Genomic DNA, 54,244 nt, shown 5'->3' on the forward strand with positions numbered 1-54,244 from the left:
TCAGGGTGAGCGCAGTCCTTCCTCCGCCAGTGGCTTCGGAAAGTAATACCAGTAAAAGCGGGTGGCGGCTGCGTTCATGGGATCTATTGATAACACAGCTTTTGCGCAGTGCAAAATGTTTCATCCGCAACTGGGGACGCGGTTCAGCGAGGTGCGCACCAGCCATGCCTACGCGGCGGCAGCCACGCGAAGTTGCTCATTTGCCATGCACTTCCACGTCCAGCAGCAGGCCTTCGTGGATGTCGGCCCAGCGCTCCAGCACGCGATCCAGTTCCTGCCGGGCTTCGTCCAGCTGCTCAGGGTTGAGCAGGGAACGCGCGGTGTAGAGGTCGGAAACCAACCGCCGCAGGGCCGATTCCGGGATGGCCACCGACGGCCCCTCCAGGCCCGGCAACTGCAACGCCGGGCTGTCGCCAAGAGGGCCGAACAGCGTGACCTGGAGCGTGCTCTGCATGATCAACTTCCCTGCGGATGGACATGGGCAATGCACTGTTTACCGTGTCTGGGTGACAGGCGCATGTGCCTCCCATGCCGAGGCCCGGGATCTGCCGGCGTCTGCCGCCCCGCTACAGGGCGGCCAGGTCGGCCAGGTGCTGGGCCATGCTGTCCATCGCGCCTACCGCATGGGTGGTGGTGAAGTACGCATGCCAGCCGGTCGCGGCGATGCCGGCCACCAGCGCATCGACCTCCTCGCGGCTTGCACAGCGCCAGACCGCATAGAACTGCTCATCGCTGCCGTGCGGTACGCCCGTGGCAATGCGGCCCATCGCCAGCGGCGTGATGCGGGCTGGATCGAACTGCTGCATGCCGGCGCCAATACGGGCGAAGAAGGCATTCCGCTGCTCGGGTGGGAGTGTGGTCCAGGCAGGTGTGGCGGTGTAGAGCTCGATGAAGGTATGGGACATGAGGTTCTTCCTTGAGGTTTACGAGGTTGCGGGGTTGCCGGCCAGCGGCCGGCACTACCGGAACGAGCGCAGTGCGCGTTTGCGGATGTAGGCGTTGGCGTCGCTGTGGCGCTCGTGCTGCCAACGCGTGCACAGCTCGCGCAGCCACTGCGGCTGAGTCTTGCCGGCGTCATTGAGCCAGTTGCCGACCGAATCCTGCACATAGCGCTCCGGGTCGTCAGCCAGTGCTTCCAACATGGGTAACGCAAGTTCCGGATGCTGCTTGAACAGTGCGATATGCGTGGCCCAGACACCGCGTGGGCGCAGCGCTTCACAGGCAAAGCGGCGCAGGTACGGCGATGTTTCCTGTGTCCAGGGTTGCAGGTACTCAAGCGCCTGCATCGGCGCGGCAACGATGTCCGTGCGTAGCGCCAGCCACGCCCATTCGCGCACACCGAAGTGTGGGTCATCGGCCAGCGTGCGCATCTGCTGCAGCTTCTCTGCCAACGTTGCGCGGGCATCGCTGCCGACCAGATAGCAGGCCCAGCCACGCACGGTATCGGAGCTGTGATCCTGCCAGAACTCAGGCGCACCCTGCCCCGCCTCACGCAGCAGTTGCGCGGCCAGGGCCATGCGCAGCGTGATGCCCTTCTTGCCTGAGGCATCACGCATGCGTTGCAGCGCTTCCGGTGCAGGCGCAGGCGCCACCACCTGCAGCAACGCGGCGAAATCCACTGCCAGGCATTCGGCCAGATGGGTGGTGGCAACGCGACCGGTGTTGAGTTCATGCAGGCGTTGCGCCGCAATCGCCGGGCTCATGCTGCAGACTCTCGTCCAGCATCGGTGTGCTGCCAGACCTTGTGCAGCAACCGCGACAGCTGCTGCTGTTCATCGGTATCCAGACCATTGAACAGGCCACCGATCCACTGTGTGTGCTGGTCAAACAGTGTCTCGGCCAAGCGTTTTCCCCGTGCGGTCAATACGATCTGCAGGCGACGGCCATCCTCAGCATCGCTGCGACGCTGCAGCAGTTCTTCGCGCTGCAGGCCATCGAGCAGGCCGCTGATGGTGGCGCGGGTCACGCCTGCGCGTTCGGCCAGCTCGTGGGGCGACAACGTGCCACCGGCCCCATGCAGCAGGAACAGCACGATGAAGCGACCCTCACTGAGCCCGTGTGGCGCCAGCCGGGTGGCGCAATCGTGGTCGATGGACGACGACAACGAGAGCAGCTGGAAGCACAGGCGCAGCTGCGCGACGTTGGCGTGGCCGCGTCGCTGCGCCTCATCCATCAGGGCATGGTGCTTGGCTTCGATCATCTCGTGATGAGCATATGATTAGGCGCCTAATCATATGCCATCCCCTTCGGCGTGGCTACCAGTCCATCACCTTCGCCGCCGGCCCGGGATGCGACGGGAACAACGGCAGTACCTCCTCGGCCAGCTCCTGCAGCACCTCGCCGGCAGGCCGCTCGGCGAACTGGATCCCCAGTGCGGCATGGTTGACGCCGGCCCGCTGCCAGGCCTGCAGCAGATCGATCAGACCCTTGCGGCCGGTGCGCAGGGTGAAGCCACCCCGCAGCGGCATGCGTGGATGATCCGGATCATCCACCAGGTCGATCCATTCGTTGGTCATGTGCGGACGGAAGCCGCCGTCCGGAATCAGCGCGCGCCAGGCGCCGATCTTCGCGGCCAGCCGCTGCGGACCAGCGTTGTCATGGGTGGCCTCTGGGTAGGTCAGCCAGCCATCGGCATGCTGGCCGATCCATTCCAGTGGCTGGCGTGCGCCACCGGTGACGATCAGCGGAACGCGGCCACTGACCGTGGGCGGCAGCAACTGCACGCCCTGCTCGGCACCGGCATGTGTCATCCGCCCATCCGTGCCCGGTTGCAGCCAACGGCGCATCTCGTTCATTGCGGTGGCAAAACGCTCTCCGCGCGCCGCGTGCTCCAGTCCATAGGCCGGAAACTCCAGCGGTCGATCACCGGACGCCACACCCATCACCAGCCGCCCACCGGACAGCTGATCGATCGACGCCGCGGCCTTGGCCAGATCGATCGGATGGCGCAGTGGCAGCACCACGCTGCCGGTGGCCAGGGCCACCCGCTGTGTGCGCGCTGCCAGCCACGCAAGGTAGGTGAATGGATCGAACAGCTGCCCCGCATCGCCGAACAACGGATCGAACAGCGGTACGTCACGCACCCATACCGCAGCGAAGCCATGGCGGTCGATCTCCTCCACCAGCCGCGCCTGGCCCTGCAGCACGGCCATGTCGCCCTGGTAGAAGCGCAGCGGCAGGTAGATGCCCAGGGTCAGCGCGTCGGCGCGGAACATGCGCTGGTAGCCCGGGTGCGTGGCAAAGACCGGCGCCGACGCGCCCGGCACTGCAATGGTATCGTTCATATGCGTCGCCTCCTTACGGTCCGGTGGCCGGCTCGGGCAGCTGCACGCCGCGCTGTACCGCAGGGCGTGCGGCAACCCGTGCGTACCACGCATCCAGATGGCGATGCCGCGACAAATCGATGTCGATGATGCGGGCGATGTGCAGCCAGCCGAAGTGGGCGATGTCGGCAATCGAGTAGTGATCGCCAGCCAACCACTCGCGTCCCTGCAGGCGCTGGTCGAGTACGCCGAACAGCTCGTCGCTCAGGCGGCGGTAGCGTTCGATTGCCGCGGAATCGGGCTGTTGTGCGAAATGCTCGAAGTGCACGCGCTGGCCGAGGATCGGGCCGACGCTGGCGGCATGGAACATCAGCCAGGTCAGCGTCTCCCAGCGCGCAGCCGGTTCGGAAGGCAGCAACGCATTGCCCTGTTCGGCCAGGTACATCAGGATCGCCGCCGACTCGAAGACAACGATGCCGCGCGCGCGATCTTCCAGCACGGGAATGCGGCCATGCGGGTTGAGCCGCAGGAAGTCGGGATGGCGATGTTCACCATCGGCGATGTGGACGTGGTGAAGGTGATAGGGAAGACCCAGTTCTTCCAGTGCGATGGTGGCCTTGAAGCCATTGGGAGAACTGTCGGAGTACAGGTGCAGCGAAGGTTCGTTCATGGGAATCCTGGACGCAGGGAGCGACGGCATGCATCGGCCGTTGAAGGTGGCCGGGCGATGCGGGAACGGGCGCTGCAGCAGCCGTGCAGGCAGTCTAGGAAAGGCCTGCGTCGCGGGGAAACGATGTCTTCTGCACGGGGAGTTGAGCGGGGCTCAACGTGCGCGACGCGCGCGCGACAGCCTGCAGTGCGGTCGATATGCTGTCGCAGCGCGGCGCGTGCCGACGCGGTTACAGGAGAGTTGAGATGGGTGCGGTGCTGCCGCTGCTGGGCCTGCGGGCCTTCGTTGAAACCGGCCGACATGGCAGCCTGACCGCCGCCGCCGATGCGATGGGGGTGACACCTGGTGCAATCAGCCAGCAGCTTCGACAGCTGCAGGAGCGGCTGGGCGTGAGCCTGTTCGACCGCACCCGGCATGGCGTGGTGCTCAGTGCAGCCGGCGCGCGCGTGTATCCGGAGCTGCTGCAGGCCTTCGATCAGATCGCACAGAGCCTGCAGACACTCGAACGCTGGGAAACACGGTGCACGCTACGCATCAGCGCGGCACCGAGCTTCGCCGCACAGTGGTTGGCGCCGCGACTGGGCGGGTTCAGTGCGTTGCATCCGCAGGTGGACGTGCAGCTGGACTCGAGCGCGGCGTTGGTCGACCTGCGCCGCGACGGCGTGGACATCGCGATCCGTCATGGACTGGGCCGCTACCCTGGCCTGCATGCCGAGCATCTTCTGGCGCCGGTACTGCTGCCGGTGGCCAGTCCAGCATTGTTGGCCGGCGCACCGACGGTCAGCTCGGTACAGGATTGCCTGCAGCTGCCGCTGCTGCAGGACGCCGACCGCAGCGACTGGCGGCTGTGGTTCCAGGCACTGGATCTGCCCGTCGATGAACGACTGGAGCGCGGCCCTGCGTTCGATGACGACCTGTTGCTGATCCGCGCGGCGGTGGCCGGGCAAGGCATCGCCCTGGTGCGCGACATCCACGCGGCCGAAGAACTCGCCAATGGCCGGCTGCAGGTGGTGATCGACCAGCCCTGGCCACAGGCCTTCGCCTACTACGCGGTGACGCGTGCGGACGGCGAGGCCAACGCGGCGATACCTGCTTTCATGACCTGGTTGCATGCAGCATTGATGACGCCGCAGGAAGCAGGCACACACACCCTGCAGGACGCAGGATGAGCCGCTCGGAAAGCGATGCCGTTGCGGCCGGCCACAAAAAAACCCCGCCTTGCGGCGGGGTTTTTCATTGCGGGGCGAACGTGGGGACTTAGAAGTCCATGCCGCCCATGCCACCCATGCCGCCCATGCCACCGGCGCCACCCATGGCCGGCTCGTCCTTCTTCGGAGCTTCGGCAACCATGGCTTCGGTGGTGATCATCAGGCCAGCGATCGAAGCTGCGTTCTGCAGCGCCGAACGGGTCACCTTGGTCGGGTCCAGGATGCCGAACTGCAGCATGTCACCGAACTCGCCGGTGGCGGCGTTGTAGCCGAAGCTGCCGGTGCCTTCCTTGACCTTGTTGATGATGACCGACGGTTCTTCACCGGCGTTGGCCACGATTTCGCGCAACGGGGCTTCCATCGCGCGCAGGGCGATCTGGATGCCGTGGTTCTGGTCTTCGTTGGCACCCTTCAGGCCGGCCAGTGCGGTGACCGCACGGACCAGGGCCACGCCGCCGCCCGGGACCACGCCTTCTTCAACGGCTGCACGGGTAGCGTGCAGGGCGTCGTCGACGCGATCCTTCTTTTCCTTCATTTCGATTTCGGTCGAAGCACCGACCTTGATCACGGCAACGCCACCGGCCAGCTTGGCCACGCGTTCCTGCAGCTTCTCGCGGTCGTAATCCGAGGAGGTGTCCTGGATCTGGGTCTTGATCTGGCCGACGCGTGCGTCGACGGCAGCCTTGTCACCCACGCCATCGATGATGGTGGTGTTTTCCTTGGAGACCTGCACCTTCTTGGCGCGGCCCAGGTCCTTGATGGTGGCCTTTTCCAGCGACAGGCCCACTTCTTCGGAGATCACGGTGCCGCCGGTCAGCACGGCCATGTCTTCCAGCATCGCCTTGCGACGGTCGCCGAAGCCCGGAGCCTTGACGGCCACGACCTTGACGATGCCACGGATGGTGTTGACCACCAGGGTCGCCAGCGCTTCGCCTTCAACTTCTTCGGCAACGATCAGCAGCGGCTTGCCGGCCTTGGCGACGCCTTCCAGCACCGGCAGCAGGTCACGGACGTTGGAGATCTTCTTGTCGTGCAACAGGATGAACGGGTCATCCAGGTCAGCGGTCTGCGACTGCTGGTTGTTGATGAAGTACGGGGACAGGTAGCCGCGGTCGAACTGCATGCCCTTGACCACGTCCAGCTCGTTGTCCAGGCCCGAGCCTTCTTCAACGGTGATCACGCCTTCCTTGCCGACTTCCTTCATCGCGTCAGCGATGATCTGGCCGATCGACTCGTCCGAGTTGGCCGAGATGGTACCGACCTGGGCAATCGCCTTGTCGTCGGCGGTCGGCTTGGAGATGGTCTTCAGCTCGGCAACGGCGGCCACGACGGCCTTGTCGATACCACGCTTGAGGTCCATCGGGTTCATGCCGGCGGCAACGGCCTTGGCGCCTTCGCGGATCAGGGCCTGGGCCAGCACGGTGGCGGTGGTGGTGCCGTCGCCGGCGTCGTCGTTGGTGCGCGAAGCAACTTCCTTCACCATCTGCGCGCCCATGTTCTCGAACTTGTCAGCCAGTTCGATTTCCTTGGCGACGGACACGCCGTCCTTGGTGATGGTCGGCGCGCCGAAGCTCTTTTCCAGCACGACGTTGCGGCCCTTCGGGCCCAGGGTGGCCTTGACGGCATTGGCGAGAACGTTGACGCCGCGCACCATGCGCGAACGGGCGTCTTCACCGAAACGAATATCCTTGGCAGCCATTGCGATTACCTCGATGTTTGCACCGGGCCGGGCCCGGCGACGAAAGGGGATGTCTTACAGAAAAGCAGGTCGCGCCGAGGCTCAGCCGATGACGGCGAGCACGTCGTCTTCGCGCAGGACCTTGTACTCGACGCCTTCGCTCTTGTACGAGCTGCCGGCGTACTGGCCGTAGATGACCTTGTCGCCGACCTTCAGCGACGGCGCGCGCACGCTGCCGTTGTCCAGCGGCTTGCCCGGGCCGACGGCCACGACTTCACCCTTGGTGGACTTTTCCTTGGCCGAATCCGGAATGACGATGCCACCGGCGGAGATTTCGTCGGCTTCGATCGGCTTGACCACAACGCGGTCGTGCAGCGGCTTGATGCTCATGAGAGACCTCTTAAGTTATTGATTGGTCTGAAAAAGTCTGGCGATGTTAGCACTCACCCCAGGTGACTGCCAGCATTGCTCGCGAAAAAGCCCGATGGATCGGGAGCAGGACAGAGATGGAGCTGGCCCCGGACCTTTCAAGGCCGCTCGCGGAAAAAATTTCACTGCCCCGGGCCCACTCGATCTGCGCCCATGTGAAGGCCTGGATGCCGGTGCAACGCGGCAACCCTGTCTCTGGAATCCTCGACTTTTGGTGACTCGCGTCGCACTGTCAGATATCTGACGTTCATTTACGACAAAGTGTCACTGGATCGGCCTTAGGCTCGGCCGCGCATTCCCAATCACAAGGAGTAGTCGATGCGATTGCTGTCCCCGCTTGCCGCCGCCTGCCTGCTGGCGCTGGCCGCCGCGCCGGCCCAGGCCGAGGTCTTCATCAACGAACTGCACTACGACGACAGCACCGCCGCCGGTGACGTCGGCGAAGCCATCGAAGTGGTCGCTACCGCGGGCGAGGACCTGTCCGGCTACCGCCTCTATCTCTACAACGGCAGCAATCCTTCGGCCGCCACGGTCTACGCCAACAATCCGGTCCCGGCCGGCACCGCCGCGGGTTGCGGCAGCGCCACCCTGGCCGTGGTCAGCTACCCGACCAACGGCCTGCAGAACGGCCCGAACGACGGCATCGCCCTGGTCGATGCCAGCGGCAAGGTGGTCCAGTTCCTCAGCTACGAGGGCGCCATCACCGCCTCCGGTGGCCCTGCCGCCGGCATGACCAGCCAGAACATTCCGGTGGCCGAGACCAACAGCACGGCCCCGGGCACCTCGCTGCAGCTGACCGGCAGCGGCAGCCAGTACGCCCACTTCACCTGGGCCGAATCGGCCAAGCAGACGTTTGGCAGCTGCAACAACGGCCAGACCTTCAGCGGGGGTGGCACCCCGGGCCCGAACACGCCGCCGTCGGTCTCCACCACCACCCCGGCCCAGGGCAGCAGCACCTTCCCGGCCGCCGCCGACCTGGAAGTGGTGTTCAGCGAGACGGTGAACCTGGCCAGCGGCGCCTTCGCCCTGAGCTGCGGCACCTCCGGCAGCGTGCCGCTGACCTACCCGGCCAGCGGCCGCAGCGTGAAGCTGTCCACCAACACCGCGCTGGTGGCCGGTGAAGCCTGCCGCTTCGACATCCGCGCCGCGCGCATCACCGACCTGCAGGGCGCACACCCGGCCGCCGACAGCCGCATCGCCTTCACCGTGGCCAGCACCGGCGGCAATCCGGACCCGGGCAACCCGGGCGTGCCGGCCGGTTACTACTCCAAGGTCAATACCAGCAGCCCCAGCCAGCTACGCTGCTCGCTGCACGCCACCATCAAGGGCCACACCGCCTACCCGTACAGCGGCTCGGGCACCAGCACCTGGACCATCCTGGAAATCGCCGACGAGGATCCGAACAACAGCGGCAGGATCCTGGATGCGTACCGCAACCGCAGCTACGCCAAGGTGACCGACCGCGCCGGCAGCGGCGGCGGCCTGAAGTACAACCGCGAGCACACCTGGCCGAACTCGCTGGGCTTTGCCAGCACCACCGGCGACAAGGGCCTGCCGTACGCGCCGTACACCGACACCCACATGCTGTACCTGACCGACGCGCAGTGGAACGCCGACCGTGGCAACAAGCCATTCGGCAAGTGCGACGCCAACTGCGGCGAACGCGCCACCGAGGCCAACAACGGCCAGGGCGGCGGCAGCGGCGGCTACCCGGGCAACTCCAACTGGGTGCGCACGCCGGACGGCAACACCGGCACCTTCGAGGTGTGGGGCAAGCGCAAGGGCGACATGGCGCGTGCGGTGATGTACATGGCGATCCGCTACGAGGGCGGCAAGGATGCGGCCACCGGCCAGTCCGAGCCGGACCTGGAGCTGACCGACGACCGCAGCAGGATCGTCAAGACCAGCAGTTCGCCGGCCTACATGGGCCTGCTCTCGACGCTGATCGACTGGCACCTGTCCGATCCGCCGGATGATGCCGAGCGTGCCCGCAACGACGTGATCTACAGCTTCCAGGGCAACCGCAACCCGTTCATCGACCACCCCGAGTGGGCGACCCCTGGCCTGTTCACCTCGGCCAAGCCGGCCTCCTGCCAGCTGGCCAACTGACCGCGCAACGCAGCGGTCCACTGCCGCCGCCGGGCCCTGACCCGGCGGCGGCCCTATACTCGACGGTCATGTCGACCATCGATCCCGTCCTGCTGCTGTTGACCACCTGCCCGGACCGGGCCAGTGCCGAGCGCATCGCGCACGCGCTTGTTGGCGAGCGCCTGGCCGCGTGCGTCACACGGCTGGAGGGCGCGCAGTCGACCTACCGCTGGCAGGGCGAGGTCACTACCGACACCGAACTGCAGCTGCTGGTGAAGACCACCGCGAGCCGCGTCGATGACGCAATCGCCCGGATCGTCGAACTGCATCCGTATGAACTCCCGGAGTGCATCGCGGTCGAAACCCGGGCCGGCCTGCCGGCGTATCTGGACTGGATCCGGGCACAGACCCGGGAGGACACTGATTGAAGACTTTGTTTGCGCGTGGCGCCGCCCTGTGCGCCCTGTTGTGGCTCTCGCTGCCGGCCTTCGCGCTGGATGAGAAGGACCTGCTGCCGGTGGACCAGGCGTTCGCGCTGACAGCGACCGCCCCCGAACGCGGCCAGGTGCAGCTGCAGTTCAAGATCGCGCCGGGCTACTACCTGTATCGCCACCGCACCAGCGTCAAGGCGGATCCGGCCTTCAATGCCGGCGCGCTGCAGATGCCCAAGGGCGACAAGCACCACGACGATTTCTTCGGCGAAGTCGAAACCTATCGCGAACGCCTGCAGGCCACCCTGCCCGGCACGCCGACCGACGCCGCCGGCACCATCAGCCTGGAAGTGCGTTACCAGGGCTGCGCCGATGCCGGTGTCTGCTACCCGCCGCAGAAGCGCGTGGTGCAGGTCACCCTGCCGGGCGCCGGTGCGGCGGCCGCGGTGCCTGCCGCGCGTGCCGGTGCCGCAAGCCCGTTCAACAACCCGCTGGCCGGTGCCGGCAACAGCGGTGGCCTGCGCCTGCCGGGCGCGGCCAGCAACAGCCAGGCGCTGCCGCTGCCGTCGGAGCAGGCGTTCGGCTTCGACGCCATCGCCAGCGACGGCAATACCCTGCTGCTGCGCTTCAGCCCGGCGCCGGGCTACTACCTGTATCGCGACCGCACTTCGGTGAAGCTGGACGGCAGCACCGGGGTGCTGGCCGACAAGCTGCGCTGGCCTGCCGCACAGTCGCATCGCGACGAACACTTCGGCGATGTCTCGGTGTACTTCAACCAGGTGGAAGTGCCGCTGCCGCTGCGCCGCTCCATCGCCGATGCGGTCGACAGCACTCTGGTGGTGACCTTCCAGGGTTGCCAGACCGATGGCATCTGCTACCCGCCGATGACCCGCCGGGTGAAGCTGTCCATTCCGGCCGGCAAGGTCAGCAGCAGTGCCGACCAGGCGCCACCGCGCAATGAGGTGATCAGCCCGCTGCCTGCTGCCAGCGGCGCACCACGCGAAGCCGCCAACGGCGCGCCGCTGCGCCTGCTGCCAACCGTGCCCAATACGGATGCAACGGCCCCTGCTGCAGCAGGTGACGGCACCGCCAGCCGTGAGTTCGCCGCCGATGCACAGGGCGACAACGCGCTGCGCACGCGACCGCCGGTGACCACGCCGAATCCGGACCGTTCGTTCGTATGGGTCCTGCTGCTGGCCCTTGCCGGTGGCCTGGTACTGAACCTGATGCCCTGCGTGCTGCCGATCCTGTCGCTGAAGGTCCTGAGCCTGGCGCAGAGCGGCGAAAGCCCGCAGCGCGCGCGCAGCCATGCCCTCTGGTACACGCTGGGCGTACTGGTCGCGTTCGCGGTGATCGGTGCGTTGATGGTTGGCCTGCGCGCGATCGGCAACGCCGTCGGCATCGGCTTCCAGCTGCAGCACCCGGGCGTGGTGGCGGCGCTGGCCTACATCATGTTCGCGGTGGGCCTGAGCCTGTCCGGCGTGTTCACACTGGGCGGCGGCATTGGCAACCTCGGCCAGTCGCTGGCCAGCCGCAGTGGCCCGGCCGGTGATTTCTTCACCGGTGCGCTGGCCTGCGTGGTCGGCAGTGCCTGCGTCGGCCCGTTCATGGGCGGCGCGATTGCCTACGCGTTCATTGCCCCGCCGCTGAAGGCGATGACCGTGTTCCTGTTCCTCGGCCTGGGCCTGGCGCTGCCGTTCCTGCTGATCGGCTTCGTGCCGGCGCTGGCGCGCCGCCTGCCCAAGCCGGGCCCGTGGATGGAAACGCTCAAGCACGTGCTGGCCTTCCCGATGTATGCCACCGTGCTGTGGCTGCTGTGGGTGCTGGGCAAGCAGCGCGGCGTGGACGGCATGGCGCTGGTACTGGGTGGCCTGCTGCTGCTGGCCTTCGGTCTGTGGCTGTTTGAACGCAACCGCTGGACCGGCTCGCGCGCCGTCACCCTACTCGGCGTGCTGCTGGCGATCGGTGCACTGGTTCCGGCCTGGGGCGTGACCCAGCTGGCAGCGCCGGCGCGTGCCGCACAGGCGGCCACTGACAACGTGGTCGAATACTCGCCGCAGCTGCTGGATCGCCTGCGCGCCGACAACCGCGTGGTGTTCGTGAACATGACCGCCGACTGGTGCGTGAGCTGCAAGGCCAACGAGCGCGCCGTGCTGTCGCGCCCAGAGTTCAAGGAACTGCTGAAGCGCACCAACGCGGTGTACATGCGCGGTGACTACACCAACGTCGATCCGCAGATCACCACGTTCCTGGAAGAGCACAAGGCCGTGGGCGTGCCGCTGTACGTGGTGTACGGCCCCGGCGCACCGCCGACCGTGCTGCCGACCCTGCTGACCCAGGCGGTGGTCGAGGAAGCGCTGCTGCGCACCGCACGATGAAGTGGCAACGGCCAGCGCTGCTGTGGACAGCGGTGCTGGCCGCCGGCCTCGGCCTGTGGGCCGGGCATCGATTGGCTCCCGCGCCGGCTGCGCCTGAGGCCATGCCAGCGGCGCCTGCGGTGGCGACGGTGGCACCCGCCCTGCAGGTCGGCGACAGCCTGCCCGCGCTGTCGCTGCCCGATCTTGAAGGCCAACCGCTGGACCTGCGCCAGCACGCTGCCGGCCGCCCGCTGCTGATCAACGTCTGGGCCAGCTGGTGTGCCCCCTGCGTGGAAGAGATGCCGGAGCTGGCACGCTTTGCCCATACCCAGGGCGATAACGGTGTGCAGGTTCTTGGCCTGGCGCTGGATACGCCGGAAGACGTGCGCGGTTTCCTGCAGCGGGTACCGGTGGATTACCCGATCGTGATCGAGACACCCGGGCCACGCGATGCCAGCGTGCAGCTGGGCAATACGCAGGGCCTGCTGCCCTACAGCGTGCTGTTCGATGCACAGGGCCGGCTGGTGAAGGCGAAGCTGGGGCCGTTCGCCCACGGCGAGATCGACAGCTGGGTGAAGTGAGGGTGTTTTTTGCAGGGCTTGCAGCCCTGCACCCTGCTCAATGCAACGGCAACAGCCAAAGCCAAAGCGGGCATTCCGTGGGATGGCGGGGCGGTGTCGGAGTGCGGGGACGCTGCAAGTACGTCCCTGTAAGCTTGGCAGCCGCATCCATGCGGCTGACACCCCGCACTCCGACACCGCCCCGCCTCTGACAGATCTTCGCGGCTGTTGGTAGGTGTCGACCTTGGTCGACACATCTGTCAGATATCGATATTCAGAACGGAATCAGACCCCGTGCCGACCAACGGTCGGCACCTACCAAAGCAGAACGCCGTTCCGACAGATCGCAGGAAACTGTCGAAGGCGGGGTGGGTCCGGTTGAGGGGGCGTGAGCCGCATGGATGCGGCGACCGAGCTTACATGGACGTACTTGCAGCGTCCCCCTCAACCGGACCCACCCCGCCAACCCACGGAAAGCCAGCTTTTGACGTTGACGTTGCTCCGGCTTGTAGCGGGTGCAGGGCTGCAAAGCCCTGCAACAGAACCCTCCTTGACCGTAGCCCGTCCGCCACGGAGAATTCCGCGACTAATTCTCATTTGCTGTTGCGCAGGATGCGGGCGGCAGCCTTCCAGGCCCTCCTCCTTCGATGTTCAAGAACGTCCTGTTCCAACTGCACTGGCTGCTGGGCATCACCGCCGGTGCCGTGCTGGCCGTGATGGGCCTCAGCGGCGCCGTGCTGTCCTTCGAGGATGAACTGCTGCGGGCGGCCAATCCCGGCTTCGCCGAGATCGCCGAGCACCATGCCGACGGCCAGCTTCCGCTTGAACTCAGCGAACTGGTGCCGCTGCTGCAGACCGGCAGTGATCGCCCCCTGCAACGCCTGCGCGTGGATGCCACCGGGCAACGGCCCTCGGTGGCGCGCTTCGCCGGTGGCAAGGAACACTGGGTCTACTTCGATCCGTACACCGGCGAGCGCTTCAGCGCCCTGCGCGGGCAGGCGTTCTTCGATTTCGTCGAGGATCTGCATCGCCACCTCGCCGCCGGCGAGCGCGGCAAATGGATCACCGGCAGTTGTGCCATCGCGCTGCTGTTCTTCACCCTGTCCGGGCTCTACCTGCGCTGGCCGCGGCGCTGGTGGCACTGGCGCAGCTGGCTGGCGGTGGAATGGAAACGCAGCGGCCGTGGCTTCCTGTGGAGCCTGCACTCGGTGGTCGGCACCTGGGTGCTGCTGATCTACCTGATGAGTGCGCTGACCGGCCTCTGGTGGTCGTTCGACTGGTATCGCAGTGCCGCCAACACCCTGCTGGGCGTCGCACCGGCCGCCAAGCACAAGGTCGCCACCGGTGCCGCCCTGAACCTGGAACGCATCGAAGCCACGCTGTACGCACTGCCCGGCGTGCGCACCGGCTACATCGACCTGCGCCTGCCGGAGAAGCCGGGGCAGGCACTGAACGTGCGGGTGATGGCCGGTGATCCGTCGCAGCGCGGCGGCCAGCATGACCGCGCGCATGATCTGCTGCAGCTGGACCCAGGCACGGGGGCCACGCTCGATGCCCGCCCCTATGCGCGCCAGGGCGCCGGCGCGCAGCTGGCCACCAGCGTGTTCGCGCTGCACTCGGGCAGCTACTTCGGCGTGCCCGGGCGTGTCGTGGTGATGCTCAGCAGCCTGGGCATGAGCCTGTTCTTCATCACCGGCTGGATGCTCTACCTGGACCGCCGCCGCAGCCAGCGCGCCGCGCGTGACCTGCGCCAGTCGCTGCCAGCAACGCCTGCCGATGGCGGTGGTACGCCGTGGCTGGTGGTGCATGCCAGCCAGAGTGGACTGGGCGAACAACTGGCATGGCGCGCCGCCGCGCAGCTGCAGGCGTCCGGTCATGCGGTGCAGGTGCTGCCACTGGCCCGCGTCGATGCCGCGCAGCTGGCACGCACCGCGCAGGTGCTGTGGGTACTGAGCACCTTCGGCGACGGCGAGCCACCGGATGCGGCGCGAGGCGCTGCACGACGGCTGATGGCACAGACACTCGACCTGTCAGGCCTGCAGTTTGGACTGCTGGCGCTGGGTGACCGACAGTACCCGCACTACTGCGGCTTCGGTCGCCAGGTTGATGGCTGGCTGCTCGGCAACGGCGCGCGCCCGTTGTTCGACCGCATCGAAGTCGATGCCGCCTCGGTAGCGGCCTTGCGCCAATGGCAGCTGCAGCTGGGCGCGCTGACCGGCATCGTCACCGATGACAGCGTACTGCCAGCGGCCACGCAGATGCATGAGTGGCGGCTGCTCGGCCGCGACCGGCTCAATCCGGGCAGCATCGGTGGTGCCATCTGGCGCATCCGTCTTGCGCCACCGGCCGACGTGCAGTGGCAGGCGGGCGACATCCTGCATATCGCGCCCCGGCACAACGCACGGCACGCCAGCGCCGTGTTGAAGGCACAGGGGTTGGATCCGCTGCAGCCGCTGCTGGTGGACGGCCACCCACGCACCCTGCTGGCGCTGGCCAGTGAACGCGAGCTGCCCGAGGCCGACGCCGCGCTGGCGGTGCAGGATGCCTGCCTGTGGCTGTCCGGATTGCCAACGCTGCCCGGACGCGAATACTCCATCGCCTCCTCCACGAGTGATGAAGTGGTGGAACTGGTGGTGCGCCTGGTGCATGACCTGTCGGGTCGAGCCGGGCTGGGCTCGGGCTGGCTGGCGCTGCATGCCCCGGTCGGTGCCAGCATCGTGGCCCGTGTGCATCGCAACCCCGGTTTCCATCGCATTGGCGGTGTGCCGATGGTGCTGATCGGCAATGGCACCGGCATCGCGGGTCTGCGCAGCCTGTTGCGCGAAGCTGCCCATGCAGGCGAGCACGGGCACTGGCTGCTGTTCGGTGAGCGCCAGCGCGCGCACGACTTCCTGTTCGCCGACGAGATCGAAGCGTGGCAGGCCGATGGCCATCTCGCGCGGGTGGACCTGGCGTTCTCGCGCGATGGCGAAGGTGGTTACGTGCAGGATTGCCTGCATGCCGCCACCGATGCGCTGCGCGAATGGATGCAGCGTGGCGCGGTGATTCATGTCTGCGGCTCGCTGCAGGGCATGGCCGAAGGCGTGGACCAGGTGCTGCGCGCTGCGCTGGGCGATGAGGTTGTGGAAACGCTACTGGAGACCGGGCGCTACCGGCGCGACGTGTACTGAGCCACAAGGGTAGTGCCGGCCGCTGGCCGGCAGGATCATCGACGGTGCCGGCCAGCGGCCGACACTACCGGAGCGGGATCAGGCCGCAGCGCGCGCCTGTGGCATCGACTGCAGACGGAACGCGCCCACGGCTTCTGCCAGGGCATGCACCTGCGCCTGCATCTGCGCGGTCGAGGCCCCCGCCTCTTCCACCAGACTGGCGTTGCGCTGTGTACTGGCTTCCATCTGCACGATGGTCTGGTTCACCTGTGCGATGCCGGCATGCTGGTCCTGCGACGCGCTGCGGATCCCGGCCAGCAGGTCCGCCAGCTGCTGCACGCTGCCGACAATCTCGCCCATCGTGGTGCCAGCCTGCTCGGCCTGCTGGTTGCCCTGCCCGACACGCGCCACCGAATCCTCGATCAATCCCTTGATCTGTTTGGCCGCCTCCGCACTGCGCTGTGCCAGCAGGCGCACTTCGGCAGCCACGACGGCGAAGCTGCGGCCCTGCTCTCCGGCACGCGCCGCTTCCACCGCCGCGTTGAGCGCGAGGATGTTGGTCTGGAAGGCGATGCCATCAATCAGCTGGGTGATGTCACCGATCCGCCGTGAGGCTTCGCTGATGCCATGCATGGTTGCCACCACCTGGCCGACCGCCTCGCCGCCGCGCTGGGCCACTGCCGCCGCGCCCTTGACCAGCGCATCCGCACGGCCAGCGGCGTCAGCATTGCGGCCCACGGTATCGGTCAGCTCGTGCATCGACGCTGCCGTCTCTTCCAGATTGGCCGCCTGCTGCTCGGTGCGCTGCGACAGATCGTGGTGACCGGCAACGATCTCGCCGACACCGGTATCGAGGCTGGACGTGGCCTGCTGGATGCGGGTGACGATGCGGCCCAGTTGCGCGACGGTGGCGTTGGCATCATCGCGCATGCGCGCGAACACGCCCTGCAGTTCACCTTCCATGCGCACGCTGAGGTCACCGCGGGCCAGCGCAGCCAGCAGCGCCTGCAGATCGCCGAGGTTGGCCTCGAAGGTGGCCAGCAAGCGGTTGATGCTGGTGGACAATGTACGTACGAAGCCCTGCTTGCCCTCCAGCGCGATGCGCCCGTGCAGGTCGCCGTGCGCGGCCGCGTCGACCAGGGCCGCAACTTCGGTTTCCAGCAGGGTTTCCAGCGCGCGGCTGCGCCATTCCACCGCCACGCCGAGGAAATGCTCCTCGTCGACAATGGGATTGGCGACCAGCTGATAGCGCACACCGGAATGGCCGATCTCGCGTTCTTCGCGTTGTCGCACGCCAGCCAGGCTGGCCAGCGCCGGATGCAGGCGTACCGCATCGCTGCCCACCAGCTCATCGCTCTGGCGTTCCAGCTGCAGCAGCAGCGCCGGGTTGGCATAGGCCACCAGGCCTTCGGCATCGACCACCATCAGCCCGGTCTGCGCACTGTCCAGCGCCTGGCGCACGCGGGTGTTGCCGCGGGCCACCGCACGCTCGGTCTCGATGCGCGCGCGCAGGCGCTGCTGCATGTCGACCAGGCGCTGGGCCAGCTGGCCGATTTCATCGTTGGCGTTGTAGACGCGCAGGGTGGTGTCGAGGCGGTCGTCGGCGATGTCGCTGGCGAAACGCAGGGTGTCCTGGATCGGCTGGCGCACCGCACGCAGCGCCAGCACCAGGCTGGTGATCAGCACGCCGGCCACCAGCAGCAGGGTCAGTGCGAACAGCACGCTCATCGTGCGCGCGCCGACCTGCTGGCGCGCCTGCGCCCTGGCCAGCGCTGCCACCTGCGCCTGCTGGAAAGCGGCCAGCGCCGGCGCTACGCCCGCGGCGGTATCCAGCAGCGACTGCGCTTCCACATCCAGGCCGACGCGGGCAGCGGTATACCCCAGCAGTGCGCCCTGATAGCCCTCCATCCCGCTGCGCAGGGCGTCCTGCGCATCCGCAGGCAGGCCCGCCAGCGCGAGGTCGAACGGCAGCTTTTCCTCGCTGGCGCGGTCGGCGTGAGTGGAATCACCGTCGAGCAGCAGCAGTGCCTCCTGCCTACGCATCTTCTGCAGGGACAGCGCCAGCGACGGCCGCTGCAGCGCATCCACCTGCACCTGCAGGGTGTCGGCGGCCTGCTGCAGCTGTGCGGCAAGACCGGCATCACCGCGGCCCATTTCATCGACACGTTCAAACAGGGCGGCGACACCCTGCGAGAACGCGTCGGCCGATTCGGTCAGCACCTGCAGCGCCTTGCGCCGGCCGGCGTCCATCGGCATCGCGCGAAGCGCCTGCAGGTCAGCCTGCAGGGCCTTCTGTGTTGCCAGCAACTGGCTGCGGTCAGCATCATCGAAACTGCGTGCATACTGGGTCTGCAGGCGGCGCGCTTCGGCCACCCGCGTGGACAGGCTGGCAGCCAGATCGCTGCCGCGCTGGTAGCTGGCCTGGCCGCGCGCGGCCAGGGCGTTGGCATGGCCAGTCCAGGCGTAGACAGCGGCGATCGCCACCAGGCCCAGACCACAGACCCACAGGGTCGCCTTGAGCTTGTTGGCCACGCTGAGCCGATGCGGCTGCAGCCACAGCAGCAGGCCGGGGGACGCCGAGCGCAACGTGGCAAGACGCGTGCGCAGGGACCGGAGGTGGGGGACAACGGCCGACATGACAGACTCCAGGCGGAAGGACGCACCTGTATCGGCCGGATTCAGAGCAACTTTAGACCTTTCTTCGTCTGCGTCCCGCCGTCGCTGGCGGACGCGGTCTTTGTACCGGGTGCAGGCGACGGGGGCATGACACGGCCGCCGTGCTTGACCTCAACCCCGGTTGGGGGAGCACAGTGGACCTCCCTTCCCCGCCCGGTGCCCCCATGACGACGCTTGATGTCCCCCGCTACCTGCAGCGCCTGCAGCTGGATGCGCCGCCACCACGGACCCTGGCCGGCCTGACCCTGCTGCAGCAGCGCCACAACGCACTGCTGCCCTTCGAAACCCTCAGCTGCCTGCTGCGCGATGCGGTGCCGATCGACCTGGACAGCGTGCAGCGCAAGCTGATTGACGAGCGCCGCGGTGGCTACTGCTTCGAACTCAATGGTGGGTTGCTGGCGCTGCTGCAGGCCTTGGGCTTCGATGCCCAGCCATTGAGCGCGCGCGTACTGCTGGCCGCCCAGGACGGCGAACTGACCGCGCGTACCCATCTGCTGCTGCGCGTGCACGTGGACGGCGATGACTGGCTGGTGGATGCCGGTTTTGGCAGCCTGACCCCGACCGTACCGCTGCGCCTGCATGACCCGCAGCCGCAGGCCACCCCGCACGAACGCTACCTGTTGCAGCGGTTGGAAGACGGCGGAGATTTCATGCTGTCGGCCGAATCCAGCGAGGGCTGGCGGGCGATGTACCGCTTCGATCTGCAGGCGCCGGCGCCGATCGACAACGTGGTGGGCAACTGGTACGTCTGTACCCATCCCGATTCCAGTTTCCCCGGCCAGCTGCGCGCGTCGCTGACCGGGCCGGACTGGCGCTGCACCATCGGCAGCGGCAACTACACCGAGTACCGCCCCGGACAGGCACCGGACAAGCGCCCGCTGCATGATGTGGGTGATGTGCGCGACGTGCTGGAGCAGCGCTTCGGCATCCAGCTGCCGGACGACCCGCGGCTGGATCCAGCGATCAACGACTGGCTGCAGCGCTCGCGCGCCGCGACGCTGTAGAGTCGACGTTACGGCGCTGTGCGCGCCTGCAACGCAATGCGGTTGCCTTCGCTGTCGCGGATCTCGGCCACGCGCCAATCGCCGGCATCGGCCGGTCCGAAGCGCAGCTCGGCTCCGGCCTGCAGCGCACGGTCGAGGCTGGCATCCAGGTCATCGACGCCGATGTAGATGCGCGCGCCCTGTTCGGAAGGCAGATAGTCCGCACCATGCACCAGCGCAATGCTGGCACCGGCGGCCTCATCGGAAAACGGTAGATAGGCCATCCGGCAGTCATGCAGCACGATGGGTTCGTCCACCGCAACCTGCAGCCATCGCTGGTAGAACGTGATGGCCCGGTCCAGGTCACTGGCCGGGATTTCCACATGCAGGATCGGGTTCACTGACATTCCTTGCCACGTCCACTCAGATGATGCGCAGGGTAATCGCCTTCAGCACTGCACGGGTGCGATCGCGGGTGCCCAGCTTGTCGAGTATGGCGGACACGTAGTTCTTCACCGTGCCCTCGGCCAGGAACAGGCTGCGCGCGATCTCCTTGTTGCTGTAGCCCCCGGCCAGCAGGCGCAGGATTGCCACTTCACGTTCGCCGAAGGTATCGGTGGGTGGCGCTTCATCGTGGAAGCGGTAACGCGCGCGCACCGGATCGGTACTGACCGGCAGCAGCAGGGTCTCGCCAGCGGCAACGCGTTCGATGGCCTCGCGCAGGTCGGCCGGCGCGGCATCCTTGAGCAGGAAGCCCTGTGCGCCGGCCTCGCTGGCGCGCAGCAGCAGATCACTTTCATCGAAGGTGGTCAGCAGCAGCCACGGCGTGGCATCCCCGCGCGCGCGCAGCTGGCGCAGTGTCTCGATCCCATCCAGCCCGGGCATGCGGATGTCACTGAGCACCACATCCACGCGCTGCGTATCCAGCGCATCCAGCAGGGCCTGGCCATCCTCGGCCTCCAGCACCACGTCCACGCCCAGCCCCTGTAACAGGGCGCGCAGGCCGGCGCGGACCAGCGCCTGGTCATCGGCCAGCGCCACCCTGATCATGGCGGCACTCATGCCGGCAACCGCGCGGTCAGATGCATGCCGCCCTGCGCCGTTCGGGCCAACTCCAGCCGCCCCTGTACGGCCGCCAGACGCTCGCGCATGCCGGCGATGCCATTGCCCTCGCGGATGCGTTCGGCGCGCTGGCCGTCATCGCGGATATCAATACGCAACTGGGAATCCTCTTCACTGATCGTCAGCCACACGGTGTCTGCATTGCCGTGGCGGGCGGCGTTGGTCAGGGCTTCCTGTACCAGCCGCAGCACGGTCTCGGCCATCAACGGGTCAGCCACGCGCACCCCGTCGCCGATCTGCAGCTGCAGCTTCGGTCGTGGGAAGGGTGCGGCCAGCGCATGCAGCGCGGTGGCCAGATCGAGGCCGCGATCATCGCGCATCGACTGCACCACCTGGCGGATGTCGGCCAGCAACTCGCCGGACAACTGTTCGGCCAGCACCAGCCCATCGCGGCCGGCCAGCGCAGGGTCAGCGGCCAGGGCGCGCAGGTTGAGCCGCATCGCGGTGAGCTTGTGCCCGGCCACATCGTGCACCTCGCGCGCCAGGCGCAGGCGCTCGGCATCGCGTGCGCTGTCGGCCAGCAGCGCGCGGGTGGCCAGCAGGTCGGCGTTGACCCGAGCCAGGTCATCGCGGGCCAGCGCCGTGCTGCGCGCATAGTGCGCGGTCAGCGCGGCGAAGGCCTGGAAACCGCCATACAGCAGCACCACCAGCAGCGGCTGGCTGAAGCCGCTGTGGCGCAGCACGGCGTACACCGCCAGGTTGGCCAGCAGCGCAACGCCCAGCACGAAGCGCGGCGGCCAGTGTTCGGCCAGCTGTGCAACCAGCACCACCAGCAGCACCGGGGCGGTACCGGTACGCGGCTGCAGCGCAACCAGCGCAATCGCCAGCAGCGCCTGCAACACCGCAGCGGCGGCGCGCACGCGGGATGGCATCGACGCCCAGCCGTGCACCACGAACAGCAGCAGGAACACAGCAAGCAACAGCAGGCTCAGCCCGGCGCCACTGCGCTGCACTGCGAACGACAGGCCGACCACCAGCACGGTGATCAGGCCGGCAAGGCTGAGCGGACGCAACAGATGGCGGAACAGGCTGGGCATGGCCAGATGCTGACGGCCGCGCACGCCGGCGGCAATGGGTCCGGCGCAGAAAGTGACTTCTGGCACGTCGAATCGATGACCACTGGCCCTGAACCCGGTGCAGCGCCCCACGCAGACTGGCTCCACACCGCCACACACACTTCCGGAGCCACTGCCATGATCCGCACCGCCCTGCTCAGCACTGCCTTGACTGCCCTGGCCTTGGTCGGCAGTGCCCACGCCGCCGACCTGGCCGTGACCGTGCACGACGTCCGCGCGCAGACCGGCACCCTGCGCGTTGCGCTGGTCGGCAACGCCGCCGCCTGGGACGGCAAGGCCAGGCCCGTGCAGGCCCAGCAGGCGGCGCCCAGCGGCGACAGTGCCCACTTCACGTTCAAGGGCGTGCCGGCCGGCAGCTATGCCGTGCTGCTCACCCACGACGAGAACGACAACGGCAAGCTCGACACCAACCTGGTCGGGATGCCGGTGGAAGGCTACGGCTTCAGCAACAACCCGCAGGTGATGCGCAAGCCGACCTTCGACGAGGCGAGCGTCGACGTGCCGGCCGCCGGCACCGCCATCGACATCACCCTGCGCTGATTCCGCATCCATACCCGAGGCCACCATGGACCGTCGCCGCTTCCTTCGTACCCTGCTCAGCAGCAGTGCCTGTCTGGCCCTGGGCGCCACCGCGCTGCGCAGCGCTCCCGCCTTCGCCGGCGACCCGGCGCGGTTCGCGCAGGGCATGCAGGAACACCCGTGGCTGCTCGGCTGGCGCAGCGTCGGCAGCGAAAGCCTCGGCCCGGCCACCGTGCAGTTGCAGGGAAAGCTGCCGTCAGGCCTGGCCGGTACGCTGTACCGCAACGGCCCGGCCTGGACCGAGCGCGATGGCTTCCGCTACGACCACTGGTTCGACGGCGACGGCATGGTGCATGGCTGGCGCTTCAATGGTGACGGCAGCCTGACCCATCACGGGCGCATGGTCGCCACGCCGAAATTCACCCGTGAACAGAAGGCCGGCCGCTTCCAGTATCCGGCTGCCGGCACCAGCGTTCCCGGTGCGCTGGCAGTTCGAAACAACGACGATGCCAACGTGGCAAACACCTCGGTAACCATGATCAATGGCCGCCTGTTCGCGCTGTGCGAGTCCGGCTCGGCGTTCGAAGTGGATCCCGATTCGCTGCAGACACTGGGTCCGGTGACCTGGCGTCCGGACCTCGCTGCACTGCCGTTCTCGGCGCACCCGCTGCGCGACCGCGACGGCAGCCTCTGGAACTTCGGCTCGATCAGCCTGATGGGGGGCCATGGCCTGCTGGTCTGGCACATCGGTGCGAACGGCCAGCTGCGCAGCGCCAATGTGATCGAAACACCCGAGCATGGCTACCTGCATGCCTTCGCGATGACCGACCAGCACCTGGTGTTCGTGATGATGCCGTTCGATTTCACCGGCGCAGGCAGCAGCTTCTTCGAGCGAATGCAGTTCGCGCCTCAGCGTCCTGTGCGCATCGCGGTGGTCGCCAAGGATGCGCCGGACAAGGCGCAATGGTTCGAGGCCCCGTTCGCGGCGATCTACCACTTCGGCGACGCGTTCACCCGCGATGGCGGCATCGTGCTGCGCGCAGTTCGCCACGACGACATCAATGAGGCGCGCTCGCCGATGAAGGAAGCGATGGCCGGTGATGGCGCACACGCTGCCAACAGTGGCGCCAGCCTGGTCGAGCTGCATCTGGACCTGCGTCGTGGCCAGGCCCGCTGGCAGATGTTGGGCATCAGCGCAGTGGAGTTCCCGTTGTTCGACCCGCGCTCGGCGAACACACGTGGCGCACGGCTGTATGCGCCGACCATCGACGGCACGGCCAATGCGCCGTACTTCAACGCCGTGGCCGCGTTCGACATCGAGCACGGGCGCCGCCAGCTGTGGAACTATGGCCCGGACATCATGGCCGAAGAGCATGTGTTCGTACCGCGCCCGGGCAGCCGCAACGCCGATGATGGCTGGCTGATCGGCACCCTGCTTGACCCGGTGAACAAGCGCAGCGGTCTGGCGGTGCTCGATGCCCGCCACCTGGACGACGGTCCGCTGGCACAGGCCTGGCTGCCGTATGCGGTGCCATTGGGCTTCCACGGCACCTTCGCCGCGCGCGGCTGATTCCACGCCACGCGGACACCGTTATTGGCATGCTGGGTCTCCCCTGCCCCGTGGAGTCCCGCATGTCCCTGGCCGACCACCGAAGTACGCTGGCACCACACGGTTTCCTGCGCGTGGCGATCAACCTGGGCAACCCGGTGCTGGCACAGGGCGATGCGCGCTCACCGCGCGGCCCCTCACTGGAACTGGCTACCGCATTGGCGCAACGGATGGGGGTGCAGGCTCGCTTCACCTGCCACGATGCCGCAGCCTCGGTGGTCGAGGCAGCAGGCGAAGACGGCTGGGATCTGGCCTTCCTGGCCATCGATCCGGCACGTGCCGACCGCATTGCCTTCAGTGCCCCGTACCTGGAGATCGAAGGTACCTATCTGGTTCGCGCGGACAGCCCTGCGCAGCAGGTAGCCGACCTGGATCGCGAGGGGCTGCGCATCGCGGTGGGGCGTGGCGCGGCCTATGACCTGTTCCTCAGTCGCGAACTGCGCCATGCCACGATCGAGCGGGCGGAGACCTCGGCGGCGGCCATCACCCTGTTCGATCAGCAGCGCCTGGATGCCGCCGCCGGTGTACGCCAGCCGCTGGAAGCATGGGCGCAGGCGCATCCCGGCCACCGTGTGCTGGCCGACCGCTTCACCGCGATCCAGCAGGCAGTGGCGGCGCCGGCCTCACGCCCGGCCGATGCATTGCGGACGTTGTTCGAGGAAGTGGAGGCGATCAAGGCCGGCCCTTTGCTTGAGGAAGCGTTCGCGCGTGCCGGGCAGGCGGTCACGCTGGTGCGATGACTGTAGAGTCGAGCACCAGCAGTCGAGCATGGCTCGACGCTACAGATCCAGATGCAATGGTCGAGCATGGCTCGACGCTATAGATGTGCGTCTGCCATGTGCCGCACGTGCTCGGCGGCCTGCGCATGCAGCCAGTCGCGGAACGCGAGGAAGCCACGATGGCTGGCCGAGCGCTGCGGGTACACCAGCCAATGCGGCCAGTCGGTCTTCAGGCGCTGGCTGGACAGTGCGACCAGCTGGCCCGAATCCAGCAGCAGCCGCGCCCGCGTCACCCGCCCGAGCGCTACGCCCACGCCATCCAGAGCGGCGCGATGGTGCGCCTCCGAATCATCCAGCACCGCCACGAAACGCGACGGCGGGCTCTGCCCGCTCAACGCGAACCAGGCGCCCCACGCGCCGTCCGGATCACCGAGCAGCGGCCACCGGGTCAACGGCACACGGTCAATGCCGCCCATGCGTTCGATCAGCGCCGGGCTCGCCATCGGCACCAGCCACTCGTCGAACAGCGGTTCCACCACCAGGCCCGGCCATTGCCCGCTGCCCAGACGCAGCGCGGCGTCGAACTGGCGCTGCCGCTCGAAATCGATCAGGCGTTCGCTCGACTGCAGGTTGATCTCGATCTGTGGATGCTCGGCCACGAAGTGACCCAGGCGCGGCACCAGCCAGGCCGACGCCATCGACGGCACCGCGCTGATCGTCAGCACGTGCTCGGCACGTGCGGCATAGGGCTGGAAGGCTTCGTTGATCGCATCCAGATGCGGTCCGACCTGGTCGAGCAGGCGCTGCCCCTCAAGGGTGAGGGTGACACCACGCGGCTGGCGGATCAGCAGCGGCTGCCCGAGCCGTTCTTCCAGCTGCCGCATCTGATGGCTGAGCGCACTGACGGTCACATTCATCGACGCGGCGGCACGCGTCAGGTTGCCGAGCCGGGCAGCAGCCACGAAGCCCTGCAGGGCATGGAGCGGAGGGCGGGACATCAGGCTTGAATTTCTCTCAAGGCATGCTTGCGGAAATGTCGCTTTTTGCCCGTCCATGCTGCCCGTATCGTGCAATCCACTCAAGTGGAGGCACGCTCATGAACATCTTCAGCGGCTTGTTGTTCCTGCACGGCCACGTGGCCAGTGCCGAGCTGGCATGCCAGCTGGCCAGCCCGTCCACACCTGCCCCGCAGTGCGCGCGGCAACCGGCCGCGCCGGTTCAGCCGCCGCGAGCCCGTTGAACGCTCCTCAACCTGCATACCAGCGTTGGATGTGTTCAGGCAGCCACGGGATCGGATCGATGTCCAATGCCCGACAACCGTCGAGGGTGTCACGCAGCGCGCCCTCGCCGGGGCCATCGGGGATCCGCAGGCCTTCCTCTTCGGGAAGCTGCACCGCAGCCCAGTCGTGCAACCGGTCCATGCGCAGGCGAAGGGCGGCTCGCAGCCACCCCTTCAGTGGATAACAGCGATAGCCCTGTTCGCCCAGGCCGGCAACCGCGAGCGACAAAGCGTGGTTGGCACCACGCACCCATTCGGTGCGGCCTCCAGCCTTGTCCTGGACCGTCATCGGCGCCGGCGCGCGGTGCGCTTTGAACGGCGAACGCAGCTGCAGCTCCAGATCCCGCGCATCGCGCTCGCTTTCCGCTTCCACCAGCGCACCGGCGTCGAGATCGAAGAACTCGAACCAACGCCGATGCAATGCGCTGATGCGCCCAAGCGGATCACGTGAGAAACCAATCTTCGCGTAGTCTTCCCACGCACAGGGGAAGACGTAGGCGAAGACACGACCGTCGATGCGGATATCCGACTGCATGTACGCAGGCTGCCTCGACAACAGCCCGCGTGCAACCGGGCGTTACCGTGGACGCTGCAGCGCTTCCTGCACCGCGGCAGCCACGTCGGTGTTGTCGATGTAACTGCCGTCGTTCCAGCGCACGTGCTGACGGTAGCCGGCATCAACGCCCCGCACGCGCTGGCCCAGCAGCTCCGCGCCCGCGCCCTTGGCCCACAACGGCACCAGCGCATTGGAATGGTTGCCGGTGGGACGGAAGCTCATCCCCGGCATGCGCCCACGGCCGTTGTTGCGCACCGGCTCGAAGGCGACGTTCTGTGCATCTGGGCCCATCGGCATGCTGTTGTCGTGGTCGGTGGTGACGATCAGCAGGTTGCGCTCCCAGCCACCGTTGCGTTCGATCCACTCGATCACTGCTGTCACCGCGTCGTTGAACTCCACGGTTTCCTCGATCAGCCGGCCGTACTGCGGCTGGTCGCTGCACTGGCCGTAGTGCCATTCAGTGCCGCAGGCACTGGTATGGGCGGCCCAGTCGGTGGCGCCACCTTCCACCATCAGGAACAGCCCCTTGGACGAACGCTGCTGCAGGAATTGCAGCGCACCACGGGTCATGGTCGCAAGATCCGGCACGCTGTCGATCTTCCTCACACCGGAAGGTGTGGCCGCATCCTTGCCCAGCACCTGCAGCTGGCGCGCCTGCTGCAGCGTGTTGGCCACGCGCGGCACGCCGATCAGCGGCCGGTCTGCCGGCAACCGTCCCTGCGCCAGCGCGGCGAACGCTTCCTTGCTGCGGATCAGGCGCCACGGCCCCGACGGATTGCCGCCGATGGTGCTGCCCGCTTCCAGCTGCTGCCAATCCTGCTGCGACACCCATTCCCACGGGTTCGCGCAGCCCTCGACCTTGGCCGCGCCGGCACTCTCGTCACAGGCGCGACCATCAACGCTGTAGCCCGGGCCTCCGGTGCCCATCACCAGATCCATATGCCCCTGCGCCAGCATCTGATGGGCGATGGCGTGATAGTTGTTGCGCGATTCGTTCTGCGCCGCGAACGCGGCCGGCGTGGCATGCGCGAACGGTACCGAAGTCACCACGCCGGTGGCCATGCCCAGCCGCTTGGCGCGCAGCGTATTGAACTCGACCGGATTGCCATCGTTGTTGAAGTTGATGGCGTTGTTGTAGGTCTTGATGCCCGAGGACAACGCGGTGCCCGCCGCCGCACTGTCGGTAGCCACCGCAGCCAGGTACTGGTAGCCCGCAAACGGCAGGTCCTGCGCAGGAACCGGCGTGTCATCCCAGGCCTTGCCCGCGTCGTAGCCCAAGGTCTGCGCGTTGTCGCGGGTCGGCTGGCTGCTGGCATTCAACGGGAAGGTGGTTACCGCCAGGCGCTGCGGAAAATCCGCATACGGCGCCCGTTCGCGGCTGCCGTATTGCCAGTAGGCGGCGGCGTCCCAGGTGCCCCAACCGGCACCGTCGTTGATCATCACGATCACGTTGTGCGGGCGCGCTGGGCCGGAAGCAACAGCCTCGGCGCGCAGATTGGGCTGGCAGCCGCCAAGTGCGGCCAGCGCGAGCAGCAACGAAGAATGAAGCCAGCGGCGTGGAATGCGTGCAGTCATCGGGTGTCCCGTCGGGCCATCGGCGGCCCACAATGTCGATACGTTATATCGTTGCAATATTGCAGCTTCATGCAGCCGCCGCGGGCTATCCTGCAGGCCCTCCTCCATCGGCCCTTCCATGCCGTCTCCTGCTCCTGCGCGTGCACCGCTGTCCTCCATCACCCTCGATGCGGCAACGTTCGCGGTGATGCACCAGCACAACGCGGACATCGCCAGGCAACCGGCCTCGCTGACCAAGCTGATGACCGCCTATGCGGCGTACGAATGCGTCGAAGAGAACGGAGGCGCGTGGGACGAAGCGGTCACCATCGCCACCGGGGATGTGCACGCGGTGGCCGATGATGAAACACGCATGGGCCTGGTGCCCGGTGAAACAGTCACCCTCGCGCGCCTGCTGGAAGGACTGATGATCGTCTCCGGCAATGACGCGGCGCTGGCCATCGCGCGCCATCTGGACGGATCACAGCCTGCGTTCCTGGAGCGCATGAACCGGCACGCGCGCCAGCTCGGCCTGCGCAGCAGCTGGTTCGCCAGCGTGTCCGGCATCACCACCCCGCACCATGCGTCCAGCGCGCGCGACATGGCGGTGCTGGCCGCCTGCCTGTTGAACGATCATCCGCAGATCCTGGCGATCACCGCGCAGCGCGTGTTCGCGCACGGCAGCTTCAGCCGCAGCAACCAGAACGCCCTGCTTGGCGATGACGGCGTGGATGGCTTGAAGACCGGCTACACCCAGGCCGCAGGCTTCTGCCTGGCCGCCACCGCCTGCCGGGCAGTGCCCGGGCGGGATCAGCCGGTACGCCTGATCACCGTGGTGCTGGGTTCTGAAAGCCGCGACGCACGCGATGCCCTTGTGCGCGAGCGGCTGGCCGCCGGGTTCGCGGCGCTGGCCGACAGCACCGCCGACGCCTGAGCGGCTCAGCGTCGCTTGACCGTTGCCACGATCAGCCGCTGCAGCTCGGCTTCGGCTGCGGCCTTGTCCAGCGCGCCTGCTGCCACGGCTTCGGACAGGGCTTCGGCCGCACCGAGAATCGCCCAGCGTCCCGCCAGCGATACCGTGCCGTCGGCAGCAAACGGGCCCAGCCAGGCGTCGCAGTTGTCGATGAAATCCTGCTGGTAACGCCGCCGTACCTCGTGCAGTTCCGGAGCGCCCACCAGCGCGGCGAGGATGCCCTGCACTTCACTGCCCTGGCTGAGGATGCAGTCGATGTAGCCGGAGGCGATGGCCGCCGCACGATCGGCCAACTGCGCCCGTGCGCGGCCGATGCGCTCGTTGAAGACCACCGTCTGGCGACCGTCGTAGTCATCGTAGAGCGCGGCCAGCAGGCCGTTGCGGGTCACGAAGTGATCGTAGGCCACCGGCTTGGTCACGCCCGCGGCCTCGGCCAGCCGACCCAGGGTCAACGCGTCGGTGCCTTCTTCGCCAACCAGCGCCCAGGCCACGTCCAGCAACTGGCGGGCGCGTTGCTCGCGGGTCAATCGGCGGCGCGTGGGAGCGGCGTTGGCAGGCATCGGCGGAACACGGCGATCAGTGCATCGGAGTTCCGATTTTACGGCCGATCGCCAGCGCGGTCTGCAGATGCGTTTCGGCCGCACCGGTATCGGCATCCAGCAGCAGGTCTGACGTCAGCACGCGCGCGCCGCAGTAGTCGAAGATGCCCATGTCGATCTGCGTCTTCATCGCCGCGCCGTAGCCACGACGTTCGACCATGTCCGCGCCGGCTCCACCGATGCCGACCAGGTGCACGCGCAACCGCTGCAGCTTCTTCTGCACCTTGCCGTCTGCACCGTCCTGGTAGGCCCAGCCCTGGGTGAACACGCGATCGATCCAGCCCTTCAGCAGCGCGGGGAACGACCACCAGTACAGCGGGTAGACCAGTACCAGCGTGTCGGCAGCATCCAGCCGCGCCTGCTCGGCGGCGACGTCGGCTGGAGGTGCGCCGGTGCCACGGAACAGCGCCTGGTCGTGCGTGTTGAAGCGCGGATCGAAGCCTTCGGCCATCAGATCGGCATGGGTCACGGTATTGGCGGCATCCGTTGCGGTGATGGCTTCGCCGATGCGCCTGGCGATGGCATGGGTCAACGCGGCGGATTCAGGATGGGCGGTAACGATGAGGGTGTGCATGGGGGATGTCCGGAATTCACTACCTACCAATAGTAGTTAATGACGCCCGGGACACCAGCGCCATGCGTGGGACGCTGTTTCCGCATCCGCCGTATAGTGCGGCGGTTCCCGCTGAGATACCCGACGATGCACCGATACCTGCTCGCCCTTCTGCTGGCCCTGCCGATGGCAATGGCCGTTGCGCCAGCGCTGGCCGGTGAGCTCAGTCCGGAAGACTCAGCCGCATTGCGCCAGGACGTGCAGGCGATGATGGGCGCATTCGCCCGCGGCGATGCCGAGTTGATCATCGCCCGAACCCATCCCAGCCTGAAGCGCCTGGCCGGGGGCGATGAGGCCTATGCGCGTATGACTCGCGACACCCTGAAAGAGCTGCGCAAGGCCGGGGTCACCATCATCAGCGACGAGGCCGGCGTGCCGGGCCGCACCTATGCAGCCGGTGATGAGGAAGTCTGCTTCGTGCCACGCCAGTCGCTGCTGCGCGTGCGCGAGGCGCCGATGCGCAGCACCTCGTTCATGCTCGCCGTGCGCCGCGTCGGCACAGCCCAATGGAGTTTCATTGACGGTGCTGCGTTGCTGGACAATCCCGCGCTGCTGCGGCAACTGCTGCCGGCGTTGGAGCCTGGGGTGACGCTGCCCAAGGGTGGAATGGAAGCGCTGTAATCGCAGGCGCATCCATCCACGCATGGCGTGGATCTACTTCCGTCTGCTGGCCTGGGCCAGTGCCGGCGTTTCCCTCAACGGAACAGCGCGTTCAACGCGGCCCCGGAAGCCGCCTGCTGTAGGCCATCGAAGCGGCCGTCCTGCACGATCGGCTGGGTCGCCTGCATCAGCCCACCCCACGCCGCACGCGCCAGCGCACCGCCCAGGCTGACCCGGCGCACGCCGAGTGCGGCGATGTCCTGCAGGCTCAGCGGTGTTGGCCCACCGACCAGCAGGTTCACCGGCTTCGACCCTGCGGCGGCAATCACCGCGCTGATCTGCTCGCGCGTGCTGATGCCCGGTGCATACAGCACATCGGCGCCGGCCTCGGCATAGGCGCGCAGGCGCTGCAGGGTGTCCGGCAGATCCGGCACGCCGACGAAGAAGTTCTCGGCACGGCCAACCAGCAGCACGTCGCCGCCCGCGCGGTCGATGGCTGCACGGGCAGCGCGCAGGCGCTCCACCGCCTGATCGATCGGACGCAGCGGTGCATCGGCGACGCCGCTGGCATCCTCGATCGACAACGCCGCGATGCCGGTGTCGATTGCCGCGGCCACCGCCTCCTGCACCTTCTGCGGCGTATCACCGAAACCATCGCCGAAATCGGCGTTCAACGGCAGCGGCGTCGCTGCCGCCATCAGGCGCAGATGGTCCAGCGTGGCCTGCAGCGAAACCGCTCCGTCCGGCCGCCCTTCGCTCCAGGCACAGCCGGCACTGGTCGTGGCCAGTGCCTGGAAGCCCTGCCGCTGCAGGTAGCGCGCACTGCCCACGTCCCATGGATTGGGCAGTACGAAGCACCCTGCTGCATGCAGCTGGCGGAAGGCCGCGCGCTTGCATTGGGTATCGGCATCGGGCGAGGTCATGGCGGGCTCCGGGGCGGCAGACCTGCACCCTAGCCCGCCCTGCAGCCGCGCTCAACGACGACGGGGCAAACCTGCATGAGGTGATGCCACCTGCTTATTGGACGCTGTGGATGCAGGTGCCCGAGCGTGCTTGCCTGCCCACACGATGCCGCCACGGAGCCCTTCATGCACCCGGACCCGCTGACCTTGATCGACGCCGGCGACGATGACGCCCACTGGGCCGACCTGCTTTCGCCCACACGCCGCCGCCTGATCGCATCGGCCGGTCTGGCCGCCGGCGGCCTGGCCAGTGCGTCGACCGCCGCCGCAGCCCCGCGCGGCGAAAGCACGGTGAACACCACCGAACCCGGGCGCCCCGGCTTCCGTGCCATCGTCCCGCCGCCGGTGAAGGGCAGCAGCCCCTGGGGCCAGGTCACCGCCAGCGAACCGACCCCGCGCCCAGCCAGCGTGCGTCCCGGGGAGGCCACCCTGCCCGCGACCCCACGTGCCTACACCGACATCAAGAGCTATCACGCGCATATCTACTTCGACGAGGACAGCTTCGAGAAAGCTGCGCTGCTGCGGCGCTGGGCGGCCGAGCGCTTCCCGGTGGAGCTGGGCAATTGGAACCTGGAACCACGCGGACCGCACGTCACCCCGTCGTTCTATTTCGGCTTCACCAACGACCTGCTGCCGGTGCTGGTGCCATGGCTGCAGCTCAACAGCCTGGGCCTGACCATCCTGATCCACCCCAATACCGGTGATGGCCGCGCCGACCATCTGTATTACGCGTTGTGGGTGAACCGCGCGCAGCCGGTGAACGCCTACAACTGGCCGGCACCGAAGCCGGGGGAACGGGAGCCCTTGGAGGAGGTGTTCCCGAACGTGGTGCCGACGGTGCCGCTGGAGACGTGAGCGGGTGCGTGGCGGGGGCGGTGGGTGGCGTGCAGCGCACCTTGGGCTGCCCCTCGGTGGGTGCGTAGCCTGCTGCGCACCGAACTTCCTTCATCCACGCATGGCGTGGATCTACCGCATCACCGCCCGTTGCGGCATCGGTCATCGCCCGGCCTGCCGCCATCGTCGGCCTACGTGCACGCATCCCCCAGCTGCACGGCGTTCAGCGCGCCTTGATCCAGCGCCCGCCATACGGCCGCAAGCCCTCCGGGGAATTTCAAACAGTCGATTGAAACGCTGCAAACTTCGCCGAACTGGACAGCATCCGCCGGTTCCGCCAGACTGCCGCCCTTTCCCGTCTTCCGGATCCCATGGCGAAGCTGCTGGTCCTGCACGGCCCCAACCTCAACCTGCTCGGCACCCGCGAGCCGGAGGTCTACGGCCACACCACGCTGGCCGACATCGACCAGGCGCTGGCCGCCCAGGCCTCGGCTGCCGGGCACGCGGTGGAGAGCCTGCAGTCCAATGCCGAGCACGTGCTGGTGGACCGCGTGCAGGCCGCACGCGACGACGGAACCGCTTTCATCCTGATCAACCCCGCCGCCTTCACCCACACCTCGGTCGCCCTGCGCGATGCGCTGGCGGCGGTGGCGGTGCCGTTCATCGAGATCCACCTGTCCAACCCGCATACCCGCGAACCGTTCCGCCAGCACAGCTACTTCAGTGACAAAGCCGTGGGCGTGGTCTGCGGTTTCGGCGCCGACAGCTACCGCTACGCGATGGACGCGGCGCTGCTGCGCGTGCAGGCGGCCCGCGCGTGAAGATGCTCCCAAGAGTGCTTGCCTGCATCGTGCTGTGGGCCGGCGTGTGCGGCGCCAGCGTCGCCGCCGAGCGCGCGGCCGCCGGCATTGATTGCGCGCAGGCGACCGGCGGCTACGAGCGCGACATGTGCGATTCCGATCGCCTGGATGACGCCGACAGCGCATTGAACGCCGTTTACGTCCAGGCGCGCGGCGAACTGAAGGCGCAGGCCGCCGATGGCAGCTGCAGTCGCTGCGCAGCGGCCGAACAGCAGCTGGTGAAGGCCCAGCGCATCTGGATAACCCTGCGCGATGCAGACTGCGAGGCAGTCTACGCCTTCAATGCAGACGGCACCTCGCGCAACCCTGCGAAGATGCAGTGCCTGATCACCCAGACGCGCGACCGTACGCGGCAGCTGCGCGAGTTCTACGAACTGCTTTGACCCGAGCGCGATGCGCTTCCCACCACACTGACATCAAGAGCAAAGAGGCCACCATGGATCTCCGCAAAATCAAGAAGCTGATCGACCTGCTGGAAGAGTCGAACCTGGCTGAAATCGAAATCAAGGAAGGCGAAGAGTCGGTGCGCCTGTCGCGCGCCCCGGTGGCCGGCTATGCCGCCCCGGTCGCCGCCCCGGTGTACGCCGCTCCGGCCGCTCCGGCGCCGCAGGCGATGCCGATGCAGTCGCCGACCGAAGCCTCCACCGGTGGCACCGCCAAGCCGGGCCCGGCGCTGCCGGAAGGCCACGTGCTGCGCTCGCCGATGGTCGGCACCTTCTACGCCTCGTCCGCCCCGGACAAGCCTGCGTTCGTCAGCGTTGGCCAGCAGGTCAAGGAAGGCGAGACCCTGGCCATCATCGAAGCGATGAAGATGTTCAACCCGATCGAAGCCGACAAGTCCGGCACCATCGTCGCCATCCTCGGCGAGAACGGCCAGCCGGTCGAATTCGACCAGCCGCTGTTCGTGATCGGCTGAGGGGCACGCCATGCTCGACAAAGTCGTCATCGCCAACCGAGGGGAAATCGCGCTGCGCATCCTGCGCGCGTGCCACACCCTCGGCATCCGCACGGTGGCCGTGCATTCCACGGTCGACCGCAACCTCAAGCACGTGGCCATGGCCGACGAGTCGGTCTGCATCGGTCCGGCGCCGTCGCCGCAGAGCTACCTCAACATCCCGGCACTGATCGCCGCGGCGGAAGTCACCGACGCCCAGGCCATCCACCCGGGCTACGGCTTCCTGTCGGAGAACGCCGACTTCGCCGAGCGCGTGGAAGAGTCCGGTTTCATCTTCATCGGCCCCAAGGCCGACACCATCCGCATGATGGGTGACAAGGTCGAAGCCATCCGCGCGATGAAGTCCGCCGGCGTGCCGTGCGTGCCCGGCTCGGGCGGCCCGCTGGGCGAAGACATCGTCGCCAACACCAAGATCGCCCGTGAGATCGGCTACCCGGTCATCATCAAGGCGGCCGGTGGTGGCGGTGGCCGCGGCATGCGCGTGGTGCACGCCGAAGCCTCGCTGAAGACCTCGATCGAAACCACCAAGAGCGAGGCCAAGGCCGCGTTCGGCAATGGCGAGGTCTACATGGAGAAGTTCCTGGAGAACCCGCGCCACGTGGAAATCCAGGTACTGGCCGACGGCCAGGGCAACGCCATCCACCTGGGCGAGCGTGACTGCTCGATGCAGCGCCGCCACCAGAAGGTGGTGGAAGAAGCGCCGGCACCGGGCATCACTGCCGAGCAGCGCGAGCAGATCGGCAAGGTCTGCACCGAAGCCTGCGTACGCATCGGCTACCGTGGTGCCGGCACGTTCGAGTTCCTGTACGAGGACGGCCGCTTCTACTTCATCGAAATGAACACCCGCATCCAGGTGGAACATCCGGTCACCGAAATGGTCACCGGCATCGACCTGGTGGCCGAGCAGCTGAAGATCGCCGCCGGCCAGAAGCTGTCGATCAAGCAGAGCGACGTGGTGCTGACCGGCCATGCCATCGAGTGCCGCATCAACGCCGAAGATGCTGAAACCTTCGTGCCGAGCCCGGGCACCATCACCGGCTTCCATCCGCCGGGCGGCCCCGGCGTGCGCGTGGACACCCACATCTACAGTGGCTACCGCGTGCCGTCGAACTACGACTCGATGATCGGCAAGCTGATCGTGCACGGCCCGGACCGCGAAACCGCCATTGCCCGCATGCGGGTGGCACTGAGCGAAATGGTGGTCGATGGCATCAAGACCAACGTCGCCCTGCAGCAGCGGATCATGCGCGACAAGGGCTTCCAGGCCGGTGGCCAGAACATCCACTACCTGGAAAAGCGCCTGGCCGAACGCAAGAACAAGCCGATCGCGCTGACCTGATCGGCGCCACGTGCTGGACATGAAAAGGGCGGGGATATCCCCGCCCTTTTCTGTTGCTGCAGCGCCGAGCCCATGCTCGGCTTGCCGGAAAGCTCAGCCGAGCGTGGGCTCGGCGCTACAGCAGGCGCATCAGCGCTTGTCGGCAGCTTCGGCCGGAATCTGCGAGTTCGCCAGCGGACGCACGCCATTGGGCGACGTCGGGTCGACGATCACCATGGTCTCGGTCGAACCATCCGGCCACACCACCTGGAAGGTGCTGCCCGCCGGCAGCGACGCGAACGGCATGCCACTCTGCGCGCGATAGACCGCGGCCACCTGGCTGGCACCGGCACGGCGCACGTCTTCCTGCGCCTTCACCGTGGTCAGTTCCACCTTCGACAGATGCCGGTAGCGATCTTCATAGGTATCGATCATCAACAGGCCAACCGCGCCGGCCGAGTAGGCCACGAACAGGGCCACCCAGAACCAGAACTTGGCCCCGTGCAGGAATCGGCGGTAGTTCATTGCTCGTTCCTCTTTCCAACCAATCGCTTGATCCATTCCTTCATCTTCCCAGCGCCCTGCCGCGATACCGCAGCGTCATACACGAAATCCCGGAAATCCTGCGTACCATCCTGCGAACAGATCCCTCCGTTCGCACAAAAACTGTTGACCAGCACACTGTCTGCCCCACACGGTAGACCGAGTTCGCAGGCCGCAAGCCGCCATGCGAGTTCACTGAGCTGCTCGCCCGCCACCAGGCCGTTGAGCGCGCGGTCACCCGAGGCGCGCACGCCCATGCCCGGTGCGATCGCCATGAAGGCCTCCGGGTCGCGCGAGGTGCGCACCCGTTCAACCAGGTCACGGCGGTACTCGGGGCTGTCCTGCAGCGGTTCGCCCTCGGCGAACAACGCAGCCTCAGCAGCCAGATTGCCTTGTGCGGCCGCCTTGCGACGTTCGGACAGCACCAAGGCCGTGCCCAACTTGTCGCCCGGCACGAAACCACCACAACGCTGCGCGACGCGTTCGCGCGCCTGCACCATCGCCGGTGCGGCGGTCAGGCCCAGCCCGGCCAGCACGTTGTTGTCCAAGCGGTAGCCACCCGGATCGACCGCGTACTGCGCGCAATAGTCATAGACACGGCTGAGCATCCAGCGCGCCTCGTGGTTGCCTTCGTCCGCCTGGGCACGCAACCGCTGAGCATAGGCATACAGGTCGGTGGCGTCTTCGATATCGGCGCGGAGATCCAGGGGCAGCCCGGACGGCAATGCGTTGCCACGCTCGAAGGGTGCCAGGCGGCGCGCGAGCGCCTCCGGCATCACCGGCAGCGGCGCCGCACTGTCAGCGGCCGCGACCGCACCTGCCAGATCCGCCGACGCTACCGAAGACGTCGCAGCATGGCCGCTGGCCCGATAACCGGCCACGCCCAGCACGGCCACAGCCGGCAGTACGAGCAACCAGGTTTTCAGGGTCGGAGCGAAGGCCATCGGCGGCGGTAGGCGATGCGGCGCATAGGAAAGCACGAAGTTTAGCAAGGCCCGACGGGCCTGTCTGAACGGGCTTCGTTCATCTCGGAGCGGCATCTCAGGCAATACGGAGACGCCCCGATGGTCTAGCATGGCCCCCTTTCCTGCGATTGCCCCCACCACCATGCCGTTCCTGGAACTGACCCTGCGCTGCACCGAAGCCACCCAGCCCCGCTATGAAAATGCGCTGGAGGACGTTGGTGCACTGGCCGTGACCCTGCTCGATGCCGAGGCCGATACCAGCAACGAACAGGCCATTCTCGAACCGGGCGTGGGCGAGACCCCGCTGTGGGACACGCTGGTGCTGAGCGCACTGTTCCCCGCCGACAGCAACGCGCTGTTGCTGCTGGCCGCACTGGAATCCTTCGATCCGGAGCTGGACTGGAGCAGCGGCAGCTTCCGCGCGGTCGAGGATGAAGACTGGGAACGTGCCTGGCTCGACCAGTTCCAGCCGATGGACTTCGGCAGCCGCACCTGGATCGTGCCGTGGAACCATGAACTGCCCGATGCCGCACAGGCCGCCGATGCCGCCGTGGTGCGGTTGGACCCGGGCCTGGCGTTCGGTTCGGGCACCCACCCGACCACCGCACTGTGCCTGCGCTGGCTGGACCAGTTGGCGGTCGATGGCCTGCTGCAGGGCCAGCGCGTGCTCGACTTCGGTTGCGGCTCGGGCATCCTCGCACTGGCCGCGCTGAAGCTGGGCGCCGCCGAAGCCATCGGCGTGGACAACGATCCGCAGGCCCTGGTCGCCACCGCCGACAATGCCGAGCGCAACGGCGAGCAGGCCCGCATGCATGTGTACCTGCCGCAGGACGAACCGGTCGCGACCTATCCGATCGTGGTCGCCAACATCCTCGCCTCGGCGCTGGATGCGCTGGCCGAACTGCTGGCTGCGCGCGTTGCTGCCGGTGGCCGCATCGCCCTGTCCGGCATCCTGCATGGCCAGGAAGGCGAACTGCTGCAGCGCTATGCAGCATGGTTCGACGATCTGCAGGCCACCCAGGATGGCGACTGGATGCGCATCACCGGCGTGCGCCGCGCCTGATCGTGGTTGAATGACCGCTGGATCCGAGCCCGCGCCCTGAGCATGTCCGAGCCGAACCCACCGCGCCGTCCCCTGGCCACCTTCCTGCGCACGACGCCGGAGGGTGAGCCTGCGCCTGCGACCGATGCGCGTGCGACCGATGCGCGTATGCAGGACGAAGCCGGGCACGCAACGCCCGTGGAGCAGATGCAGGCCGAGCCCATCGACCTGGCACGCCCACCGGCGACAGAGATGCGACACGACGATGACGTTGTCATCGTTGATGAAGCAGCGGCCATCGAACCGGCGCCGGTCGCGGTGCAGGCAACGGCGGTCGCCAGTGATGCCCCCAGCTTCCTCGGCAGCGCGCGCACGCGCACGCTGCCAGCACCCCGCTGGCACTGGCTGCTGGTCGCCGGGCTGGCATTGCTGCTGGTACTGCAGAGCGTGCTGGCCGACCGCGCGCGGCTGGCCGCCGACGCCGGCAACCGCGCATGGCTGGGCACGCTGTGCGGCGTGCTGCGCTGCAGCCTGCCTGCCTGGCACGAACCCGCTGCATTCACCATGACCAGCCGCGAGATCCGCCCCCTGCCGGGCCAGGCCGGTGTGCTGCAGGTACAGGCCAGCATCCGCAACGATGCGCGCTGGGCACAGGCGTGGCCGGACCTGCGGTTGTCATTGTCCGATGCCGATGGCCGGGTGATCGGCAGCGGCGTGTTCACGCCCGCGCAGTACCTGGGCGAGAACCCCGGTGCAGCCCTGCTGGAACCGGGCCAGAGCGCGCGCGTCGCCTTCCGGTTGCAGGAGCCCGCTGCGTCCACCGTCGCATTCACCTTCGACTTCCTCTGACCGGGGAGAGGCGACCAGCCGTGGCAGGCCGGGCACGCTCGCGCTAGACTGGCCGCCACCACCTCGTCCGGCCGCGCGCTCCGCGCGCACGGGCCAACCGAATCGGGAACCCCCTTGAACGCTGTCCTTTCTCGTCCTGACAACAGTCGTGGCGCTCCCCGGCCACCGCTGCGTGAACACGTCGCCCAGTCCGTGCGCCGCTACCTGCGTGACCTTGATGGCTGCGATGCGGACGATGTCTACGAGATCGTGCTGCGCGAGATGGAGATTCCGCTGTTCGTGGAAGTGCTCAACCACTGCGAAGGCAACCAGAGCCGCGCCGCCGCGATGCTGGGCATCCACCGTGCCACCCTGCGCAAGAAGCTGAAGGAATACGGCATCAGCGCGTAAGCGCGCACGAGGGTAGTGCCGGCCGCTGGCCGGCAACCCCATGAACGATGGCAGGATGTTGCAGTTGCCGGCCAGCGGCCGGCACTACCGGTAGATCCACGCCATGCGTGGATGAAAGCCCGGCAGAGTAAACCGCCCCCGCCCGCCAGTAGATCCACGCCATGCGTGGATGGAAGCCGGCAGAATCAACCGCCGCCGCCCGCCTTCCAGTAGTACCGCACCACATGGAAGAACACCGGCGCGGCGAAGCATACCGAGTCCAGTCGGTCGAGCATGCCGCCATGGCCCTCGATCATGTGGCCCCAGTCCTTGATGCCACGATCGCGCTTGATCGCCGACATCACCAGGCCGCCCCAGAACCCCATCAGGTTGATCAGCAGCGACAGGCCGAACGCCTGCAGCGGCGTGAACGGGGTGATCCACCACAGCGCCGCACCCAGCGCACTGGCACTCAGCACACCGCCCACGAAGCCCTCCACCGTCTTCGACGGCGACAGCTTCGGCGCAATCAGATGCCTGCCCAGCAGCTTGCCCCAGATGTACTGCAGCACGTCCGAAGACTGCACCACGATCACCAGGAAGGCGAACAGCAGCACGTTGCGCGACGGGTCATGGCCGGGCACGTGCAGGTTCAGCAGCAGCGGCACATGCGAGATGCAGAACACGCAGATCATCAACCCCCACTGCACCTTCGCGGTCCGCTCCAGGTAGTGCGTGGTATCACCGCCAATGGTCGACAGGATCGGCAGGAACAGGAACGCATAGACCGGAATCAACAGCGTGTACATGCCGTACCAGTCGATCCAGACCAGGTAGTACTGCCACGGCAGCACGATGTAGAACGCGGCCAGCAGCGCGTAGTAGTCGCCCGAGCGGGTCGGCGCCAGGGTGATGAACTCGCGCAGTGCGAACAGCGAGATGATCGCGAACAGCACGATCACCCCGGCACGACCGAAGAACAGCGCCAGCCCGACCACGATCGCCATCACCCACCACGCGCGGATGCGCGAGACCAGGTTGGCGATCACCGCGCTGGGCTGCCCACGCTGGCGCCAGCGCAATGTCTCGGCCACCAGCGTGGCCAGCACCAGCACCAGCACCGCACCCACGCCAGCAAACAGCAGGCCGGTCTGCTGGCCGACACTCTGCGTGGCCAGGTCGCCGGACACATCGATCAGGAAGCTCATGCCCTGCCCCCGTTCGGCGCCAGGTCCAGCAGCGCCTGCCGGCTGCGGGCCAGGAAGGCGGCCTTGTCCTCGTCGGCCTGCAGCCGCAGCGGCGTACCGAAGGTGGCCGTGCACAGCAGCGGCAGCGGCAGGAACCGGCCCTTGGGCATCACCCGCTTCAGGTTGTCGATCCACACCGGTACGAATTCCAGCTCCGGGCGTTGCCGTGCCAGGTGATAGATGCCGCTCTTGAACGGCAGCAGCGGCTCTTCGCCCACGTTGCGGGTACCTTCCGGAAACAGAATCAGCGAGCAGTCTTCGTCCACCGCGTCACGCAGGGCCTGCAGTGGATCCTGCTGGCGATGGCCGGCCTCGCGCTCGACCAGCACGCCGTTGAACACCGCATCGATCAGGTAGCGACGCAGGCCATCGCGCTGCCAGTATTCGGCCGCGGCCACCGGGCGCACCTGGCGCCGCAGTGCCGGTGGCATCGACGACCAGATCAGCACGAAGTCACCATGGCTGGCGTGGTTGCCGTAATACACGCGCCGTTCGCTGGACGGCGCACAGCCGATCCACAGCGCGCGGGCGCCGGTCACTACATGGATCGCGCCACTGCAGGCGCGCGCAATCAATTCAGCGAACATCGGTCCCTCCCGTTCACGTCTGCGGCCACAACACGGCCAGCACCAGCAGTGCGAACTGCACCGCTGTCAGCAGGTACTGGCGCAGCAGCAGGCGGCGCATGCCGGCCCAGCGCGCATCCCAGCCGCGCAGCGGCGCGTCGGGCTGCATGCGGCGCAGGCCACTGGCGTGCAGCAGCTGGTCGGTGCGGCGCGCGGCGGCGTCACCCTCCAGGCCTTCATCGCGCAGCAGCTGCAGCAGGCTGGCATCCAGCGCCACCCGCCACGCGTGGTAGATCTGTGCGATGCCCGCGGCAACACTGAGCAGCAACACGCCGGCGGCAATCATCGCCAGGCCAGGTTCGGTGCCGAGCAGCAGCAGCGCCACCAGCAGCAGGCCCAGCGACAGGCCGGCCGGCCAACGGCCCTGCCGCAGCAGCAGCTGCATGGTCGCCAGATCGGGAACCCTACTCACGTGCGTGCTCCCGCTGCAGCAGTGATGGCATGCAGATGCGCCGCGCCCAGCACGATGCCCGGACGTGCCGTGCGCACGATCGCCACCGCGGCATCGGTATCGGTGGCACGACCACTGCGCAACAGCCAGGCCGCCACACTGGCAGCACTGCGCGAATAGCCCAGTGCGCAGCACACCAGCAACGGTCCATGCGCACGCAGCCGCTCGATCGCCTCGGCCGCCTCGCGCAACTGGTGCGGCGTGGGCACCACCAGGTCCAGCATCGGCACGCTGGCATACGCCGCGCCCGGTGCACGACAGGACAGTTCGGCACAGGCATCGACCACGCCGACCAAGGGTGCCGGCAATGCAGCGCAGGGAACACGCCCCAGCCATACACCGTCCATCACCGGCACCGGCTGCGGCGCACGCCGCGTCCACAGCCGCGAATTGATCCAGGCTGCGCCCAGGTACGGCGCCAGCAGCCAGCGTGCCGCCATTGCCAGACGTCCATCGGCGCGCTTCTGGAACACCGCCGTACCCAGCCCGGCATAGGCCAGCGCCACCAGCAGCAGCGATACCACCGGCCACAGCAGCCACAACGCCGCGCCACGCAGAAGCACCACCGGCACCAGCAATGCAGCGGCCCCCAGCAGGTACAGCGCTGCCAGGCGCCAACGTTTGGCGTCACGCGCGGTGCGCCAGGCACGCAAGGGTGGCGTGCCCTGCTCCGGCCACAGCCAGACGCACAGCCAACCGGCCAGCAGGCCGGTCGGGATATCGATGAAATGATGCTGGAATGTGGTCAGCACCGAGACGCCGATCAGCAGCGCCCACACATGCAGTACCCAACGCCACACCCCATGCAGGTACTGCGCGAATTTCACCCACAGCACGATCAGCAACACGATGTGCAGTGATGGCGCCTGGTTGAACGGCTTGTCGAAGCCCAGCAGTACATCAAACAACCAGCCGAACACACCGCCGATCTCCGGCCGCTCGAAACTGAAGCGCAGTGGCCACAGCAGGAAGCAGGTCACCGCGATCAACTGTGCACTGAACAACCGCAACGCATGCCGGTCCAGCTCCAACCGTTGCCGGCACAGGAAGAAGGAAACCGCATAGAACAGATCGATCGACCAGTACGGCACGATCGTCCACGGTACGAACGGAATCTGCGTTTCCCATCCGAACGCCATCACCGGCAGTTCGGCATGGCGGCCGGCTATCCAGTTGGCGAAGCCATAGCTGGCGAAGAAGAATGGGCCCAGCAGGGCCAGCCACAACAGGGCGCGCCGCCAGGGGCGCCCCTCTGCGGCCAGCGGGGATGCGGCGAGCGTCGCCATCACTCTGTCCGGCGCGCCAGCGACACCGTGAAGATGCCGAATTCGTCGATACGCTGCGCCACCTTCTCGAACCCGGCCAGGCGCACCAGCTCGTCCATTTCCTGCTGGGTACGGCGGCGCATCACCCACGCGGCGCCGCCACGGTGGCTGGTCAGTGCGCGTGCGATGAACTCCAGCTGCGGGTGCCACGGCTGGCCGGTGTAGGCCAGGTAGCCACCGACCGGCACCGTTGCAGCAATCCCCTGCAGCGATCGCAGCACCGCATCGTTGTCCGGGAACAATTCATACAGCCCCGAAACCACCGCCAGCGTGGGTGCGGGGTCCACGGTCGCCAGCTGCGCGGGATCGAACGCATCGCCCTGTTCGAAGCGGGCAATGTCGGTCGCGCCGAGGCGCTCGATCAGCGCCTTGCCCTGGGTCACGTTCAGATCGCTGAAATCGCGCAGCACGATGCGGTCCGCACGCTGCTCGCCCGTTCCCAACGCTTCCAGCACGTAGCGGCCATGACCAGCGGCCACGTCCAGCACGCGTACCGGCGCGCCCTGCCCGCGCAGGCGCTGGGCGGCATCGCGCAGCAGCTCCTGCAGGTGCTTGCCACGCACGCGGATGCCGCGCCAGCCGATCGCATCCAGATAGTTGCGGTCGATCATGCGCCCCAACGGGCCCTTGCCGCGCGCCTCATCGCGATAGATGTAGTCGAGCGTGCTGCCCGAATCGAATCCGGTCTGCAGGCCCAGCGCGATGCCTTCGGACAACGTTCCGCCGAAGCGCAGGCCGCCACGTACCACGCGCCAGCGCAGGTCGGCCAGGCTGTTGCGTTCCGGTGGCCAGGCCAGGATCTCCGATTCTTCGAAAGTCGGCCCATGGCGGTGCGCATCGCGCCGCGACAGTTCGCGCAGCGGCTCGGCGAAACGTGCCTGGATGAAACTGCGGATACGCGCCAGCGCCGGCGCCCGATCGCGCTCGCCCAGCGTGTCGTGGAAGAAGCCCGGCAGATGCACGCGCTCCTTGATCGGGCTGGACAGGCGCTCGTAGAAGCGGTCCTGCGGGCCACGGTGCACCACGAAATCCGAGCCGGACACCAGCAGCTGCACCGGCACGCTGATCGCCTGCGCATCGGCGACGATGCGGTCGGCCGCTTCGTACAGGCCCAGCAACACGCGCACCGAGATCGGCCGGGTGATCAGCGGATCGGTGCGGTAGCTTTCCACCCGCGCCGGATCGTGGGTCAGCCACTGCGGCTTGACGTAGCTGTTGACGAAGAAATTGCCGCGCAGCTTCTGCATCAAGGCCAGGCCCGGGCGTGCGAACGGCACGTACAGCTTCACCTTGAACGCCGGCGAAGCCATCACCAGCGCGCGCAGGCGCGGCGCGTAGTCGTGCACCCAGGTGGCGGCGACCACCGCCCCCACGCTCTGTGCGATCACCACGATGTCTTCCACCGCGATGCCATGCTCGGCGCCGATGTGGGCGATGAAGCTGTCCAGATCACGCACCAGCGCCGGGAAGCCCGGGGCATCGCCTCGTGCGCCGGGCGAACGCCCATTACCGCGTGCATCCCAGGCGAAGAAGGCGGTGTCGGGCAGGTCCAGCTCATCGACCAGGTGGGTGACCCGGCCAGAATGTTCATGGCCGCGATGCAGCAGCACGACAGCCTTGGTGGCTGGGGTCGCGGTGGTGCTCGCCCAGTACCGGTAGAACAGCGGTACCTGGTCGAAGCTGTGGAATTCCCGTTCCTGCGCCTGACGCATGCAATCTCCTGATTGTCTTTTTGTATCTGCTTGATTAATTCGGCGAAACCGCCGCTTCCCGCAGTCCGCGACGGACGCGATTGATCATCGTCAGCACGCACAGCACCGCCATGGCCGCGGCCACGCCAGTGACAGTCATCGCAGCCCCCCAGCCGAACGCCAGCAGCAGGCCCAGCACGCCGATGACGAACGCGCGGTCGCTCTTGCCCATCGGGCCGTCATAGCGGCGGCTGGCACCGACCATCAGCCCCAGCACCCCGGTGTACTCGCTCAGGGCCGCCGTCCAGGCCAGCAGCCACAGCGCTTCCGGGCGCACGCCCGGCACGCTGAGCAGGCTCAGGTACAGCGCCGCGTCGGCGATCACATCGCACAGCTCGTTCAGATAGGCGCCCAGCCTCGACTGCTGGCCGAACTCGCGGGCCAGCATGCCGTCCACCGCGTTGAGTGCCATGCGCAGCAGCATCCACAGCGGCAGCAGCAGGTACAGCAGGGGCTGGGACGGCGCGCAGCACCACACGGCGGCGGCCACCATCAGCGAGACCACGGCGGCGGCCACGGTCACCGTATTGGCGGTGATCCCCATGCGGTACAGACCGCGTACGGCTGGACGCAACAGGTCCTGGAAACGTCCTTTCAATGCATAGATCGACATGATCCGTACCCGCTGATCCTTGGCAGTGCGGGCACAGCCTACCCCATCGTCGGCGGATTCCGACAACCCGGCTCCGGTCCACAGCCCAGCCCCCGGACCGGTCCGGATCGATGTGCCCGACCCGGCCTTACGTCGATTGCCATGGCAAATTGCCCCTTCCAGCGCCCGCCACCGGCCCCCACCGCCTACAATATCGGCCCCGCTCCGCTGCCGATTCTGTCCCATGACTGCTGATCTGTTGCCCGTCCGCCGGGCCCTCCTCTCCGTTTCCGACAAGACCGGTCTGGTCGAGCTGGCCACTGCGCTGGCGGCACGCGGCGTGGAGCTGCTGTCCACCGGCGGCACCGCCAAGGCGATCCGCGATGCCGGCCTGGCCGTGAAGGACGTGGCCGACGTCACCGGCTTCCCGGAAATGATGGACGGCCGGGTCAAGACCCTGCACCCGATGGTGCACGGCGGCCTGCTGGGCCGTTCCGGCCTGGATGATGCGGTGATGGCCGAGCACGGCATCGGTGCCATCGACCTGCTGGTGCTGAACCTGTACCCGTTCGAGTCGGTCACCGCCAAGGCCGATTGCACCCTGGCCGACGCGGTCGAGAACATCGACATCGGCGGCCCGGCCATGCTGCGCTCGGCGGCCAAGAACTTCGCCCGCGTGGCGGTGGCTACCGATCCGTCGCAGTACGCCGAGCTGCTGGCTTCGCTGGACGCCAACAACGGCCAGCTGTCGGCTGCCACCCGCTTCGCGTTCTCGGTGGCCGCGTTCAACCGCGTCGCCCAGTACGACGCCGCGATCAGCAACTACCTGTCGGCGGTCACCGCCACCGACGCTGCGGTGCCGGCGCGTACCGAGTACCCGGCACAGATGAACTCCACCTTCGTGAAGGTGATGGACCTGCGCTACGGCGAGAACCCGCACCAGAGCGGCGCGTTCTACCGCGACCTGTATCCGGTGCCGGGCACGCTGGCCACCTTCCAGCAGCTGCAGGGCAAGGAACTGAGCTACAACAACCTGGCCGATGCCGACGCGGCGTGGGAATGCGTGCGCCAGTTCGATGCGCCGGCCTGCGTCATCGTCAAGCACGCCAACCCGTGCGGCGTGGCCGTCGGTGCCGGCAACGGCGATGCCTACGAGCTGGCCTACGCCACCGACCCGACCAGCGCCTTCGGCGGCATCATTGCCTTCAACAAACCGCTGGACGCCGCCACCGCCAAGGTGATTCTGGACCGCCAGTTCGTCGAAGTGCTGATCGCCCCGGACTACGAGCCGGCCGCGCTGGAATACGCGCAGAAGAAGGCCAACGTGCGCGTGCTGCGCATCCCGCACGGCGACGGCCTGAACAACTTCGACAGCAAGCGCGTCGGCTCGGGCCTGCTGCTGCAGTCCTCGGACAACCGCGGCATGACCCGCGACGAACTGAAGGTGGTCAGCAAGCTGGCGCCGACCGACAAGCAGTTCACCGACCTGCTGTTCGCCTGGAAGGTGGCCAAGTTCGTGAAGTCCAACGCGATCGTCTATGCCAAGGACAACCGCACCATCGGTGTCGGCGCCGGCCAGATGAGCCGCGTGTACTCGGCCCGCATCGCTGGCATCAAGGCCGCCGATGCGAACCTGGTGGTCGAGGGCTCGGTGATGGCCTCCGACGCGTTCTTCCCGTTCCGCGACGGCATCGATGCCGCTGCCGCCGCCGGCATCAAGGCGGTCATCCAGCCGGGCGGTTCGATGCGCGATGCCGAAGTGATCGCCGCCGCCGACGAACATGGCCTGGCCATGGTGTTCACCGGCGTGCGCCACTTCCGCCACTGATCCTGGAGCGACACGGATGTCCACAGTTTCAATGAGATCGCTGGCCGCCCTCGCCCTCGCGGGCGCGGCCATGCTGGCCGGCTGCAAGCCTGCTGTCGAGCCCAGCGCGAGCCCGAAGGCAGATGCGCCTGCGATGGCCCCCGCCTCACCGGCGCAGCATGTCAGCCGCACCGCACGACTGCAGGCGTTCCTGGTCCAGCGCTACGGCAGCAACGCCACGCTCTCCGCTGAATGGCGCGGCAGCTGGACCGACGATGGCGATACCCATGCGGTGGACTGGCAGGTCTGCGCGGAACAACCGGTGATGAGCGGGGACAGCTGGCAGCAGTTGTTGGCCGTGTGCGGTGCGCTGGTCGATGGCGCGCACATCGACCCGGGAACCATCGAGTTCTTTGTGCTGCGCCCCAAGGGCGATGGCTTCGAGGTGACCAGCGAACTGACCGGCGAGCGCTTCGGTAGCGGCGGCCAGCCCGGCACCGCCAGCATCATCCGCGCCGGCAGTGACTTCTATGGTTTCCGCGTCGAGGACGGCTGGTTCGGGCAGGGCTTCTCGCTGCTCTCGCAGTCGCTGATCCTGCCGGGCCCGAACGGCCTGGTGGCCAGTGGCAACGTGCGCAGCCATATCGACAATGACGCCCAGTACGAGTGCGACACGGTCGACGCCAGTACCGACCCGGACACCGCCAATGACTGCCGCACCCGCCGCTTCAGCATCGATTTCGCCCTGCGTTTCGACGACAGCGACCGCAGCGCGCGGGTCTGGCCGCTGCTGATCGACGAAACCGGCACCACCTGCGGTGGCAAGCAGGTCCGGCAGCAACACCGCTTCACCCTGGACCCGAAGACCTGGGCCTATTCCTTCCCCGAATCGCTGCGACGCGAAGGCTGCGAGTGAGCCGCGCGCGCCGCCGGGGACATCGATCTTCCCTTCCCACGCAATCTGGAATCTCGTGATGAACGTACTTGTCATCGGCTCTGGCGGCCGCGAACACGCCCTGGCATGGAAGCTGGCCCAGTCCTCCCGTGTCACCGAAGTGATCGTGGCACCCGGCAACGCCGGCACCGCCAGCGAAGACAAGTGCCGCAACGTGGCGGTGAAAGTCACCGACATCGACGGTCTGCTGGCGCTTGCCCGGGCCGAAGGCGTGGCACTGACCGTGGTCGGCCCTGAAGTACCGCTGGTGGCTGGCGTGGTAGACCGCTTCCGCGCCGCCGGCCTGCGCATCTTCGGGCCGACCGCCGCCGCTGCGCAGCTGGAAGGCAGCAAGGCCTACGCCAAGGACTTCCTGGCCCGCCACAACATCCCCACCGCGTTCTACGCCGTGCACACCGACGTGGACGCCGCCCTGGCCTACATCCGCGAGAAGGGCGCGCCGATCGTGGTCAAGGCCGATGGCCTGGCCGCCGGCAAGGGCGTGATCGTGGCGATGACCCTGGCCGAAGCCGAGGACGCGGTACGTGACATGCTCTCGGGCAACGCGTTCGGCGATGCCGGTGCGCGCGTGGTGATCGAGGAATTCCTCGACGGCGAGGAAGCCAGCTTCATTTCGATGGTGGACGGCGTGCATGCGCTGCCGATGGCCACCTCGCAGGACCACAAGCGCGTCGGCGACGGCGATACCGGCCCGAACACCGGCGGCATGGGCGCCTATTCGCCGGCCCCGGTGGTGACGCCGGAGGTGCATGCACGGGTGATGCGCGAGGTGGTGAACCCCACCGTGCAGGGCATGATCGCCGACGGCATCCCGTTCACCGGCTTCCTCTACGCCGGCCTGATGATCGATGCCAGCGGCGCGCCGAAGGTGATCGAATTCAACGTGCGCTTCGGCGATCCGGAAACCCAGCCGGTGATGCTGCGCCTGCAGTCGGATCTGGTGGAGCTGGTGGAAGCCGCCATCGATGGCCGGCTGGATCAGGTGGAAGCACACTGGGATCCGCGCCCGTCGCTGGGCGTGGTGCTGGCCGCGAAGCCCTACCCGGAAGCACCGATCACCGGTGACGTGATTTCCGGCCTGGATGATGTGCCGGCCAGTGCCAAGGTGTTCCATGCCGGTACGGCATTGGATGCGCAGGGCCAGGTCGTCAGCGCCGGCGGCCGCGTGCTGTGCGTGGCGGCACTGGGCGACAGCGTGCGCGACGCGCAGGCGAATGCGTATGCAGGCGTGGCCAAGGTGACCTGGGCCAACGAGTTCCACCGCAACGACATCGGCTGGCGCGCGATCGCACGCGAAGAGTGACGGCCGCGCCGCAGCCACGCATGGCGTGGCTCTACTGACACTGGGTAGATCCACGCCATGCGTGGATTGAACACCACGGAAAGGCAAAGGCCCGTCAGAACCGGGCCTTTGCTTTACAGGACTGCTTCGAGTCCCTTCCGATCAATCAGGTTAAGCAACTTCAGTGACGGTCCGCTGGGCTTCTTTTCGCCCTGCTCCCAGCTGCGTACGGTGGAAACGCTGGTATTGAGAACTCCCGCAAAGACCGGCTGACTGAGCTGCAATGACGTACGCAGGGCACGTATCTGGGCACTGCTGTACTCAGGCACCGGCTCAAGGCAAAGCGCTTCGTAGCTGCTCAATCGACGTTTATCGATGAAACCATGCGCGTGCAGACTCACAGCGGCATCATGCACCGCTTCAAGAAGCGCACTTTTCGCGCGCCGTCGCTCAGGGGTCTTCGTCATGGTCGATCTCCTGTAGATCCCCGTACTCCACGGCACGATTCAACTGCGCCGCACTCATTTTCAGGAACTCCGATGCGTACAACTGCAGCGCATCGCGTTCCGCATTCGTGATCGCAGCACGCTCATTCTTCTCGTAGCCGAAAAGTAAGAACCAATGCCCGCCTCGCTGTGTGGCGACGATGATTCGAACGCTCCCACGCTTTCCTCGCCACGGCAAGGCAACGCGCTTCTTGAAGATTCCGCCGCCAAGATCAGCATCCACCAGACCCGCTTCCATTTCACGTACCGACCGGTACAGCGCAGCGTCGGACAGGGTGGTCCTGCGCATGCTGCGATTGAAACTTCGTGTGAGGAAGACGCGTGGCATGATCATACCGTGCCACTGCGTGGTACAGCGTGAACATCAGCATCCAGCACATGATCAGGTCGGCGCAACCACCGTCCTGGCGTCAGAATAGAGCCAAGTCATGCGTAGCTAAGCCCCACAAACGAAAAAGGCCCGGCACTGCTGCCGAGCCTTTCACAATTGCGACGCCTTTCCGCTTACGCGGTGAACAGCGCCTTCATCTTCTTCAGCGCGTTCGCTTCAACCTGGCGGATACGCTCGGCCGACACGCCGTATTCGTCAGCCAGTTCCTGCAGGGTCACCTTGCTGTCCGCATCCAGCCAGCGGCGGCGGATGATGTCGCGCGAGCGCGCATCCAGCTCGGCCAGGCCTTCGCGCAGCAGCTGCATCTGGTTGTCTTCGCTGTCTGCACGTTCGTAGGCCATCGACGGGTCTTCGTCGTTGGCAACCAGGTACGCAGCCGGCGACGGCGGCGCGTGTTCGTTGTCTTCGTCGGCCGGCGCATCGAAACCGATATCGCGACCGGACAGGCGCGACTCCATTTCCATGACCTCGCGCTCGGACACGTTCAGGTCCTTCGCCACCGCGCTGACCTCAGCCGCGTTCATCCAGCCCAGGCGCGTCTTCGACTTGCGCAGGTTGAAGAACAGCTTGCGCTGCGCCTTGGTGGTGGCGACCTTCACGATGCGCCAGTTCTTCAGGATGAACTCGTGCATCTCGGCACGGATCCAGTGCACGGCAAAGGAGACCAGGCGCACGCCCATGTCCGGGTCGAAGCGCTTGACCGCCTTCATCAGGCCGATGTTGCCTTCCTGGATCAGGTCGCCCAGCGCAAGGCCGTAGCCGTTGTAGCCGCGGGCCACGTGCACCACGAAGCGCAGGTGCGAATGCACCAGCTCGCGGGCGGCGTCCAGATCGTTGCCGTCGCGGAAGCGACGGGCCAGGTCCTGTTCGTCATCGACCGACAGCACCGGAATCTGGTGCACGGCACCGATGTAGGCGTCCAGCGAACCGAGCGCACTGGGAATCGGGAGATTGTTTGCCACAAGGGCAGTAGAGGTGTTCTGGCTCATAGGCACCCATCTTAGCAGTCCGGCATTTGGACTGCTAAAGGAGGAAAAAGTTCCAGCATCCTATTGATGCAACACTGGTCCCAAACAGAACCCTACCGTAGCGCGATTTGATGACAGTGGCGAGCACGCTTTTCGGGCTTCACAATCCCTTGGAATTCAATCAATTACCTGCTGGAAACCGGCCGATTCCGGTCAAGCGGAGCTGAACGGGCCGTCCGCAAAGCCCATTCAGGCCCGGAAACGTTGCCCGGCGTTCAGCCCCGGTCACCCGCCGGCGGTCAGAGCGCCGAACGCGGCGGCAGCGACCAGTCGATCGGGGCCTGGCCGCGGCGCTGCAGGTACTCGTTGGCCATCGAGAAATGCTGGCAGCCCAGGAAGCCGCGGTGGGCCGACAGCGGCGACGGGTGCGGCGACTTCAGCACACGGTGGCGGCGGGTGTCGATGACCTTGCCCTTCTTCTGCGCGTACGCGCCCCAGAGCATGAACACCAGGCCGTCGCGTTCGCGGTTGAGCACATCCACCACGTGGTCGGTGAAACCTTCCCAGCCACGCCCCTGGTGGGCACCGGCCTGGCCCTCTTCCACCGTCAGCACGGCATTGAGCAGCAGCACACCGCGCTGCGCCCACGGGATCAGGCAGCCATGGTCCGGACGCGGGATACCGAGATCGCTCTCGATCTCCTTGTAGATGTTCAGCAGCGACGGCGGCACCGCCACTCCGGGCGCCACCGAGAAGCTCAGCCCATGCGCCTGACCGCGGCCGTGGTACGGGTCCTGGCCGAGGATCACCACCTTCACCTGCTCGAACGGCGTGGCATCGAACGCAGCGAAGATCTGCGGGCCGGGCGGGAACACCGCCGCACCGCTGGCCTTGCGCTGGCGCAGGAAGCTGGACAGCTCGCGCATCTGCGGCTGCATCAGGTAATCGCCGACATGCTGCTTCCAGCTCGGCTCGAGCTGGATCGTCGGGGTGCCGGCTACTTCATCAATCATCACGCCACTTCATCGAATCAGGGGTCCATCGTTCAACCGGGCCAGGCGCAGCTGGAACAGCACCTTGGTGACCAGCAGGCGCTCTTCGATCGGCTTGAGCACCAGGTCGTTGGCACCGGACTGCAGCAGCCCGGTCTGGTTGTGCGGGTTGCCATCGCCGGTCATCACCAGCACCGGCAGGCGACGCTTGCCGTAGCCGAAGTCCACGCGCACGCGCTGCACCACGTCGCGACCGCTCAGTTCGCCCTTCAGGGTGACGTCGGTCAGTACCAGGTCGATGCGGTGGCGACTGCGGCCCAGCGACTCGGCAGTGAGCAGGGTGAACGCCTCTTCGGCGCTGACCACGTGTAGCACGTTCAACTGCTGGCGTTCCAGCATGCGCTTGGTAGCCTCGGCGACCACGCGGCTGTCCTCGATATAGAGGATGGTGGCGCCGGGAATGGTCTGCGGCTGCACGTAGCCGCGGATGAAGGTCGCCAGTGCCTCGTGGCCCAGCGCCTTGTCGAAATAGTCGGTGACGTACTCGGTGAAGCGGCGCTGCTCCAGGTGCTGCTGGGCATCGCCGGAGACCACGATCACCGGCACATAGGCCTGGCCTGCGGCTTCGCGGACCATCCGCGCCAGTGCCAGGCCGTCGCCATCACGCAGGGTCAGCGAGGTCGTCACCAGATCCACCGGGCCCTGCGCCAGCGCCAGCTGCGCATCCTCGATGCTGTCGCAGCCGATCACTTCCACGCCCGGCAGGTCGCGCTGCAGGACGTCGGCGATCAGTTTGCGGACCAGCTTTGACCCATCGACCACCATCACCCGCGTCGCGGGCCCTTCAAGGTGCTTCAGCGCTTGCGGTTGCATGCCGGTCTCAGGTATCGGTCGGGCGGGTCTGGCGAAGGAAATGGCCGGTCACCAGCCACGCGCCCAGCCAGCCCAGCAGCAGTGTGCCGAGCAGGACCAGGCTGCCATGCAGCAGGTCCAGGCCGTGCAGCACGAACGGGCTGCCGTAGCTGCGCGAGAGTTCGGCCAGCGGCACGCGCAGGGCAGCGCCGGCCGCAGCAATCAGGGCCAGCGCCACCGCGCCGGCACCCAGGCCATACCACGCGCCCAGGTACAGGAACGGGCGGCGGATGAAGCCATCACTGGCGCCGAGCAGCTGCAGCACGCCGATCTCTTCGCGGCGGGCCTGGATGTCCAGGCGCACGGTGTTGCCGACCACCAGCGCGGCGCCCACGCCGAGCAGCACCGACAGCACCTGCACCAGCCGCGCACCGAACGCCAGCCAGGCATCCAGGCGCTGGCGCCACAGCGCATCGTGCTGCACCAGGTCGGCCTCGGGCAGGCTTTCCAGCGTGCGCGCCAGGCGTGCGTCGTCCTTGCCCTGGCCCGGAGTGATCACCAGCAGCGAGGGCAGCGGGTTGTCGTTGAGTGCATCGATCGCCTCGCCGAGGCCGGCATCGCGCAGTTCCTGCAGGCCCTGCTCGGGCGTGCGCACGTTCACTTCGGCCACGTCATCGCGATCGCGCAGCTGGCCGGCCAGGCGAAGCGCGCCGGGACCATCGACGTTGCCCTTCAGGAACACGTTGATGTCGCGCGACTGCTGCACGCTGCCGGCGAACTGCTTGAGGTTGTCCAGCGCGATCGACAGGCCCAGCGGCAGGGCCAGCGCCAGCGCCATGACCATCACCGTCAGCAGGGTCGCCCACGGCTTACGGCAGGCGCGGCCGAGGCTGAACACCACGCTGTGCACGTGGTGCTGGAACCAGACGCCCACACGCGACGGGGCGGCGGCTTCGCTGTTTTCGTTCTTCGCCATCGATTACTCCGCCAAGTCCTGCGGCGAGATGTCATCCACCAGCCGGCCGTGGTCAAGGATCAGCACGCGCTTGCGCATGCGGCGCAGCAGCGGCAGGTCGTGACTGACCACCAGC

Annotated in this window: 57 protein-coding genes (1 of these 57 only partly in view); 24 read left to right on the forward strand and 33 right to left on the reverse strand. The window is 67.2% G+C overall.

Translation table 11 applies throughout. The features are described from left to right. Positions 1–196: 196 nt before the first annotated feature. The 6 genes from ACZK2R_RS21070 to ACZK2R_RS21095 all read right to left on the reverse strand — a co-directional run bounded on the left by ACZK2R_RS21070 (position 197) and on the right by ACZK2R_RS21095 (position 3,933). Entirely contained in the window at positions 197–454 is a 258-nt protein-coding gene (locus ACZK2R_RS21070) for a hypothetical protein (protein ID WP_005414620.1), read from the reverse strand. A 112-nt stretch (positions 455–566) separates the two neighbouring features. Continuing rightward, positions 567–905, reverse strand: coding sequence for a DUF6616 family protein (locus ACZK2R_RS21075; protein WP_088027429.1), 339 nt, complete (start codon positions 903–905; stop codon positions 567–569). 54 nt (positions 906–959) lie between these two features. Beyond that, a complete protein-coding gene (locus tag ACZK2R_RS21080) occupies positions 960–1,703 on the reverse strand; it encodes a DNA alkylation repair protein (protein ID WP_125892161.1) in 744 nt (247 codons plus the stop codon). Continuing rightward, on the reverse strand, positions 1,700–2,200 hold the full coding sequence (locus ACZK2R_RS21085; RefSeq protein WP_032130045.1) for a MarR family winged helix-turn-helix transcriptional regulator: 501 nt from the start codon (positions 2,198–2,200) through the stop codon (positions 1,700–1,702). Before ACZK2R_RS21085 ends, ACZK2R_RS21080 begins: the two co-directional genes overlap by 4 nt. 55 nt (positions 2,201–2,255) lie before the next feature. Beyond that, the gene (locus tag ACZK2R_RS21090) at positions 2,256–3,284 is read right to left on the reverse strand and encodes an LLM class oxidoreductase (RefSeq protein WP_125892159.1); all 1,029 of its coding nucleotides are present in this window, start codon (positions 3,282–3,284) and stop codon (positions 2,256–2,258) included. 13 nt (positions 3,285–3,297) lie between these two features. After that, on the reverse strand, positions 3,298–3,933 hold the full coding sequence (locus ACZK2R_RS21095; RefSeq protein ID WP_032130046.1) for a glutathione S-transferase family protein: 636 nt from the start codon (positions 3,931–3,933) through the stop codon (positions 3,298–3,300). A 245-nt stretch (positions 3,934–4,178) separates the two neighbouring features. Between ACZK2R_RS21095 and ACZK2R_RS21100 the strand changes: the two genes are divergently transcribed. Beyond that, positions 4,179–5,102: a LysR substrate-binding domain-containing protein gene (locus ACZK2R_RS21100; RefSeq protein ID WP_125892155.1), complete on the forward strand. Its 924-nt coding sequence runs from the start codon at positions 4,179–4,181 to the stop codon at positions 5,100–5,102. A gap of 88 nt (positions 5,103–5,190) precedes the next feature. On the opposite strand, the gene groL is transcribed toward ACZK2R_RS21100, so the two are convergent. Continuing rightward, entirely contained in the window at positions 5,191–6,840 is a 1,650-nt protein-coding gene (gene groL / locus ACZK2R_RS21105) for a chaperonin GroEL (protein ID WP_014038666.1), read from the reverse strand. A gap of 81 nt (positions 6,841–6,921) precedes the next feature. Next, positions 6,922–7,209 (reverse strand): co-chaperone GroES, encoded by a 288-nt coding sequence (locus ACZK2R_RS21110; RefSeq protein ID WP_006396661.1) that lies wholly within the window; start codon positions 7,207–7,209, stop codon positions 6,922–6,924. A 357-nt stretch (positions 7,210–7,566) separates the two neighbouring features. On the opposite strand from ACZK2R_RS21110, the gene ACZK2R_RS21115 reads away from it, so the two are divergent. The 5 genes from ACZK2R_RS21115 (at position 7,567) to ACZK2R_RS21135 (ending at position 15,854) form a co-directional block, all read left to right on the forward strand. After that, the gene (locus tag ACZK2R_RS21115) at positions 7,567–9,357 is read left to right on the forward strand and encodes an endonuclease (protein ID WP_032130048.1); all 1,791 of its coding nucleotides are present in this window, start codon (positions 7,567–7,569) and stop codon (positions 9,355–9,357) included. A gap of 68 nt (positions 9,358–9,425) precedes the next feature. After that, entirely contained in the window at positions 9,426–9,764 is a 339-nt protein-coding gene (gene cutA, locus ACZK2R_RS21120) for a divalent-cation tolerance protein CutA (RefSeq protein WP_180837435.1), read from the forward strand. After that, entirely contained in the window at positions 9,761–12,145 is a 2,385-nt protein-coding gene (locus tag ACZK2R_RS21125; protein WP_180837437.1) for a protein-disulfide reductase DsbD domain-containing protein, read from the forward strand. The genes cutA and ACZK2R_RS21125 overlap by 4 nt, the downstream gene beginning before the upstream one ends. After that, positions 12,142–12,705: a TlpA family protein disulfide reductase gene (locus ACZK2R_RS21130; RefSeq protein WP_180837439.1), complete on the forward strand. Its 564-nt coding sequence runs from the start codon at positions 12,142–12,144 to the stop codon at positions 12,703–12,705. The genes ACZK2R_RS21125 and ACZK2R_RS21130 overlap by 4 nt, the downstream gene beginning before the upstream one ends. Positions 12,706–13,331: 626 nt before the next feature. Next, positions 13,332–15,854, forward strand: a complete 2,523-nt coding sequence (locus ACZK2R_RS21135; protein WP_478487645.1) for a PepSY domain-containing protein — start codon at positions 13,332–13,334, stop codon at positions 15,852–15,854. Positions 15,855–15,932: 78 nt separating this feature from the next. Here ACZK2R_RS21135 and ACZK2R_RS21140 read toward each other — a convergent pair whose 3' ends face one another. Further along, complete coding sequence (locus ACZK2R_RS21140; protein WP_180838681.1) at positions 15,933–18,470, reverse strand: methyl-accepting chemotaxis protein; 2,538 nt, start codon at positions 18,468–18,470, stop codon at positions 15,933–15,935. 203 nt (positions 18,471–18,673) lie between these two features. On the opposite strand from ACZK2R_RS21140, the gene ACZK2R_RS21145 reads away from it, so the two are divergent. Beyond that, positions 18,674–19,513: an arylamine N-acetyltransferase family protein gene (locus tag ACZK2R_RS21145; RefSeq protein ID WP_125895609.1), complete on the forward strand. Its 840-nt coding sequence runs from the start codon at positions 18,674–18,676 to the stop codon at positions 19,511–19,513. An 8-nt stretch (positions 19,514–19,521) separates the two neighbouring features. Here the strand turns inward: ACZK2R_RS21145 and ACZK2R_RS21150 are convergent, their stop codons facing one another. The 3 genes from ACZK2R_RS21150 to ACZK2R_RS21160 are packed head-to-tail and all read right to left on the reverse strand — an operon-like array spanning position 19,522 to position 21,651. Further along, positions 19,522–19,893 carry a VOC family protein gene (locus ACZK2R_RS21150; protein ID WP_125895608.1) on the reverse strand — a complete coding sequence of 124 codons (372 nt, stop codon included), beginning with the start codon at positions 19,891–19,893 and terminating at the stop codon, positions 19,522–19,524. 22 nt (positions 19,894–19,915) lie between these two features. After that, positions 19,916–20,554, reverse strand: a complete 639-nt coding sequence (locus ACZK2R_RS21155) for a response regulator transcription factor (protein WP_125895607.1) — start codon at positions 20,552–20,554, stop codon at positions 19,916–19,918. Then, positions 20,551–21,651, reverse strand: coding sequence for a sensor histidine kinase (locus ACZK2R_RS21160; protein WP_219631054.1), 1,101 nt, complete (start codon positions 21,649–21,651; stop codon positions 20,551–20,553). The genes ACZK2R_RS21155 and ACZK2R_RS21160 overlap by 4 nt, the downstream gene beginning before the upstream one ends. A gap of 156 nt (positions 21,652–21,807) precedes the next feature. Here ACZK2R_RS21160 and ACZK2R_RS21165 point away from each other — a divergent pair, with 156 nt between their 5' ends. From ACZK2R_RS21165 to ACZK2R_RS21175, 3 genes are all read left to right on the forward strand, one after another. After that, entirely contained in the window at positions 21,808–22,230 is a 423-nt protein-coding gene (locus ACZK2R_RS21165; protein WP_180838679.1) for a DUF2141 domain-containing protein, read from the forward strand. 25 nt (positions 22,231–22,255) lie between these two features. Then, complete coding sequence (locus tag ACZK2R_RS21170; RefSeq protein WP_125895605.1) at positions 22,256–23,779, forward strand: carotenoid oxygenase family protein; 1,524 nt, start codon at positions 22,256–22,258, stop codon at positions 23,777–23,779. 62 nt (positions 23,780–23,841) lie between these two features. Next, on the forward strand, positions 23,842–24,558 hold the full coding sequence (locus tag ACZK2R_RS21175) for an ABC transporter substrate-binding protein (protein WP_180838678.1): 717 nt from the start codon (positions 23,842–23,844) through the stop codon (positions 24,556–24,558). A 77-nt stretch (positions 24,559–24,635) separates the two neighbouring features. Here ACZK2R_RS21175 and ACZK2R_RS21180 read toward each other — a convergent pair whose 3' ends face one another. After that, positions 24,636–25,535, reverse strand: coding sequence for a LysR substrate-binding domain-containing protein (locus ACZK2R_RS21180; RefSeq protein WP_180838677.1), 900 nt, complete (start codon positions 25,533–25,535; stop codon positions 24,636–24,638). A 98-nt stretch (positions 25,536–25,633) separates the two neighbouring features. Here ACZK2R_RS21180 and ACZK2R_RS21185 point away from each other — a divergent pair, with 98 nt between their 5' ends. Further along, positions 25,634–25,777, forward strand: a complete 144-nt coding sequence (locus ACZK2R_RS21185; protein ID WP_180838676.1) for a hypothetical protein — start codon at positions 25,634–25,636, stop codon at positions 25,775–25,777. A gap of 7 nt (positions 25,778–25,784) precedes the next feature. Here the strand turns inward: ACZK2R_RS21185 and ACZK2R_RS21190 are convergent, their stop codons facing one another. Further along, positions 25,785–26,351, reverse strand: coding sequence for a GIY-YIG nuclease family protein (locus tag ACZK2R_RS21190; RefSeq protein WP_180838675.1), 567 nt, complete (start codon positions 26,349–26,351; stop codon positions 25,785–25,787). Between the two features lie 42 nt (positions 26,352–26,393). Further along, positions 26,394–27,947, reverse strand: a complete 1,554-nt coding sequence (locus ACZK2R_RS21195) for an alkaline phosphatase (protein ID WP_180838674.1) — start codon at positions 27,945–27,947, stop codon at positions 26,394–26,396. Between the two features lie 118 nt (positions 27,948–28,065). On the opposite strand from ACZK2R_RS21195, the gene ACZK2R_RS21200 reads away from it, so the two are divergent. After that, positions 28,066–28,860, forward strand: a complete 795-nt coding sequence (locus ACZK2R_RS21200) for a D-alanyl-D-alanine carboxypeptidase family protein (RefSeq protein ID WP_180838673.1) — start codon at positions 28,066–28,068, stop codon at positions 28,858–28,860. 5 nt (positions 28,861–28,865) lie between these two features. Here the strand turns inward: ACZK2R_RS21200 and ACZK2R_RS21205 are convergent, their stop codons facing one another. Together ACZK2R_RS21205 and ACZK2R_RS21210 are read right to left on the reverse strand one after the other, a co-directional pair. Then, positions 28,866–29,459, reverse strand: coding sequence for a TetR/AcrR family transcriptional regulator (locus tag ACZK2R_RS21205; RefSeq protein WP_180838672.1), 594 nt, complete (start codon positions 29,457–29,459; stop codon positions 28,866–28,868). A gap of 16 nt (positions 29,460–29,475) precedes the next feature. Further along, positions 29,476–30,072, reverse strand: coding sequence for an NAD(P)H-dependent oxidoreductase (locus tag ACZK2R_RS21210; protein ID WP_032129565.1), 597 nt, complete (start codon positions 30,070–30,072; stop codon positions 29,476–29,478). Positions 30,073–30,198: 126 nt separating this feature from the next. Here ACZK2R_RS21210 and ACZK2R_RS21215 point away from each other — a divergent pair, with 126 nt between their 5' ends. Beyond that, positions 30,199–30,732, forward strand: coding sequence for a hypothetical protein (locus ACZK2R_RS21215; RefSeq protein ID WP_180838671.1), 534 nt, complete (start codon positions 30,199–30,201; stop codon positions 30,730–30,732). 74 nt (positions 30,733–30,806) lie between these two features. On the opposite strand, the gene ACZK2R_RS21220 is transcribed toward ACZK2R_RS21215, so the two are convergent. Next, positions 30,807–31,634 (reverse strand): isocitrate lyase/PEP mutase family protein, encoded by an 828-nt coding sequence (locus ACZK2R_RS21220; protein ID WP_180838670.1) that lies wholly within the window; start codon positions 31,632–31,634, stop codon positions 30,807–30,809. A gap of 165 nt (positions 31,635–31,799) precedes the next feature. On the opposite strand from ACZK2R_RS21220, the gene ACZK2R_RS21225 reads away from it, so the two are divergent. From ACZK2R_RS21225 to accC, 5 genes are all read left to right on the forward strand, one after another. Then, positions 31,800–32,528, forward strand: a complete 729-nt coding sequence (locus ACZK2R_RS21225) for a DOPA 4,5-dioxygenase family protein (RefSeq protein ID WP_049401742.1) — start codon at positions 31,800–31,802, stop codon at positions 32,526–32,528. Positions 32,529–32,878: 350 nt separating this feature from the next. Next, a complete protein-coding gene (gene aroQ / locus ACZK2R_RS21230) occupies positions 32,879–33,328 on the forward strand; it encodes a type II 3-dehydroquinate dehydratase (protein ID WP_049423471.1) in 450 nt (149 codons plus the stop codon). Next, entirely contained in the window at positions 33,325–33,750 is a 426-nt protein-coding gene (locus ACZK2R_RS21235) for a lysozyme inhibitor LprI family protein (RefSeq protein ID WP_097048608.1), read from the forward strand. Before aroQ ends, ACZK2R_RS21235 begins: the two co-directional genes overlap by 4 nt. A gap of 53 nt (positions 33,751–33,803) precedes the next feature. Then, positions 33,804–34,283: an acetyl-CoA carboxylase biotin carboxyl carrier protein gene (gene accB, locus ACZK2R_RS21240; RefSeq protein ID WP_032129560.1), complete on the forward strand. Its 480-nt coding sequence runs from the start codon at positions 33,804–33,806 to the stop codon at positions 34,281–34,283. A gap of 10 nt (positions 34,284–34,293) precedes the next feature. Then, positions 34,294–35,661: an acetyl-CoA carboxylase biotin carboxylase subunit gene (accC, locus tag ACZK2R_RS21245; RefSeq protein WP_032129559.1), complete on the forward strand. Its 1,368-nt coding sequence runs from the start codon at positions 34,294–34,296 to the stop codon at positions 35,659–35,661. Positions 35,662–35,790: 129 nt separating this feature from the next. Here the strand turns inward: accC and ACZK2R_RS21250 are convergent, their stop codons facing one another. Next, positions 35,791–36,165 carry a hypothetical protein gene (locus tag ACZK2R_RS21250; protein ID WP_010481078.1) on the reverse strand — a complete coding sequence of 125 codons (375 nt, stop codon included), beginning with the start codon at positions 36,163–36,165 and terminating at the stop codon, positions 35,791–35,793. After that, entirely contained in the window at positions 36,162–37,127 is a 966-nt protein-coding gene (locus tag ACZK2R_RS21255) for a hypothetical protein (protein ID WP_032129558.1), read from the reverse strand. The genes ACZK2R_RS21250 and ACZK2R_RS21255 overlap by 4 nt, the downstream gene beginning before the upstream one ends. Before the next feature lie 163 nt (positions 37,128–37,290). Between ACZK2R_RS21255 and prmA the strand changes: the two genes are divergently transcribed. The 3 genes from prmA to fis all read left to right on the forward strand — a co-directional run bounded on the left by prmA (position 37,291) and on the right by fis (position 39,429). Beyond that, the gene (prmA, locus tag ACZK2R_RS21260; protein ID WP_049463300.1) at positions 37,291–38,211 is read left to right on the forward strand and encodes a 50S ribosomal protein L11 methyltransferase; all 921 of its coding nucleotides are present in this window, start codon (positions 37,291–37,293) and stop codon (positions 38,209–38,211) included. A gap of 42 nt (positions 38,212–38,253) precedes the next feature. Next, positions 38,254–39,039: a DUF3426 domain-containing protein gene (locus tag ACZK2R_RS21265; RefSeq protein WP_121504257.1), complete on the forward strand. Its 786-nt coding sequence runs from the start codon at positions 38,254–38,256 to the stop codon at positions 39,037–39,039. A gap of 114 nt (positions 39,040–39,153) precedes the next feature. Then, the gene (gene fis / locus ACZK2R_RS21270) at positions 39,154–39,429 is read left to right on the forward strand and encodes a DNA-binding transcriptional regulator Fis (protein ID WP_005419706.1); all 276 of its coding nucleotides are present in this window, start codon (positions 39,154–39,156) and stop codon (positions 39,427–39,429) included. A 185-nt stretch (positions 39,430–39,614) separates the two neighbouring features. Here the strand turns inward: fis and ACZK2R_RS21275 are convergent, their stop codons facing one another. From ACZK2R_RS21275 to ACZK2R_RS21300, 6 genes are read right to left on the reverse strand one after another with little or no spacing between them, the layout of a single operon-like run. Then, positions 39,615–40,616, reverse strand: coding sequence for a phosphatidate cytidylyltransferase (locus ACZK2R_RS21275; RefSeq protein ID WP_478487648.1), 1,002 nt, complete (start codon positions 40,614–40,616; stop codon positions 39,615–39,617). Continuing rightward, positions 40,613–41,242 (reverse strand): lysophospholipid acyltransferase family protein, encoded by a 630-nt coding sequence (locus ACZK2R_RS21280; RefSeq protein ID WP_032129554.1) that lies wholly within the window; start codon positions 41,240–41,242, stop codon positions 40,613–40,615. The genes ACZK2R_RS21275 and ACZK2R_RS21280 overlap by 4 nt, the downstream gene beginning before the upstream one ends. A gap of 13 nt (positions 41,243–41,255) precedes the next feature. Beyond that, a complete protein-coding gene (locus tag ACZK2R_RS21285) occupies positions 41,256–41,693 on the reverse strand; it encodes a hypothetical protein (protein ID WP_180838262.1) in 438 nt (145 codons plus the stop codon). After that, positions 41,690–43,018 carry a phosphatase PAP2/dual specificity phosphatase family protein gene (locus tag ACZK2R_RS21290; protein ID WP_429000078.1) on the reverse strand — a complete coding sequence of 443 codons (1,329 nt, stop codon included), beginning with the start codon at positions 43,016–43,018 and terminating at the stop codon, positions 41,690–41,692. The genes ACZK2R_RS21285 and ACZK2R_RS21290 overlap by 4 nt, the downstream gene beginning before the upstream one ends. Beyond that, a complete protein-coding gene (locus ACZK2R_RS21295) occupies positions 43,018–44,769 on the reverse strand; it encodes a bifunctional alpha/beta hydrolase/class I SAM-dependent methyltransferase (RefSeq protein ID WP_180838261.1) in 1,752 nt (583 codons plus the stop codon). Before ACZK2R_RS21295 ends, ACZK2R_RS21290 begins: the two co-directional genes overlap by 1 nt. Before the next feature lie 34 nt (positions 44,770–44,803). Then, positions 44,804–45,421, reverse strand: coding sequence for a CDP-alcohol phosphatidyltransferase family protein (locus tag ACZK2R_RS21300; protein ID WP_121504253.1), 618 nt, complete (start codon positions 45,419–45,421; stop codon positions 44,804–44,806). 223 nt (positions 45,422–45,644) lie between these two features. On the opposite strand from ACZK2R_RS21300, the gene purH reads away from it, so the two are divergent. The 3 genes from purH to purD are packed head-to-tail and all read left to right on the forward strand — an operon-like array spanning position 45,645 to position 49,465. Further along, a complete protein-coding gene (gene purH / locus ACZK2R_RS21305) occupies positions 45,645–47,228 on the forward strand; it encodes a bifunctional phosphoribosylaminoimidazolecarboxamide formyltransferase/IMP cyclohydrolase (RefSeq protein WP_180838260.1) in 1,584 nt (527 codons plus the stop codon). A 16-nt stretch (positions 47,229–47,244) separates the two neighbouring features. Beyond that, the gene (locus ACZK2R_RS21310; RefSeq protein WP_180838259.1) at positions 47,245–48,123 is read left to right on the forward strand and encodes a hypothetical protein; all 879 of its coding nucleotides are present in this window, start codon (positions 47,245–47,247) and stop codon (positions 48,121–48,123) included. Between the two features lie 58 nt (positions 48,124–48,181). Further along, positions 48,182–49,465, forward strand: coding sequence for a phosphoribosylamine--glycine ligase (purD, locus tag ACZK2R_RS21315; RefSeq protein WP_180838258.1), 1,284 nt, complete (start codon positions 48,182–48,184; stop codon positions 49,463–49,465). Between the two features lie 113 nt (positions 49,466–49,578). Here purD and ACZK2R_RS21320 read toward each other — a convergent pair whose 3' ends face one another. The 7 genes from ACZK2R_RS21320 to ftsE form a co-directional block, all read right to left on the reverse strand. Next, on the reverse strand, positions 49,579–49,911 hold the full coding sequence (locus ACZK2R_RS21320) for a helix-turn-helix domain-containing protein (protein ID WP_019338970.1): 333 nt from the start codon (positions 49,909–49,911) through the stop codon (positions 49,579–49,581). After that, complete coding sequence (locus ACZK2R_RS21325) at positions 49,895–50,284, reverse strand: type II toxin-antitoxin system RelE/ParE family toxin (protein WP_219630983.1); 390 nt, start codon at positions 50,282–50,284, stop codon at positions 49,895–49,897. The genes ACZK2R_RS21320 and ACZK2R_RS21325 overlap by 17 nt, the downstream gene beginning before the upstream one ends. A 170-nt stretch (positions 50,285–50,454) precedes the next feature. Further along, positions 50,455–51,330, reverse strand: coding sequence for an RNA polymerase sigma factor RpoH (rpoH, locus tag ACZK2R_RS21330; protein WP_180838257.1), 876 nt, complete (start codon positions 51,328–51,330; stop codon positions 50,455–50,457). Positions 51,331–51,608: 278 nt separating this feature from the next. Further along, a complete protein-coding gene (gene ung / locus ACZK2R_RS21335) occupies positions 51,609–52,322 on the reverse strand; it encodes a uracil-DNA glycosylase (RefSeq protein WP_180838256.1) in 714 nt (237 codons plus the stop codon). 9 nt (positions 52,323–52,331) lie between these two features. Then, positions 52,332–53,174, reverse strand: a complete 843-nt coding sequence (locus ACZK2R_RS21340; protein ID WP_032129540.1) for a response regulator — start codon at positions 53,172–53,174, stop codon at positions 52,332–52,334. A gap of 7 nt (positions 53,175–53,181) precedes the next feature. Beyond that, entirely contained in the window at positions 53,182–54,129 is a 948-nt protein-coding gene (gene ftsX / locus ACZK2R_RS21345) for a permease-like cell division protein FtsX (protein WP_180838255.1), read from the reverse strand. 3 nt (positions 54,130–54,132) lie between these two features. Next, positions 54,133–54,244, reverse strand: partial view of a cell division ATP-binding protein FtsE gene (ftsE, locus tag ACZK2R_RS21350; protein ID WP_032129538.1) — the 3' portion only. It continues 575 nt past the right edge of the window; only the last 112 of its 687 coding nucleotides appear in the window; its start codon lies off the right edge, out of view; its stop codon occupies positions 54,133–54,135.

The organism is Stenotrophomonas sp. 96582_Sma (assembly GCF_056480905.1).

Excerpts from the sequence above, each read along its gene's own strand:
- ACZK2R_RS21070 (WP_005414620.1), bottom strand. The coding sequence starts at position 454 with ATGCAGAGCACGCTCCAGGTCACGCTGTTCGGCCCTCTTGGCGACAGC.
- ACZK2R_RS21075 (WP_088027429.1), bottom strand. The coding sequence starts at position 905 with ATGTCCCATACCTTCATCGAGCTCTACACCGCCACACCTGCCTGGACC.
- ACZK2R_RS21080 (WP_125892161.1), bottom strand. The coding sequence starts at position 1,703 with ATGAGCCCGGCGATTGCGGCGCAACGCCTGCATGAACTCAACACCGGT.
- ACZK2R_RS21085 (WP_032130045.1), bottom strand. The coding sequence starts at position 2,200 with ATGATCGAAGCCAAGCACCATGCCCTGATGGATGAGGCGCAGCGACGC.
- ACZK2R_RS21090 (WP_125892159.1), bottom strand. The coding sequence starts at position 3,284 with ATGAACGATACCATTGCAGTGCCGGGCGCGTCGGCGCCGGTCTTTGCC.
- ACZK2R_RS21095 (WP_032130046.1), bottom strand. The coding sequence starts at position 3,933 with ATGAACGAACCTTCGCTGCACCTGTACTCCGACAGTTCTCCCAATGGC.
- ACZK2R_RS21100 (WP_125892155.1), top strand. The coding sequence starts at position 4,179 with ATGGGTGCGGTGCTGCCGCTGCTGGGCCTGCGGGCCTTCGTTGAAACC.
- groL (WP_014038666.1), bottom strand. The coding sequence starts at position 6,840 with ATGGCTGCCAAGGATATTCGTTTCGGTGAAGACGCCCGTTCGCGCATG.
- ACZK2R_RS21110 (WP_006396661.1), bottom strand. The coding sequence starts at position 7,209 with ATGAGCATCAAGCCGCTGCACGACCGCGTTGTGGTCAAGCCGATCGAA.
- ACZK2R_RS21115 (WP_032130048.1), top strand. The coding sequence starts at position 7,567 with ATGCGATTGCTGTCCCCGCTTGCCGCCGCCTGCCTGCTGGCGCTGGCC.
- cutA (WP_180837435.1), top strand. The coding sequence starts at position 9,426 with ATGTCGACCATCGATCCCGTCCTGCTGCTGTTGACCACCTGCCCGGAC.
- ACZK2R_RS21130 (WP_180837439.1), top strand. The coding sequence starts at position 12,142 with ATGAAGTGGCAACGGCCAGCGCTGCTGTGGACAGCGGTGCTGGCCGCC.
- ACZK2R_RS21135 (WP_478487645.1), top strand. The coding sequence starts at position 13,332 with ATGTTCAAGAACGTCCTGTTCCAACTGCACTGGCTGCTGGGCATCACC.
- ACZK2R_RS21140 (WP_180838681.1), bottom strand. The coding sequence starts at position 18,470 with ATGTCGGCCGTTGTCCCCCACCTCCGGTCCCTGCGCACGCGTCTTGCC.
- ACZK2R_RS21145 (WP_125895609.1), top strand. The coding sequence starts at position 18,674 with ATGACGACGCTTGATGTCCCCCGCTACCTGCAGCGCCTGCAGCTGGAT.
- ACZK2R_RS21155 (WP_125895607.1), bottom strand. The coding sequence starts at position 20,554 with ATGAGTGCCGCCATGATCAGGGTGGCGCTGGCCGATGACCAGGCGCTG.
- ACZK2R_RS21160 (WP_219631054.1), bottom strand. The coding sequence starts at position 21,651 with ATGCCCAGCCTGTTCCGCCATCTGTTGCGTCCGCTCAGCCTTGCCGGC.
- ACZK2R_RS21165 (WP_180838679.1), top strand. The coding sequence starts at position 21,808 with ATGATCCGCACCGCCCTGCTCAGCACTGCCTTGACTGCCCTGGCCTTG.
- ACZK2R_RS21170 (WP_125895605.1), top strand. The coding sequence starts at position 22,256 with ATGGACCGTCGCCGCTTCCTTCGTACCCTGCTCAGCAGCAGTGCCTGT.
- ACZK2R_RS21175 (WP_180838678.1), top strand. The coding sequence starts at position 23,842 with ATGTCCCTGGCCGACCACCGAAGTACGCTGGCACCACACGGTTTCCTG.
- ACZK2R_RS21180 (WP_180838677.1), bottom strand. The coding sequence starts at position 25,535 with ATGTCCCGCCCTCCGCTCCATGCCCTGCAGGGCTTCGTGGCTGCTGCC.
- ACZK2R_RS21185 (WP_180838676.1), top strand. The coding sequence starts at position 25,634 with ATGAACATCTTCAGCGGCTTGTTGTTCCTGCACGGCCACGTGGCCAGT.
- ACZK2R_RS21190 (WP_180838675.1), bottom strand. The coding sequence starts at position 26,351 with ATGCAGTCGGATATCCGCATCGACGGTCGTGTCTTCGCCTACGTCTTC.
- ACZK2R_RS21195 (WP_180838674.1), bottom strand. The coding sequence starts at position 27,947 with ATGACTGCACGCATTCCACGCCGCTGGCTTCATTCTTCGTTGCTGCTC.
- ACZK2R_RS21200 (WP_180838673.1), top strand. The coding sequence starts at position 28,066 with ATGCCGTCTCCTGCTCCTGCGCGTGCACCGCTGTCCTCCATCACCCTC.
- ACZK2R_RS21205 (WP_180838672.1), bottom strand. The coding sequence starts at position 29,459 with ATGCCTGCCAACGCCGCTCCCACGCGCCGCCGATTGACCCGCGAGCAA.
- ACZK2R_RS21210 (WP_032129565.1), bottom strand. The coding sequence starts at position 30,072 with ATGCACACCCTCATCGTTACCGCCCATCCTGAATCCGCCGCGTTGACC.
- ACZK2R_RS21215 (WP_180838671.1), top strand. The coding sequence starts at position 30,199 with ATGCACCGATACCTGCTCGCCCTTCTGCTGGCCCTGCCGATGGCAATG.
- ACZK2R_RS21220 (WP_180838670.1), bottom strand. The coding sequence starts at position 31,634 with ATGACCTCGCCCGATGCCGATACCCAATGCAAGCGCGCGGCCTTCCGC.
- ACZK2R_RS21225 (WP_049401742.1), top strand. The coding sequence starts at position 31,800 with ATGCACCCGGACCCGCTGACCTTGATCGACGCCGGCGACGATGACGCC.
- aroQ (WP_049423471.1), top strand. The coding sequence starts at position 32,879 with ATGGCGAAGCTGCTGGTCCTGCACGGCCCCAACCTCAACCTGCTCGGC.
- accB (WP_032129560.1), top strand. The coding sequence starts at position 33,804 with ATGGATCTCCGCAAAATCAAGAAGCTGATCGACCTGCTGGAAGAGTCG.
- accC (WP_032129559.1), top strand. The coding sequence starts at position 34,294 with ATGCTCGACAAAGTCGTCATCGCCAACCGAGGGGAAATCGCGCTGCGC.
- ACZK2R_RS21250 (WP_010481078.1), bottom strand. The coding sequence starts at position 36,165 with ATGAACTACCGCCGATTCCTGCACGGGGCCAAGTTCTGGTTCTGGGTG.
- ACZK2R_RS21255 (WP_032129558.1), bottom strand. The coding sequence starts at position 37,127 with ATGGCCTTCGCTCCGACCCTGAAAACCTGGTTGCTCGTACTGCCGGCT.
- prmA (WP_049463300.1), top strand. The coding sequence starts at position 37,291 with ATGCCGTTCCTGGAACTGACCCTGCGCTGCACCGAAGCCACCCAGCCC.
- ACZK2R_RS21265 (WP_121504257.1), top strand. The coding sequence starts at position 38,254 with ATGTCCGAGCCGAACCCACCGCGCCGTCCCCTGGCCACCTTCCTGCGC.
- ACZK2R_RS21275 (WP_478487648.1), bottom strand. The coding sequence starts at position 40,616 with ATGAGCTTCCTGATCGATGTGTCCGGCGACCTGGCCACGCAGAGTGTC.
- ACZK2R_RS21280 (WP_032129554.1), bottom strand. The coding sequence starts at position 41,242 with ATGTTCGCTGAATTGATTGCGCGCGCCTGCAGTGGCGCGATCCATGTA.
- ACZK2R_RS21290 (WP_429000078.1), bottom strand. The coding sequence starts at position 43,018 with ATGGCGACGCTCGCCGCATCCCCGCTGGCCGCAGAGGGGCGCCCCTGG.
- ACZK2R_RS21295 (WP_180838261.1), bottom strand. The coding sequence starts at position 44,769 with ATGCGTCAGGCGCAGGAACGGGAATTCCACAGCTTCGACCAGGTACCG.
- ACZK2R_RS21300 (WP_121504253.1), bottom strand. The coding sequence starts at position 45,421 with ATGTCGATCTATGCATTGAAAGGACGTTTCCAGGACCTGTTGCGTCCA.
- purH (WP_180838260.1), top strand. The coding sequence starts at position 45,645 with ATGACTGCTGATCTGTTGCCCGTCCGCCGGGCCCTCCTCTCCGTTTCC.
- ACZK2R_RS21310 (WP_180838259.1), top strand. The coding sequence starts at position 47,245 with ATGTCCACAGTTTCAATGAGATCGCTGGCCGCCCTCGCCCTCGCGGGC.
- purD (WP_180838258.1), top strand. The coding sequence starts at position 48,182 with ATGAACGTACTTGTCATCGGCTCTGGCGGCCGCGAACACGCCCTGGCA.
- ACZK2R_RS21320 (WP_019338970.1), bottom strand. The coding sequence starts at position 49,911 with ATGACGAAGACCCCTGAGCGACGGCGCGCGAAAAGTGCGCTTCTTGAA.
- ACZK2R_RS21325 (WP_219630983.1), bottom strand. The coding sequence starts at position 50,284 with ATGATCATGCCACGCGTCTTCCTCACACGAAGTTTCAATCGCAGCATG.
- rpoH (WP_180838257.1), bottom strand. The coding sequence starts at position 51,330 with ATGAGCCAGAACACCTCTACTGCCCTTGTGGCAAACAATCTCCCGATT.
- ung (WP_180838256.1), bottom strand. The coding sequence starts at position 52,322 with ATGATTGATGAAGTAGCCGGCACCCCGACGATCCAGCTCGAGCCGAGC.
- ACZK2R_RS21340 (WP_032129540.1), bottom strand. The coding sequence starts at position 53,174 with ATGCAACCGCAAGCGCTGAAGCACCTTGAAGGGCCCGCGACGCGGGTG.
- ftsX (WP_180838255.1), bottom strand. The coding sequence starts at position 54,129 with ATGGCGAAGAACGAAAACAGCGAAGCCGCCGCCCCGTCGCGTGTGGGC.